Below are 47,922 nucleotides of genomic sequence, written 5' to 3'. Positions count from 1 at the left end.
TCCACTCGCTTCAACTCCCCCTCCATCCGCCAGCAAAAGACGGATGGTCAGACGAAACAGGTGGGGGGTCAAAATTGGACGCCGGTCACCCCGCCAGAGGGGTCAATATTCCACGCCGAAACACAGCATGTGATCGCGCTGCGTTTAGCGCCAGCAGACAAAGTGGATCTCTACACTGAATTCGAGCCCGGTTAACCTCGGCAAGGGTCGCGCATCACAGCTAAGTGCATAGCGCCATTACGGCACTTGATTACGGTCCTGATTTCAATGGCTGAATGGTACTTACAACAATAGAGCAGCAAGGAGCGGGACGATCATGGACGTAGCAATGGCATTCAGGGCCATTCCCACACTGGCGAACACGCCCGCCAGTTCGCTCACCGAGTAGGCGCGCGCTGTGCCTATTCCATGCGAGGCCAATCCGAGTGCGAAACCCCTGGCGGCATAATCCTTGATTCCTAGACCATTCATCAAAGGGGCGACGATGATGGCTCCCACGATGCCTGTCAGAATTACAAGAACCGCTGTCATCGAGACATTCCCGCCTAGATCCTTTGAGACTGCCATCGCCACACCGGCGGTCGCAGACTTAGGCATGAATGATATGAGAATATCGCGGGGCAAACCCAACAACTCGCTCAGAGCCACGACCGAGATCACCGCAAAAAGAGAGCCACATGTGAGGCTCACAACTATCGGAAGCCAGAGCTCGCGCACATGATCCCAGTGTCTCACGAACGGCACGGCGAGTGCGACTGTAGCGGGACCAAGCGCGAAATGGACGAACTGAGCACCCTGGAAGAAGCGGGCATAGTCTACCTCGAGAGCGCTTAAGAGGAGAACCACTGCGACAATTGAAATCAATACCGGATTTGCAAGCGGATGACGATGGAGACGTTCGGAAAGGTGATCCGCGCATATCCATATACCAACTGTCACGGTGAGCCAGAGAAGCGGCGAAGCAGACAAATAAACCCATAGATCTGCCTGCAAGCTCATTGAGTCTCCCTATGCCGCTCAACCACTTTTCGCGTTTGGATGAATATCCAGACGCTCACTATCAGTGTCAAAAAGGTTGACGCGATCAGTATGAACCCGATTTTAATACCTTCAGATTGCACGGTTTGCACCATCGCCATGATTCCCACGCCGGCCGGAACGAAGAACAAGCCAAGATTGGAAAGAAGTCCAGAAGACGTCCGTTCGATGTCTTCGACAAGCCGGCCGCTCGTCCGGAACCTCAGACACACGATAAGCAGGATCATTCCAAGGACAGGCCCAGGTATGGGAAGATGGCTTCCGAAGGCTATGATCTCGCCCGTCAGCTGAAAAACGAGAAGCACGGCTAAGCCCTTGAACATCGAACGCTCTTCCGTTCACGAATTTTTCTGTCAGAGAGAATTACATTCTGCCAGAAAGAGTAACGGAAGCCGTAAGGTCCTGCAAGATATTCTGGCTAGAACCGTGCGCCCAGGCGTAGTGATAGTTCTCGCGCCGCCTTTTGGAGGCATTGAATGTGCTTGGATTGGGCTTCTGCCGTCAATCGCTGACGGTGTGTCGTCACACCGAGAGCACCGACAAGCTTCTGGTCAATACCGAATACCGGTACGCCGGTCGCGGCCGTATCGGGATCGCGCTCGCCCATCGAAATATAGTATCCCTTTTCGCGGATATCTTCATAAAACTGCCCAGGCTCACCCGAAAACGCAACCAGCACCCGCGCTGTCGCCCCACGGTCAAGCGGTAACGCCACGCCTTCCTCAAGGTGGTGGCGGAAAAGCCGGTTGGCGTGATGCCGAAACAAACATATGCGTTTCTCGCCGTCTCGAACGTAGAAGGCTGCTGTTTCTTCGAGCGCGTCAACGATCTGGCGCAGGACAGGCCGCACGTAATCAGCGAGGTTAAACGATCGCTGGTATGTTGATCCGAGCCGGAAGAGCGTCGCACCGAGCCTGAAGCGACCATCCTCCTCGCGGACTAGATAGCCGAACCGTTCGAGGGACGCCGCCAGTCGAAGAATCGTACTTGGATAAAAGCCCGTAGCGTTCGCTATTTCATTCAGCGTCAGCCGAGAGGCGCCATCGGAAAAAGCATTGAGAATCGTTAGGGCACGTTCGACAGCTTCAACCTTTTGCTCTTTTTGCGGGGTCATTTCATCCTCAAATGTTCTACCTGATAGAAATTGCATATGTTTTACGATGTATCAAGACCTGATGCTAGCTTGGATCCCGGGTTACATCTTCAATAGCGTGAGTGAATGGAATACGCAGCTGTTATCAGTTTGACGCCACCACCATTTCCGTTTAATAGAAATATATTCTATTAGAGAGAAATGGGAGAGGTTCCTTGAGCGGCGTTATCAGAGATGTAATCGTCAGCGAAGTCGGTCCGCGCGACGGCCTGCAGAGCATCAAGCGGCAGATGCCAACTGAGGTGAAGATCAGATGGATCGAGGGTCTCGCGGCATCGGGACTTAGTGAAATCGAAGTGGGATCATTCGTTTCACCCAAGCTCTTGCCACAGATGGCAGATTGCGCCGAATTGGTACGCGCTGCGAACAATATTCCAGGGCTAGGCGTTCTCGCCCTGGTCCCAAATCTTCGTGGTGCCCAGGCCGCGTTCGATGCCCGAACGCCAAAGATCACCATGCCCGTTTCAGCCTCGCAACTGCACAGCAAGGCCAACATCAACAGGACGGTGGAGGAAGCGGTAGAAGACGTCGCTCGTGTAGATGAACTTCGTAAATCTTTCAACGGCAGCTACCGCCCGCTGATCGAGGTAGGGATATCGACGGCATTCGGTTGCACGCTGGAGGGTCAAGTTTCCGAGGACTGGGTCATCGAACTTGCCGGGATGTTGGCTAGGGCCGGGGCAGACAGTATCGGCCTTTCCGATACGACCGGCTACGGCAATCCTGCCCAGGTCAAGAGGCTTTTCAGGAGGCTCCAGTCCGAGGTCGGTGACAAAGCGGGCGGAGGTCACTTTCACAACACCCGAGGACAAGGGCTGGCGAATGTCGTTGCCGCTCTCGAGGTGGATGTGACGACGTTCGATTCCTCCCAGGCCGGCCTTGGTGGTTGCCCTTATGCGCCAGGCGCGACCGGAAATATTGTGACAGAAGACCTCGTGTTCATGCTGGAAGCGATGGGTCTGCGCACTGGAGTTGATATTGAGAAGCTCATCAGCACCCGGCCGGTAATTCTTGATGGTCTTCCGGGCGAGCTCCTCTACGGGCACGTCCAAGACGCTGGCCTGCCGAAGGGTTTTAAATACGCCTAAACACCAGAGCCCTGACGCTCTCAGGCGAAATCACACTATCAAAAATTCAGATTTTCGGCGGCCAACGGGCCGCCGATTGTTTTGCAGGATATTTCACACCTGAGACGAGCGGCTCCTGGTAGCGCGTCTCTCGTTGGTCAGCGCACCAGCCGAAATAGCGCAGGCCGCGCATTGACGCTGAGGAGTCAGTCCTGAAACCAAAAAGCGGCGTCGCTTCTCTACTACGAAGTCACTGGCGATCGATAATCTTCCAAACGCCCTGTGCAGTCGCAACACATGTGTTCTCCACGAACAATTCACCTCGCATGAAGACGAGGTGCCTTGTGGATTTGACTACCTTGCAGAGAATGTCAACGGTTGTGCCGATTTCAACCGGGGCAAGGAATTGCATATCGAACTGAGCCGTCGCTTGCGCACGGTCTGGATCCTCCTGACGCGCAGTTTTACCCATGGCCCGATCGGCGAAAGTCATTAACATCCCGCCCTGTACGTAACCGGCGCGATTGCGGTGTTTGTCTTCAGCGATAAATCGAAACCGGCCCTGTCCGGGTTCGGTCGGCGTCTGCAATATCGGTCCGACGTGGGCGATGAAGCCGCTGTCCTCTTCTTCGATCCATTGTTCTTGCGTCATTAAACCGAACCTTTCAAAGGGAAGACGCCGAAGACCAGCGCTCCGACCAACATTGCTCCCATCAGTCCGGCCACCCAAAGGATCGACGACCTTTGATTCTGGCCGTAATTGATATCGAGCAAGCCAACCAGAAGGTAGGTCGAGGCAACAAGGGGACTTAACAGGTGAAGCGGCTGTCCGACGAGAGAGGCACGAGCCATTTCGGCGGGTGTGATACCATAAAATGCTGCGGTGTTCGCGAGGATCGGCAGCACGCCAAAATAGAAGGCGTCGTTTGTCACCACGTATGTCGCAGGGCCACTTAAAACTGCAGTGAACGGAGCCAGATAGGGACCAAGCCAATCAGGCGTGACATTCAGCAGGCTTTTCGACATCGCGTCGAGCATGCCTGTACCCGCAAGTATTCCCGTAAAGATACCCGCTGCGAATATCAGGGAAACAACGGATAAAACGTTGTAAGCGTGTGCCGACAGGCGCTCCTTTTGATCTTCGATTTCTGGATAATTGAGCAGTAGGGCGAGAGCCGTCGCAACCATGAATAGGATCGGCAATGGAAGTAAGCCAGCGATGAGAGCATAAATGAGGCCAATTGTAAGGGCCAGATTGACTGGCAGCATTTTGGGGCGGCGATACTCGGGAACTTCGGCGAGGTTCGTCTCGATAGCGGTGATATCCGCGGGAGATGCCTTTCCGAGACGGCGACGCTCCCTGATGCCAAATATCGTCGCGACACCGATGATGTAGGCGACCCCGACCAACATTGCGGGTATCAGAGGAACAAACACATCGCTCACATCGAGATGCATTGCACTCGCAGCACGAGCAGTCGGCCCACCCCATGGAAGAATGTTCATGACGCCAATAGACATGAGCAGAAGCGTGGCCATGTATTGCAACCTGATCCCAATCCGCTTGTAGATTGGCAGCAGTGCCAGCGTGCATATTACGTAAGTCGTCGCGCCGTCGCCATCGAGCGCAACCATGATTCCAAGAATTGCGGTGCCGACGAGAATTCTGAGCGGGTCGCCTTTCGCTACCCGGACCACAAGGCGGATCAAAGGATCGAAAAGACCCGCATCGGTCATGATACAGAAATAGATTATCCCAAAGAACAGCATGGCGGCCGTTGGGGCTAGTTTAACCAAACCGTCCATCATCATCTTGCCCATTTGAGCATCCGCGCCTGCGAACAGGCTAAAAACGATAGGCACGATCATCAGGGCAACGAGTGCGGTCATGCGACGGGTCATGATGAGCGTCATGAAACTCGCGACCATGGCGTATCCAAGGAACGTCAGCATTTAGGAAACTTTCGACTCTGTGAGGTGGGCAAAATTATGCGCGGCCAGCCAATCGGCAGGTCGGTCAAGAAAGCGATCTATGTTCTAGACGCGGATCTCAGAAGAAATGAGGGAGCGCGACCCGTGCTTTGGTACCGCCCTGGGCGAGTTCGTACTCGGATCCGTCCATTTCACGGATCGCATCACATCCACACTTTTGCAAAACTTCTCCTCCAATTCCCATCCGTTTGACAGAAATGTATTCTACTAGACGGAAATATGAATGGGGTCAAACCAATTTGGGATTTCCAAGTTCGTCAAGTAACGCGAGTTAGGCCGCGATCCAAAGTTGTCGAACTGCGGAAAATCTTGCATCTGGCGTAAACTGCGGTACCAAGGGCAGAACTCTCGCCTAATTTATGAGATAATTTCTTTTTCAACCCAGTTTTCAGAATTCTTTTCTATCTAGTAGAAAAATGGGGCGGTATAATCGTTGGAATTATCGATGCCTACACTGTGCTGGTGCCGGACGAATATGAGATAGCCGGGTTCGTTACCGATCAAAGCATTCCAGAAGGAGGAACTACTTGGCGGCAAGCTCTGGAGCGCGATTTTGTCCTCTTAGGCCCCATGCGCAGCAATCCCGTCGTAGTCGAATGCCCAACCGGCAGTTCCATAAATATGCTTATGCGATATGTTATAACGTAACATGAAGTTGCTAAAGACGAGATTTTGAACTCCCTGCCTCCTCCCGGGGCACCTTGGCTGCCGTCGTACAGGTCCCGGCGGCAGCCACTTTTTCTCGGGGGATCGCCGTCTCGGCTTTCACCGAGACTTCGATTCTGGCGTCCCGTAACACACCTGCCGCCGACCGCGGCGCAACTGAGTGCGATCTTTGTCATGAAGGAATGGATACTTTCGCCACTTGAAAAGACCTGCCTTCGATGGATTGCTCGAGGTAGGACCGTCCCGGAAATCGCTTCGCTCGAGGGCAGAAGCGTCGCCGATATCGAGAGCTTCCTGCAAAGCGCGTTGGTCGCGTTGGAGGCAAAATCGATAAAGGAGGCACTTCAGAAAGCGGACCTCGGTGAGTTCGATTGATTTGATAGACTTCTAAGGCGTCCTTACCGCTGAGAAAGCGGTGGATCTGGAGTTGTTCGGCGTCGCTCGGACGATTCCCGCAACGACGGCATCGACTTCCCGCAACGAACGCGACGGGAAACAGGTCTCCACAACCGACGACATCGCCCAACTCTTCAACCTGGTTTCGGAAAGAGGGCTCATAGCCATCCGCAGAATATTTATGTGGCCGTGAGCCACCGCCCGGTCTGGGCGGCCGTGCTCTATGCCGAGGGCACGAAGCCAGCCTGCGGCCGTCTCCGCCGATCCCGGTAACGATCGCTTGTCCGGTTCGGGTGCCGCACACCCGGCGCTGAGGCCCGTTGCGGGCCGCATTTCTTGTTTCCGCCCATGACAGCAGTGTCCGAGCCGGTCAAGCGGCCCGTGAAGCCGACGCATCTTCCGCACCAGTCCGGCTTTTGGCCGGACCCGAGAAGACCCCCACCTTCCGCGCCACGCCACTTGACAGTCCCGTCCGCCACCGTGGGGCGGGCTTTCGCCCTCCCCCCTCTGTCCGGGGGAATGTCAGAGGCCATTCCCCCGGAAAGATCGGGGAGGCTTCGCCCGAAAGGGTCCCCTTCGGGAAATGTGAAACTCAGGAGACAGAACGTGAGCATTTATACCCAGACCGCACGTTTCGACACAGGCCGCGCGCTGACCGAAACCGAGATGCGCCGCGTCGCACCGTCGATCTTTGCCGTGACCGCGCATGCGAGCCGGTCCGAGCGTTTCAAACCCATCCCGACCATCGAGGTGTTGCGCGGCCTCATGAACGAAGGCTTCATGCCGGTCGGCGCCAAGCAGTCGCGCAGCCGCACCGAAGGCAAGGCAGATTTTACCAAGCATCTCATCCGCCTGCGCCGCGTCGATGACGGTAAGGTCTACAATGTCGGGGACACGGTCTGCGAAATCCTGCTCAAGAATGCCAATGACGGGACCAGCGCCTACGAGCTTATGGCCGGGCTTTTCCGCGTCCGTTGCCTCAATTCCTTGGTGACGCAGACCGGCACCATCGACGCCATCAAGGTTCGCCATTCCGGAGATGTGCAGCACAAGGTCATCGAAGGCACCTATCGTGTTCTCGGCGAGGCGGAACGCACCCTTGCCGCACCGCAGGATTGGTCGACCTTGCGGCTGAACTATGAGGAGGCCGATATTCTCGCGGACGCCGCCCATGTCCTGCGCTTCGGAGACGACGAAGGCGAAACGACCACGCCGATCAAGGCGCAGCAATTGCTTGTTCCCCGTCGCCACGACGACCGCGCCAACGATCTCTGGACCGTCTGGAATGTGGTTCAGGAAAACGCCATCAAAGGTGGTTTGCGCGGCGTCGGCCGTGACGATCTCGGCAGGCCACGCCGTGTGAAGTCCCGCGCCGTCAACGGCATCGATCAGGATATCAAGCTCAACAAGGCCCTTTGGCTGCTCGGCGAAAGGATGGCGGCCCTAAAGGCGTGAGTAGGCAGGCAATGCGCCGCCGAGAGAGGCGGCGCATTGCCTTTCGTGCCTGCAGATCATGAGGCGGACCGCCGATGCTTGCCGTGTGCCTGGCCCTTGCCGCATACGAGCGGTGCGGACCAGGACGAGGGATGCCCCAAAGCCCCATCCCTCATACTCCCTTCCCACCCATTATGTTCAGGGGTTCGAGGACAAATCATCCTGATCGCCGGCCTTGTCGAGCTGCTCGCGTATATAGGCTTCGATGTAGCCGAAGACCTCGACCGCGCCGGCATCCGTCTCGATCAAATCGATCGGGCGACGGCCGCCGAGATGTGCGCTCTCTCTGCGCGCCCATTTCAGGATTTCACCTTCGGTGCGCAGCACCGGCCGTGCCATCTCCAGCATTCTCGCGAGGTGATGCGGCTTCGCATACCATGAGTGCGGTTTGACACTGGCCCGCCGGCGGCCGGGGACGACATCCGGCAATTGCGACGCCCGCAACTCATCTTCCGAGATATGCCGCCTGACCCAATGAGCGAGCTTCGCCAGCGACACGTTTGCCTCGCGTTCAAGATCCCCGCCCGCGCCGACTTTGCGCGTCGGTATCACCAGGCCGCGGATGACGTTCGGGCAGCGCGCCTTCAACATCTCCAGCGCCGGCGTGAGGTCGGTATCATTGGTGACGAGCACCACCTGGTCGACCTCGCCGCTCAGCGCGTCGTCGTAGAGATGAAGCGCCAGATTCACGTCCGACTGCTTTTCCTCGAGCTTCCAGACCTGGATCTTGTCGCAATCGCGCGGCCAGCGCTTCGGGTCGTCGGCGGGAACGATATGCTGATTGGCCTTATAGAGCGATAGTGGCCCATCACGAAGGACAGCCGGCCACCGCAATGCGTCGTCAAGGCGTTGTGGTATTGGGCCTGCGAAGACACCGAGTCCTCGCCCTTGGCGGCACTTTCGATGATCTTGGCCGTGAAATACTTGATCGCGCAGTCCGGATGGAGCGCCATCGTTGCCGGATCGGCATCCGGCGCTGGCCGGTAGAGGATCGACGGCAGGATTTGCGTTTCGAACAAGCTCAGGACGTCGAGCCATTTGAACGGCGTCTTGCGAAGGCAGCCATAGTAGAGATTGTAGCCGTCGATATAGACGCGTGTTCGTAACGCCGGCACTCCTACCCCCAAGACATAAAAAAACCGGCTTGCGCCGGCTTTTTACCCCAACCGCCCGGAGCCCATGTCTCTCAGGATGCTGGGTTAGTTGTTAGCTCTCAACATAGTGTCGAGTGGTCCTCCAGTCAACCCATATTGACCGCCGCCCACGCGCTGAAACTGGCGATTTCGCCGTGAATTGACCTAAAATAGGCATTCCCAAAGAAATCTGCAACGGAATGACACGGCCCTCCGCGGGCAATGAATCAGGAGAAGTGCTACCGCCCGTTCCGGTCGGCCGCGCACTATGCCGAGGGCACGGAGCCAGCCTTCGGCCGTCTCCGCCGATTCCGGCAACGATCGCTTGTCTGGCCGGGTGCTGCGCACCCGGTATCGAGGCCCGGTGCGGGCCGCCTTGCTTGTTTCCGCCCATGACATCGTCGGCCGTTCGGATCAAGGGGCAGGCGCGGCAGAGCCGCTTGTCGCGCCGGCAAAAAAACGGCTTTCCGCCTGCGGCCGAACCTTCCGTTTTTCCCCGTCACGACCCCTTGACCCGCCCGTCCGCCGCCGTGGGGCGGGCTGTCGCCCGAAAGGGGCCACCCCTTCGGGAAACGCAAACTCAGGAGACAGACCATGACCGACCTCGCTAACTTCATCCGCTTCAACGAAGACGGCACCATCAGCGGCAACATCGCCTCCATCGCCTACGATATCGACATTACCGGTGAGCCCTTCAGTAGCACCAACAAGGATGCTCCGGTCTTCCGCATCTTCGCGAAGTCCCCACGCGGGCGGCGCGTCGAACTCGGCGGCATCTGGAAGAGGAAAAACCAGAACGGCGGCGATTACTATACCGCTTCCATCAATACCGGCCATGGCAGGCTGAATGCCAATCTCGGCCGCTATCCAGGGCAGGACGACGAGGACCTGATGGCCGTCATTCCTTGGGATTGATCGCGCGATCGAAAAAACCGGCTGCCCGAAGGGGGACGGTCCCCTTCGGCGCAAACGGGCAGCGATGCGGATGGCCTTTCCTTCGATCGCGCAAGAGCGGGAGTGCCAATGACCGCCGGCGCCCGCATCGAGCGGTCGCCGGCGGTACGAGAGGAGCCCTGGACCCCTCCCCTCGTACTTCCCTGCCCACCCAAAGGAAATCGTGCTGACAGCAATCGGTCTGATGTTTAGCCAAAGTGAATTTTCCCAAGTGAAGAAGTCCGTTTTCCAGCCGCAGCGCCGCCGGGCGGCGCGGCCGCGGCCGTAGCGAGCCGCAGGCGAGCGGAGCAGGCGGAGGAAACCCGCGCTCCCCAATTGCGCCGTAGGGTTTTCCGGAGCCTCGTGGGAAACGGTCATTTTTGCCTTCGACATGACCTGACCGCCGTCGTGCGCCGTGGGAAAGGACGAGGGGTGCCCCGAGGCCCCGCCCCTCGAACTCCCCTGCCCGCCCCGGCCCAAGCGGAGCGCCACGAGCGGGGGCAGGCGATCCCGGCTCTCCCTTCGGGTCGCTATGCTGAGCCTCCTGCGGCTGCCCGCTTCCCGCTCCTCGCGCGACGAGAATTCCCGAAATCCCGCCCTCACGGTCGGCGCTATGCTGATTTCTCCGATATTCTTCATTGTCTCAGGACCGCGCCTGCTCGTTGCACGTCGCGCCGGCGCGGTCGAAGAGCTGCGTTTTCTGCCGAGCTTCGATGGCTTGGGGACGGAGTCGACTTGAACCGGCCGCCGGCGTCTGGCGCTAACGCAGTTCGAGGAACCGGAGACCCTCTTCGGTAAAGCCGACGGAAGTCGGGCTTCCTTGGGTCAATACCGGATGATGGATTTTGACCAGCTTGTGGTCGAGCAGTATCCGCAGGCGTCGCCATGGCATATCGAGCTCCTCGCCACGCGCAATATCAGCGAGGTCCGCGAGAGCGTCTTTGCGTTGCTCCGCCGTTATCGGCGGGACGTCATACCAATCTCTTGTGTGCATCGATCAACTCCGGCTCGTTGCCTTGTTGTTGCGATCATAGGCGATCGAATTTCCGGCTACCAGATCGGTCAGTGTTTGGTGCCACCGCCCGCACTGGTCGGCCGCGCTCTATGCCGATGGCACGGAGCCGGCCTGCGTCCGTCTCCGCCGATCCCGGTAACGATCGCTTGTCCAGAGGCTGCTCACGCATCCGGTGTCGAGGCCCGTTCCGGCCCAACTTTGTTGTTTCCGCCCCTGACATCGCCAGCCAGGCCGGTCAAGCGGCCCGTGAAGCTGGAGGATCTTCCGCACCAGTCCGCAAGCGGACCCGAGAAGATCCTCCACCTTCCGCGCCACGCCACTTGACAGGCCCGTCCGCCGCCGCGGGGCGGGCTTTCGCCCTCCCCCCTCTGTCCGGGGGAATGTCAGAGGCCATTCCCCCGGAAAGACCGGGGAGGCTTCGCCCGAAAGGGCTTTCCCTTCGGGAAACGCAAACTCAGGAGACAGACAATGACCGATACCCAAACCGCAACCGAGACCTTTTTCGTGCCCCTGAACAAGCTGGACGCCGACCCCAAGAACGTCCGCAAGACCTACAGCCGGGAAGGCATCGCGGAAATGGCCGCGACCATCCGCGCCGATGGCTACCGCATTTTGCAGAACATCGTCGTTCGCAAGGGCGACAAGCGAGGCCGCTTCTTCGTGACCGCAGGCGGACGCCGGCTCGCTGCCCTCAATCTCTTGGCCGAGGCCGGTGAAATCGCCAAGGATTACCCCGTCGAATGCAAGGAACGCAGCGGGGCCGATGCGACCGAAATCAGCCTGATCGAAAACACCAGCCGTGAAGCCATGCACCCGGTCCGACGAATACGAGGCGTTCCGCGTGCTCGCAGACGGCGGAAAGCCGGTCGAGGACATTGCCGCCCGCTTCGGCACGACCGAAACCATGGTGCGCAAGCGCTTAGCGCTCGCTCGCGTCTCGCCTTTCTTGCTCGACCTCTACCGCAACGAGGAAATGAGCTTGCAGCAGCTTTCCGCCTTCACCGTGTCGGACGACCACGCCAAACAAGAGGAGGTCTGGAACAGCCTGCCGTCATGGAACCGGGATAGCCGGTCGATCAAGTCTGCCTTGCAGTCGGAGGCCATGAAAGCCAACGACAAGCGTATCAAGTTCATCGGCGGCATCGATGTTTACGAGACCGCAGGGGGAACGGTCAAACGCGACCTGTTCGATGAACAGAACAGCGGCTACGCCCTCGATGTCGCCCTTGTCGAAAGGCTTGTGGTGGAGAAGCTTGAAACGGAAGCAGAAAACCTTCGTGCCGAGGGCTGGAAATGGGTGGTGTGCGTCAGCGAACTGCCACGGGAAGCGCATTACATGTCGCGCGTCTATCCCAGGAACGTCCCGCTGACCGATGAACAACAGGCTGAGTTGCGCGGGCTTGAGGAAGAATATGCAGAGCTTGCGGAATTGATCGAAGCAGGCGTTGCCGACGACGGGGCCGAGCCGCGCACTGAGGCCATTCAGGCCAGGATGACGGCCCTTGCGGCTACCGGTGAAGCCTACGACTCCGATGACCTCGCCAAAGCCGGTTGCTATGTCCTGATGGACTACTACGGCAAGCTCTCGGTTGAGCGCGGATTGATCCGGCCCGAGGCGGAGCAGGACGAACCCGCCGATGATGGGGTTGAAGGCACAAATGAAGGTAGCGAACCCCTTTCCTCGCGGGCTGGGGCGCAGCCGGAACCGTCCTTCTCGCTCTCCGCCGCACTCGTTCAGGAGTTGACGGCGCAGAAGACCGCCGCAATCCGCGCCGAGCTTGCGCACAATCCCGACGTCGCCCTTGCCGCCGTGGTTCATGCAATGCTGGCGGGCCTATTCCATCCCTATGGCAGCACAGACGAAACGTGCGTTGAGGTGAAGGTGACGAGCGAGAAGCTCGAAACCAGCATCAAGAACCCGGCGACTTGCAAGGGCATCATGACGCTGGACGATCTCAGGGAGAATTACGGCCACACCATTCCCGGCAATCCCCACGATCTTTGGGAATGGTGCCTGGAGCAGCCCACGACAACGCTTCTCGACTTGCTTGCCTACGCCGTCGCAAAGTCGGTCAACGCGCTGCAATTGCCTCACTATGAGCGCAGGAAACAGCGTGCCCATGCCGACCGGCTGGCGCAGGCACTCAAGATCGACATGACCCAATGGTTCGAACCGACCGCAGAGAATTATTTCGGCCGCATCAGCAAGACCGGGATCGAACAGGCTTTGACCGAAGCCAAGGGCGCGGATTTCGCGGCGGGCGTGTCGGGCATGAAGAAGGCGGACGCTGCGGCCTATGCCGAGCGGCAGATTGCCGGAACCGGATGGTTGCCCGCGCTTCTCAAGATCGCGCCGACGGCCGACCGGAAGAGCGAGCAGGGCGATGACGATCAACTGGCCCCGTTCGATCTGGACGACCAGCCGGAAGCCGAGAACGACCAGTTCCCCGAAGCAGCCGAATAATCGGTTGCCGCAGGTCGCGCCAGTCTCCGGCGCGTCCTGTTCCCCTCACTGAATTCCTCCTCGCCCAGCCGCGAAATGCCGCCGAGCAAATCTCGGCGATTGGCGCAGTGCGCCCTGCGGCCCCGCTCGTCTCAGGTGATCCCATGAACTCTTCCCGTCTCAAGTCCATCGTCAAACTGTTCGAAAGCTGCCGCTACAAACATGACCTTTACACCGTCTTCGGCGACTGGTGCGAATGTGCCGCCATCTCGATGAGCAACGCGGTCGATCTCACTCATTTCGAAAAGCGCGAAGCCCGCTACCTCGAAATCGCCCGCAAGTACGATGCCCGAACGATGGGCGATTTCTCGAAGATCATGGGCGAAGTGGTCATGGCGCTGGAGGAGAAGCCGCATGACATTTTGGGTGCGACGTTCCATGCGCTCGAATTGCACAACAAGGCGCGCGGGCAGTTCTTCACCCCTTATCCACTCTGCCAGCTGATGGCCCGACTGGTCGCCGGAAGTGCCGACGATATGCAGAAGGCAATTGCGGAACGCGGCTTCATGATCGCACAAGAACCAGCCGTGGGCAGCGGCGCTATGATCATCGCGCTTGCCGGGGCCATTCTTGAGGCAGGCTTCAACTACCAGCAGCTTCTCCATGTAACCGCCGTGGACATCGACCCGCGCGCCGTCCACATGGCCTACATCCAGTTCTCCCTCCTCCATATTCCAGCGACCGTGATCGTAGGTGATAGCTTGGCGATGCGGTTCCGGGAGGACTGGCACACAATGGCTCATGTCATGGGCGGTTGGTCGGGCAAGATCGGGAGAACGGAGGAAATCGCAGACGCTGGGGCTATCGCTCCGCACCCCGCAATTTCGCAAAGGGCTGTCACTGTTGCCGGCAACTCTACCGCCCACAAGCAGCCGCCATCGGAAATAGCCATCGAGAGGAACGGACAGCTCCGCCTGTTCTAGCGGGCGTGGCATCGTGTGCTGTCCGGCGACGTAGCGTCTTGCAGCACTCGTCCTTTCGAACCACTGCCATCGACATCGGGGATGTTGCTGCCCGTCGTCGGGCCGCAACCTGCCGCCGCCAGAATTTTCCCCGCCGCCGGGGGCGGCTCCTCGCCGAACAAAATTCGGGCGGCGGCAGGTCCTCCGCATGCGCTGCGGCCGTACCGGTGCGGCCCTCCTTTCCGGTCCGCGTCTTCTCCCCACGATGACAGCTTATCGAAAGGAGAATATATCATGCGCCAACTCGCCAAATTCCTCAGCGCCACCGGCCGCCGTCTTCGAGCTCTCGGCAAGGTGATCAGCCACTTCTTCCGCAAGGGAAAGCTCGGCCTGAAGCTCGCGCTCAAGATCCCATTCTTCGTCGAGATCGAGGCTTCGTTCGAGACCGACCGGGACCGGCGCAAATAACGCGCCGGCGGCCGCTACGGCGGCCCTCCCTGTCGTCAGTTTTGCGAATGCCGAAGCGCTATTCTTGGCAAATATCCGCGAGCACGTTTTTGTTTCAACAGCTCGAGAAACAACAGAACTGCGTCCTCTTCCCGTTCGAAAACGTGCTGCTTCTCCTGTCCACGCTTGCCGATCCGTCCCCATCGCCGGGTCAGGCAGGCCTCTCCGAACATCGTCTGCTCGATCGCCATGGCATAGTACCGGGCCATGTTCTTGGCTGGGTCCGTTCGTTCGACGTAGAGCTGATAGCGTTGCGAAATCATGCCGGCATGATCGCCACACGGCGCCGCAACGTCCAACGACATATGTGAATCCTACAAGTGCGACCGATTCATTTTCGTGAAGAATGGCGTTCGGGCGAGGCGCCGACGGCGCACGACTCTAGTCGCGCGGCGACCGAAGCCCGCAGGCGGTCTCCGCCCAGTCGGGTCACGACCCTCTCGTAGCAGGAAGTATACCTCTGCCAAATAGTCGTTCCCCCGAGATAGCCGGAAGGTCTCATGGCCATCGGAGATGGCAAGCGGTCGCGCCCCTTCGGGACGCGGTTCTATCTCTCTCTGACGTCCCATTTTGCACCCGCCGTTCCGGCGTCAAGGACATCGCGGCCCCTCCAATTTTCCCCGTACCGCAAGCGGCACAGACAAAATCGGCTCCTCCGCTCGCCGCACGGCGGCCGCGTTCCGCGGTCCCTGACCCCTCACGGACTACGGTGCGGACACCTTTCGTCAGAAACGAAAAGGAGACTCTGATGACACAGCATCAAATCACTCAGCCCGTTGATGAAGACCAGACGCTGTCGGAACACCAGCCGGATTGGCTTGAACGTTTGCGCGGACATTTCGATGCGGAAGTACATTTGCCCGCCGATATCTCGCGCGAGTTTCTGTCTACGGCGCTGCTTTGGGCCATCGAGCACAAGGTCGATTTCGGCTTGTTCCACGAGGCCGGCAAGATCATCATCGCGCACTTCGGTGGTGACGAGACCTACCTCCCTTCACGGTGGTCCGACAAACGATGGCATATCGGCCTTGAGGACATTGAGTCTTTCGATCCGGGCGATTGAAGCCCAGACCAGAGGCGGCTTGCCGCCTCTGGTCTTTGCCCTCCGTATGAGCCGGTCAAGCCGGATCGACCGGCTGAACCGGCTATGAAAGGAGGGCACTGCCGCCCCTCTCAACCTCACCCCATGAAGGAAGGGCGAGCCCCTCCTTCAAACTTCCTCCCATGGAGAAAGGGGACGGTTCCCTCCGCCCTTTCCCCAAACCCCTATCCCTCTCCCGTGCGGGAAAGACGGCGATATCCGTCACTGGCCTTGGCACCATTCATGGCGTGCGCCATCCCATGATCGGGCCAAGCCTTCCCCGATCAAAACATCGCCCAGTGAATGGCCTCCACGAGACACGGTTCGAAGTTTCCGGCCATACTTGTCCTCGTCGCGGAACCCGGCCGACAGCGAAAACTTTCCGGCATTCAGCAGCGCCAGCAGACGGGACTTCGCTGCTTCACCTTTGACCCGTTCAGCCTCGCAGCGGGGCGGGCTGAGTTCAGGCGTATCGATGTCACCGATGCGGATTTTCTGGCCCTCGAACCAGAAGGTGTCGCTATCGACGACGCAGTTCGTCCGATGGCTGTCGCCGCAGAGCACGAACGATGCCGATAGCGCATCCTGCGCAGGCGCTTTGACGAAAGCAGCAGCGCTGTCGAGATGACCACTGCGATCAAGATACATCCAGCCGGCGACGCCAATCACCACGGCCCAGACGATTACGGTCGGAAAGCCTCTGCCGCGATGGGAACGGTGACGACGTGACATCGACCGCGAGGGCTTGAAGTCGGGACGATCGCTCGCGACCTTGCAATTTTTCCTGAACGGTATGACGTTCTTTTGCGCCAAGCTTTTCATTCCTCTTCGGCGGGAGACATTACAGTCGATGTGGTTTCATCCGCGTTTACTGCGGGCGCCGAATTCGAAGTATTCTTCTCGCCTCCGCCCAACGAATGAAACCGGTTCTTGCCGACGCAGGCCTTCATGTCGTCGCGCCGGAACCAGATGGCGCGACCGCAGCGGAGCGGTGCGTTGCCGGCCGTGAAGACGATTTGTTCGTCGGAACGCATGCGCAGGACTTCGTGCGGCTGGATCAGCGGTCGTGCCGCGAGCTGCTTCGAACGCGTTCGAGAGGATCCCTTCGCCTGGTAGCTGCGGCTCACCTGGTCGATCTCGACCGTAGTCATGCCGCAACGTTTCGAGATGTAGTCGGCGGTCTCGGGATCGTTGATCGCCGCAAACGAGATCCAGCTGGCACTCTCGAACCATTTGCTCGCCGCATCGCGGCCACCATAGGTCTCGCGCATCTGGCCGATCGACTGATAGATCATCGAGAGCGTGATCCCATATTTGCGGCCGGCGTCGCGCGCGGTCTCGAGAATCCGCATGTAGCCGAGGCGAGCAACCTCATCGAGGAGAAACAGCGCCCGTCCCTCGAGCTGTCCATCGCGATTGTAGATCGCGTTGAGAAGCGAGCCGATGACGACGCGCGCAAGACCCGAATGGGTCTCCAACGTCTTGAGGTCGATGTTGATGAAGACGTCGGTGTTTCCGGCTGCGATGTCGCTGGTCGAGAACTTCTTTCCGGACACGAGCGCGGCATAGTTCGGATAGGAAAGCCAATGTGTTTCCTTGACCGCATTGGCATAGACGCCGGAGAAGGTTTCCGGCGTCATGTTGACGAAGGCTGCGACGTTCTCCTTCACGAAATCCGAGCCCGAATTGTCGTAGATGTCCTGCAGCCGCTTGCGCAAGGTCGGCTCCGGCTCCGAGAGATTCATGCGCACCTGCCGAAGCGTCTGGTCCCGCTCATCCGTGTGGCCGGACAGGCAGACATCGGCGATCAGTGCCGTCAAAAGCTGCAGCGCCGATGCGCGAAAGAAGTCGTCACGGACACCGCGCGCGCCGCCGCTGTCGCTCATGATCCATGATGCGACCGAGGCAATATCCTCTTCCTTCGTTCCACCGAACCGACCTACCCAGTCCAGCACGTTGAAGCCGACGTCCGGCTTCCTCGGATCGAGAACGAACACGTCCCTTCCCGCGCCGGCGCGATGCGCCGACACCATCGGCGCGACCTCGTTTGATGGATCGAGCACGATCAGCGTGCCGCCCCATCTCAGCGCCGTCGGGATCGTCACCGACGTCGTCTTGAAGCCGCCGGAACCGGCAAAGACGATTCCGTGCGACGAACCGAACGAGCCATCAAAGCAAAGGAGTGGCGACTTGCCGCCGCCGCCCCAGGTCTCAGTGCTATCGGCGCGAAACGCCTGCGCTGCGACGCTGTCCTTGTCGACCCGATATCGCTCGCCGATGACGATGCCACCAGTATCGGGAAACAGCTTCGCCGCCTCTGTGAGCTTCAACCAATCCGCTTCGCCATGGAGCGCCCGCTTGCCCTGAATGCGTTTCGGCTCGGCCCTTGCGAACGCCGCATTACCGACGAACGCAACGCGGAGCGCGAAGCAGGCGCACACGAGCGCAGCACTCGTTCCGATCGACGTTGCCGGATCGAGATAGGCGAAAACCGTCTTGTCGACAGGCAGCGCCTTCGTGAAAGCGGCAAGCCGCATGGTTTCGCGAGTAGCCGCAACCAGGATCGTCCCGCTGCATCCGGCAACGATGCCCCAACCTGCCTGCTTGATGTTGATCGACCCGGCACTCGCAAACAGAAACAGAATGCCGATCGTGCTACTCGCCACATAGGGCAAAGCGATGCCCGCCTGCCCCCATGCCAGTCGCGCGGCGTCGGTCTTCCCGAAGCCGGCAAGCCATTGTTCGATCCCGGTCATTCCGATGACGATCAGGATCATCAACGCCGCCGGCACGACGACGAGTGCAATCCTATTGATCGTCATTGCCGAAGGCCTCCACGCCGATCGCGGTCAGCCTGGACCGCTCGCTCTCGTCGCCATCGATGCGCTGGGCGACATCAATCAGGGCGCCGAGCAATAGCGCGCGCTTCTCGTAGCGCATGCCAGCCTTGACGATCAGGCCGCCGAGCTCGATCTTTTCGCGCGTATCCTTCTTGCGGGCGTCGGATGTCATCGTCCTCGCCATGCGCTCAAGCCTCGCCAGCGCTGCTCGTGCCCGCGCCAGATGAGATCGGCGCGGTTTGCGGCGTGACGGCGCCCGGCCCTCCCCTTTCCTTTCCGTTCGAAGCAGCCTTGCCTCCGCGAAACCTCTTGGCAAGTTCCTCAAACGCTGCCTGAAGCTCCGCCTCGTCGACCTCGATGTCGCCGAGCCCGGCCTTGAGCGCGACCCTGCCGATCCGCTCGGCTTCCCGTGTTTCGGCAAGCTTGAGCTGTTCCTGCAGTTTGGCGATTTCGTCACGGATTTTCGAGGATGGCTTCTTCATGTCCGTCTGTCTCCTTGGGTGAGAAAGCTTGTCTTTCGAACCCAGTTTCCGGAACTTGAGTAGCGAACGCACTACTGTGAATCCTACAATCGCCAGCGGCGAAGCTTTCGTGGATGATCCCGGCCGTTCCGAAGGAGCGGCTTCCAAGGGCGCAATTATACGTCGCTGACACGACGCCCTTGCTTGAGGCCTGGTCAGGCCTCCCGTTCCCGACGAACCCATTGATTTCGTTCGCAACCGGGAAAGAACTCCGCCGTGGCCGTCCCCCATTTCTCCGTCAGCGTTGTCGCCCGTGGCTCCGGCCGCAGCGCCGTGCTGTCGGCGGCCTACCGGCACTGCGCCAAGATGGAATTCGAGCGGGAAGCCCGGACGATCGACTACACCCGCAAGCAAGGCCTCCTGCACGAGGAGTTCGCCATTCCCGCAGACTCACCCGAATGGCTGCGCTCGATGATCGCCGATCGTTCGGTCGCGGGTGCATCCGAGGCTTTCTGGAACAAGGTTGAGGGGTTCGAGAAGCGGTCCGACGCGCAGCTCGCCAAGGACGTTACCATAGCCCTGCCGCTCGAGCTGACGGCCGCGCAGAACATCGCGCTCATGCGCGACTTTGTCGAGCGGCACATCACCGCGAAGGGCATGGTCGCCGACTGGGTCTATCACGACGCGCCAGGCAATCCGCATGTCCACCTGATGACGACGTTGCGCCCACTCACCGAGGACGGATTCGGATCGAAGAAGGTGGCGGTAACAGGCCCGGACGGCAGGCCGATCCGCAATGATGCCGGCAAGATTGTGTATGATCTATGGGCCGGTAGCACCGATGATTTCAACGCGTTTCGCGATGGGTGGTTTGCCTGCCAGAACAAACATCTGGCGCTTGCCGGCCTCGATATCCGTATCGACGGCCGTTCCTTCGAAAAGCAGGGTATCGATCTCGAGCCGACCATGCACCTCGGCGTTGGCACCAAAGCCATCGAGCGCAAAGTGGAGCAATCCGACACCAAGTCGGAGACCTCGACTCCCAAACTCGAACGCATCAAGCTTCAGGAAGCTCGTCGCAGCGAGAACGCCCGCCGCATCCAGCGTCGTCCTGAGATCGTGCTTGAGCTGATCACCCGAGAGAAGAGCGTGTTCGACGAGCGCGATGTGGCGAAGGTCCTGTACCGATACATCGACGATGCGGGTCTGTTCCAAAGCCTGATGGTGAGGATACTGCAGAGCCCGGAGGCCCTCAGGCTCGAGCGCGAGCGAATGAATCTTGCGACCGGCGTCCGGGAGCCCTCGAAATACACAACGCGCGAGATGATCCGACTTGAGGCAGAGATGGCCAACCGAGCGATCTGGCTTGCGGGCCGCACCTCTCATAGCGTCCCTGAGGCGGTGCTGCAGGCGACCTTTGCGCGCCATGTCCGGCTGTCGGATGAGCAGCGAACGGCCATCGAGCATGTCGCCGGCCGTGAGCGGATTGCCGCTGTCGTCGGCCGCGCCGGCGCCGGCAAGACGACGATGATGAAGGCTGCGCGCGAGGCGTGGGAAGCGGCAGGCTACCGTGTCGTCGGTGGCGCCTTGGCGGGCAAGGCCGCCGAGGGCCTGGAGAAGGAAGCGGGCATCCAATCGCGCACGCTGTCGTCGTGGGAGCTTCGCTGGAACCAGGGTCGCAACCAGCTCGACGACAAGACCATCATCGTGCTCGACGAGGCCGGCATGGTGTCGTCGCGGCAGATGGCGCTGCTCGTCGAAACCGTGACCAGAGCCGGCGCCAAGCTCGTCCTCGTTGGCGACCCCGAACAGCTTCAACCGATCGAAGCAGGCGCCGCCTTCCGCGCCATTGCCGATCGCATCGGCTATGCGGAACTCGAGACAATTTATCGTCAGCGCCAGCAATGGATGCGCGATGCCTCGCTCGATCTGGCACGCGGCAATGTCCGCAAGGCTGTCGATGCCTATACCGCTCATGGTCGAATGATTGGTTTGAGACTGAAGGACGAAGCGGTCGAGAGCCTGATCGCGGCTTGGGACCGCGACTACGACCCTTCGAAGACCAGCCTGATCCTCGCACACCTCCGCCGCGACGTGCGAATGCTCAACGATATGGCGCGCGCCAAGCTGGTCGAGCGCGGCGTCGTCGCAGACGGATTTGCGTTCAAGACTGAGGATGGAACCCGGATGTTCGCCGCCGGCGACCAGATCGTGTTCCTCAAGAACGAGGGCAGCCTTGGCGTCAAGAACGGCATGCTCGCAAAAGTGCTTGAAGCCGCTCCCGGCCGGATCGTTGCCGTGGTTGGTGACGGCGAGCACCGCCGCCAGGTCACGATCGAGCAGCGCTTCTACAACAGTCTCGATCATGGCTATGCGACGACGATCCACAAAAGCCAGGGCGCGACCGTCGACCGGGTGAAGGTGCTCGCTTCCCTCTCGTTGGACCGCCATCTCACCTATGTGGCCATGACACGCCATCGTGAGGATCTCGTCGTCTATTACGGCAGTCGCTCCTTCGCGAAATCCGGCGGCCTCATCCCGCTCCTGTCGCGCCGAAACGCCAAGGAGACGACCCTCGATTATGAGAGGGCGTCGTTCTACGGCCAAGCTCTTCGCTTTGCCGAGGCGCGCGGTCTGCACCTCATGAACGTCGCCCGCACGATCGCACACGATCGTCTGCAATGGGCCGTCCTGCAGAAACAAAAACTCGCCGACCTCGGCGCCCGTCTTGCCGCCATCGGCGCGGCGCTCGGACTGGTTCGCGGCAGCAATAAGCAATCCCCCTCAAATGCGACCAAGGAGGCCAAGCCCATGGTGTCAGGCATCACCACCTTCCCGAAATCATTCGAGCAGGCTGTCGAGGACAAGCTCGCCGCCGATCCTGGCCTCAAGAAACAATGGGAGGACGTCTCGACCCGCTTCCATCTCGTCTACGCGCAGCCGGAAGCCGCCTTCAAGGCAATCAATGTAGATGCGATGTTGAAGGATCAGTCGATTGAGCAGTCGACCCTCGCAAGGATTGCCGGCGAGCCAGAGAGCTTTGGCGCGCTCAAGGGCAAGACCGGTCTTCTCGCCGGCCGCGCCGACAAGCAGGACCGGGAAAAAGCCATCGCCAATGTGCCGGCGCTCGCCCGAAATCTTGAACGCTATCTTCGTGAGCGGGCCGAGGCCGAATTGAAACATGAGATGGAGGAGCGTGCGGTCCGGCTCAAGGTTTCGGTCGATATCCCTGCGCTCTCGCCAGCGGCCAGGCAGACGCTCGAACGCGTCCGCGATGCCATCGATCGCAACGATCTTCCGGCGGGCCTCGAATTTGCGCTGGCCGATAAAATGGTGAAAGCCGAACTCGAAGGTTTTGCCAAGGCTGTGTCCGAGCGTTTCGGGGAACGGACCTTCCTGCCTTTGGCGGCGAAAGACACTGATGGCAAGACATTCGAGACCGTCACATCGGGCATGACGGCCGGCCAGAAAGCCGAGGTCCAGTCCGCTTGGAACTCCATGCGGACGGTCCAGCAGCTTGCCGCTCATGAACGCACCACAGAAGCGCTCAAGCAGGCCGAGACGCTGCGTCAGACGAAGAGCCAGGGGCTCTCGCTGAAATGACGGCAGGAATTGGAATACGCCCGGCGATGACCACCCAACGACGACGAGCGGCCGTGATCCTGTCGGCAGCGATGTTGGCCGCCGTCGTGCTGGTGGCGACCGCCTTCGCCGGCGCTTACCGTATCAATCTGACACCGAGCGAGCCGCTCGGCCTGTGGCGCATTGTTCCGCTCGATCGCCCCGCTGCTGTCAATGATCTGGTATTCATCTGCCCGCCGGAAACGGCGGAAATGCGGGAGGCACGAGCGCGTGGCTATCTCCGTTCCGGTTCCTGCCCGGGCGGTGTTGCCCCGCTGATCAAGACGGTGATCGCCGTCGCAGGACAGCATGTCGAAATCGGCGCCAGCGTGAGCGTGGACGGGCAGGTGATTTCGTCTTCCAGTCTCGCATCACGAGATGGAAAGGGCCGGCCGTTGGCGCCGTTTCCGAGTGGCGTCGTACCGTCAGGATACGTCTTCCTCCATTCGTCATTCCCCGGCTCCTACGACTCCCGATACTTCGGTCCGTTGCCCGCTGCCGGCATTCTCGGTCTCGCGCAGGAGGTCCTCACCTATGCACCGTGATTACATTCGGGCGACGTTGCTGATATTCGCTTCGATCGCGATCGGCGTGGTCGGCTGGAGCGGGCATGTTCTGCTGTTGCCGGTCGCGATGGGGTTTCCCGTTCTTTGGTCGCTGACGCGGACGAGATTGCTTGCGGCGCCTGTCTCGGCCGGATACTTCCTGGCCGCATCCCGCGGGCTGCCACAGGGCGTTGCCGCCTTCTATTCGTCCGACATCTGGCCGGGTCTGTTGCTCTGGCTATGTGCGTCCATGAGCTTTGTCATCGTGCATGCCATCCTCTGGACGAAGAACGCTGGCACTCGTCCGTTCCGCTATCTCATTGCGGTCGTCATCATGGCCATCCCGCCGTTCGGCATCACCGGCTGGGCGCATCCCGTCACAGCCGCGGGCGTTCTGTTTCCGGGATGGGGATGGTGGGGACTGGGCATGATCACAGCCGGCCTTGCGGGCCTCGTAACCCGCATTTGGCCAGCTGTCGCCATCGCCTTGACTGGCTTTTGGCTGTGGTCCGCCGCAGTCTGGACCGACCCGAAACTACCGGAAGCCTGGCGCGGCGTCGATCTGGAGTTGGGCGTTTCGCTTGGTCGTGAGGCGGGTCTTCAACGCCAGCGTGACATGATCGCAACGGTGCGTGGCGCGGCCAGCGATGGCGCGCTCTATGTGGCGTTGCCGGAAAGTGCTCTCGGTTTCTGGACGCCGACCGTTGAGAGGATTTGGACAGGCGCATTCATTGATAGTGACGCCACGGTCATCGCCGGCGCAGCAAGGGTTGACGCCTCGGGTTACGACAATGTCCTCGTGGCGATCGACAGGAAGGGCGGCCACATTCTCTACCGCGAGCGTATGCCGGTTCCCGGCTCGATGTGGCAGCCGTGGCGATCCTGGTTCGGAGGGAGTGGTGGCGCCCGGGCGGATTTCTTTGCGAATCCGGTCGTCTCCATCGGTACCAGCCGCGCGGCGGCATTGATCTGCTACGAGCAACTGATCGTTTGGCCTGTCCTGCAATCCATGCTGCACGATCCGGATCTTGTCGTCGCTGTCGGAAACGGATGGTGGACTGAAGGGACATCGATCGTCTCCATCCAGCGAGCCGCGACCACCGCATGGGCGAAGCTCTTCGCAAAACCGCTCGTCACTGCCTTCAACACCTAAGTGCCAAGGAGACACATGCTCGACGCCGCCCTGATAAAAGAATGCGCCGACCCTTCTCTCAAACCCGCGATCGTCGAGCAGTTCGTGGTATCAGCAGGCTCGGCCGATCCCCTCGCCGTCACCGTCAAATCGGGCGGCCGATTGATTCTCGTGCCGAAAGCGACGTCGCCCGAAGAGGCGATGGCAATCGTGCGGCAATATGCTGGTCTGGCGGTCGTTCGCGTTGGGCTGACCCAGTTTCCCGCCGGTGTCGGCGTCAAGGAGCCGGCGGACCTGAAACCGGACCTTGTCGATGCCTGCCAAAACCTCCGCAAAGGCACGGCGATGTTCGCCAAGGTCCTGAGGATCGTCGCGAAATGGTATGGCAACCCGACGAGTAAAGACGTCTTCCCGCAGATATTCGAGGATGCCGTCTACGCATGGAAGACCGGCGAGTTCGAAGGCGTGAGCGTGTTTCAGGCGGAGGATCCCGGAACACCGGTTGAAGTGCCGCAGGAAACTAAGGGGACTCCCATCGAGGAAGAGAGCGCCGAACCGAAACCAGGAGAAGATGCGCCCGAGACGGTGCAGGAGGTCGGGCGGGCGGGGATACGGATCGACCTGTCCCGCATTGGAGGTCAGCCATAGCGTTGAGTTCGGTTCGCCTCGGGCGGTGAGGTGAGGTTCCCAAAGTGAAGCGCATGAAATTAGTGTTGGAAAAATGCTTGAAACTAGTGTAGTTTCAACGCGTGAAATTAGTGTCTTTCAAAGGCGCTAAATTAGTGCAACAACAATGCACGGAAGTAGTGGCCCACACGGTAGCCGGAGGCCAACATGGCCAAGCCCCACGAACTGCTCGCGACATCCCTGGCTGAGCTCAGGGGTGTGACGCAGAACGGCACCCGGTCGGTCGTCAAATCCGAGGAACTCAGCCGTGTCCACCGGGAACGGCTCCAGGACAATGGCTTCCTTGAGGAAATCATGAGGGGCTGGCTGGCGGTGAACTCGCGACCATCCGCCAACAACAGGATCGATGCCGCCTGGAGCACGGTCTATTGGGAGTTTGTTGCCAGATATCTGGATGACCGCTTCGCCGATGAATGGCGGCTCTCCGCGGAGGCATCCGTGGCTTTGTGGTCCGAAAACCATTCCATTCCTGCGCAGGTTACCGTCAGAAGTCCGAAGGCCAACAATCAGCTCGTGAACCTGCCGTGCAACACGTCGCTCTATCTGCTGCGCTCAAAGGAAAACGAGCCGGCCGAGACAAGAGAACGATTGAGATTGATGCCGATGGAGGAGGCGATCTGCAACCTCTCGCCGGAGACGTGGAAAACGTCGGCGACCGATGTCATCGCCGTCATCGGCTCGATCCGCGGCACAAACACGTTGCTGAAATACCTGTTGGACGGCGGCCGGAGCCACGTCGGCGGTCGCATCGCGGGAGCCCTGCGCCATCTGGGAAGAGCGCGCGACGCAGACACGATCATGAAGACGCTGGAGTCGGCCGGCTATACCCCGCACGAAGACAACCCGTTCGATCCGATGGTTGACCTGATCACGCTGGATGCTCGACGCGTTCAGGCGCCGGCGGCCACCCGGATCAAGAACCTCTGGGCGAAAATGGGAAAAGACGCCCTCGATCACATCGGATTCGAGCAGGTACGGATCAACGATCGCGCCGGATATATCGCCGACATCGATGAGCGTTATGTGGCTGACGCGCTGAATTCGCTTTCGATCGAGGGATACGAAGTTTCCGAAGAGCTGATCCAAAGGGTCCAGGACGGCAAATGGGAGCCGGACGCGGACGCCCGGGATCACGAAACGAAGAATGCGCTCGCCGCCAAAGGGTACAGACTGGCGTTCGAGGAAGTTAGGGAAGATATCAGGAAGATCCTCGATGGCGCGCCAACGGGCGAACTGCTCGAGGCACGGCACCAGGACTGGTTTCGTGCCATGTTCAGCCCCTCGGTGACCGCGGGCATCATCAAGGCGCATCAACTGGCTGGCTATCGGTCGCACAATGTCTATCTGCGGGGATCGTCGCATGTCCCCTTGCCGCCGCACGCAATCGCTGACGCCATGGATGCGCTATTCGAGAGCATTTCTGAGGAATCCGATCCGCGCGTGAAAGCAATCCTCGCGCCGTTTCTCTTCACCTACATCCATCCATTCCCGGACGGAAACGGACGCACGGCGCGCTTTATTATGAACGCGCTTCTTGCCGAGAGCGGAGCTCCGTGGACCGTCATTCCTGTCGCGCGCCGCGACGAGTACATGAACGCCCTCGAGCAGGCGAGCCAGCACGAGAACATCGTACCCCTCACGAACTTTGTGTCCGAGCTCGTCAAGGCCCCACCGCCATCCTTGGAAGTTGGGGTCGCGGCGAAAGGCAACTAGAGCGGGCCCGTTCGGCTCATACCCGCCTGCTCCTTGCCAGTAGCCTCAAGGCCGGTCATAGAGCCCCGGACGAGGCGAGCCCACGCGCGCGTCCTTTCATCTCGTCACGAGCTCGGCGGGTTCGACACCCAGCGCCTCTGCGATTTGACCAAGGACAGTGACGGTCGCGGACATCTCGGCACGCTCGATTGCTCCGACATGGCGGACGCTGAGGCCCGTACGGTGGGCCACTTCCTCTTGCGTCAATTGTTTGCCATGACGGATTCGACGCATATTGATCGCCATGACCTCCTTAAGATCCATGACGCGAGCGGAACCTGAATCGGAATTATTGTTCCAGGAACTATAGTTCCGATTCGTCACGGCGCATGATATTGCTCGTCCAGGCCGTCACAAGCTACCTTGGGATATAGGGTATATGAACTTCTGAAAGACAGGCCGTGCAGTTATGGCCTATGCGGTATATTGCTCACCAGGATCCTGCTTTCGAGCGGCAAATGAAGAAATTAAGAGGACGCGGATGAAGGACGTCAACTCATCCGAGACGAACGACGAAGCAAAACCGATGGGATCCTGCTTCCGTTCAATGGACAAGTCGGAACTGGAGGCCCTTGCGATATCCGGGATCCGAGAACACCGCCGGCTTATTGTCGCCGACGAAGCCGTTTACGAGGAATGGACCCGCGCGTCCGCCGACTCCTCGGTTTCGAGCGCCGTGCTGGAAACCTTGCAGCAAGAGTACGCCGCGCGCCAAAAGAAATCCGAAGCCCAGCAGGAAGAGCTTTCGCATATCATCGATGCGCTCGGCTACATCCCCGAGGTTCCGCTCGATGGCGACGAATGACGCTCAAACCAAGCCGTGATCTTTAGCGATCGCCACGAGATGTGGAACGGTCGCCGCGTCGAGCTTTTCGCGCGCTTTGTCGAGGTAGTGCTGCACTGTTCGCGCGTTGATCCCCGTCAACATTGCGGTTTCAGGGGCGCTTTTGCCCTTTGCCGCCCACATGAGGCACATCGCTTCCCTTGGCGAGAGCAGCCGTTTCGGGGCGACGATCGTCGTTGCTGCGATGATCTTCAGGCGGTAATGGATCGCCAGGACCGCCCGGGTGGCTTTTTGGGCGTCCAGCACTTTGCCGTTCTCGGCTTTCTTTTCCGATGAGGCAAACGTCAGCATCATCGTCGATGCGAAACTCCCTTCTACCGGGATCGTCAGTCCGCTGCGAATGCCGTGCTCGATTGCCTGGTCGCGAAAGCGTCTGAGCTCCGAAGCGCCGCGAGCCGGCCAATCATCGGCCGTCCAGGAGAACGTCTCCATGCGACGTTTGGCTTCCGTGATCACGGGGTCGATGCGCGAATAGTGGCTGCCAAGGTAAATATCCTGCCAGTCCTCCGGATAGGAGTTGAATGTGCGGATGTCCAGGGCCTCGGTCTGGAGATACGCGAAACGCTCGAAGCCATGGGAGTTTGCGAAGCTTTTCAGAGCGCTCTTGATCATGCGTTCATCGTGTGCAGCTTCGGTCATGTCGATTAGAGAACGAAGGTCACCGTCCACTGGCTATTCTCCTCTTGCGCAGCTGCGGCCTCCCAGCCCGTCGCGCCTTCCACGCGCCACCAGTTACATGGGTCCCCCGTGCGACCAGCCGGAGCCATACGGGGCATCGGTCCATGGCTGCGAATTCTCTGTCCCCATTCGTTTCCGATGAAAACGCAGTTGCCTTCTATGCGAAGCATATCCACGGTCGTTGCAACTGATAGGTCTACTCACCTCTAACGAGTATTCAAGTCCTCGCTATCTAAAATATGACAATTTGGGAACAGATTTTTAGCGAACGCTGATTTCCGGGGCGCGGATGGATTGCTCCATCCGACGACACGACGGGCGGAGCAGCGTTCGAAATGGGTTAGCGCCCACGATAACTGGATGGAAAGATGATATCCTGGTCGACCAGAACGTTGAACTTGTAGCCGGGGCGGATGCGAATCGTCGGCTGAACATTCAAGTTCTTCGAGATCGTCTGTTCCGCTACCCGGCCGAACGACTCGGCAAAATTCCGCCGTGCTGCATCGGAAGCCGTGTCCTGGGTGGCCAGTGTTGAACTCTCCGGCATCGACATGTCTATGCCCGTCCCGATGATTGCCACCAGCGCTGCGGAACCGAAGGTCCTCCAGAGATGGCGATCGACCTTGTCCTGGAACCCTCCATATCCTTCGGCGTCGGTGCCCGCCATGCCGCCGATCTGCAGGGTCGACCCATTCGGGAAAATGAGATCCGTCCAGACGACGAGAACACGCTCCTGACCAAATGACACCTTGGAATCGTATCGGCCGAAGAGCTTTGCGCCCTGCGGGATGAGAAGGCGATACCCGGTTGCGCTGTCGTAAACGTTCTGACTGACTTGAGCGGTAATCCGGCCTGGCAGGTCGGAATTGAGGCCGGTGATCAAGGTGGCGGGAATGACCGAGCCGCGCTTCAGTTCGTAAGGGGATATCTGCGGCACGACCTGGTTTGGCAGGTAGCCGAGCTCCTTGATGTCCTGATTGAAAAAATTCTCCTTCGACGTCTGTCCGTTTTGATCGACGTTTTGGCCCATCAGGCCGGATTTCATGGCGGCGGCATAAAGGTCCGACGCGCTGTTCACGGCTGCATTCGTCGGCTGGCGGCCGGTATCATTGGTGGAGGTTGCCTTCTCGACATCTCCGATGTCTATCTTTAGCGGCGAGTCCAGTGCGGTAGCGCGAGCCTGGAGGCGAGCCATCCGCTGGCGCTGCGCTTCCCGGATATACTGCTCGTCCTGCTCCCGCTTCAGCCGAGCCTTCCACTCCTCCTCGGATTCGAGCGTCGAGCGTCTCTCCTGTCGGTCATTCGGCCGGCGTTCAACAACGGTTTCCTGTTTCTCGACCTTCTGCTCGACGACGGGGGTCGGTTGAAACACCTCCTGCTTTTCTGGCTCGCCGATGATGCCGTCGGTTACGCCCCGTTTGAGCTGGTCGCCGAAGCTGGTCGCAGGGGTGTTGGAAGCCCCCTCGATGTCGCCGCGGTTGAAGGACAGCCCCCGCAGCGACAGCCCGATCACGACCACGCCGACGAACAGCGCGATGACGATGATGGCGATGATGATCGGCAGGCGGTTGAGCCGGCGCATGCCATTCTGATCGTCGGCCTGGGCTGACGCGCCAAGTTGGAGCGACTGGACCATATTGCTCTCCGTCAGTTGCGCTGCATGATCGAAAGTGGACTGGCCGGCGTGGCGCCGGCCGCCGTTGGCGTGTAAGCGCGCCCGAGAGCGATCGAAGGCGTCGAGACCCGCGCGAGCAGCTGCCCGTCGAGGCCCTCGATTGCATAAGCAAGTTCGACCGGCTTCACGTCATTGGCGATCTTGCCGTCCGTGACGACCGTATAGCCCCACCCTTTCAGCGCCGCCTCGAGGGCGGTCGCGAACTCCGACGTGTCCTTCTCCATTTTGATCGTCGTCGCAGCACCGGCCGGGCCGATCTGTTCAGCCAGACGGTTTGCCATGTCGCCGGCGATTGCGCTCGCAGCCGGTCCGGTGACGGCCACGGGCGTGGAACTGTTGGTCAGTGCGTCGTCCGCTGTTTGGCAGCCGGAAAGCAGCGCGGCCGCGATGAAAAATGCGAGAAGCTTGCCCATCGATCAGCCTCCCCGCCGGATGGTGATCTTCTGTTGCCGCCAGCCGACACCTGAAACGAGGATCGCCTTGTCGATCGCATAGTCGACCGTCATCATGTCGTTCTTCATGCGATAATTGACGATGCGGTTTTGACCGCCGGAGACGACGAAGAGCACCGGCGCGTCCTGGTTTGAAATCGACTTCGGAAACTGGATGTAGGTCTTGACCCCGTCCGAATAGACCCGCTTCGGTTTCCACGAAGCACCGCCGCTGATCGAATAGGAGAAGTTCAGCTTGTCCGGCGCGGTGCCGGGAATGCCTCCGGTTTCGAGACGGGCATTGATGTCGGCGAGCTTGGTCGATACGTCTTCCGGATATTCGAATCCGATGCGCGCCATATATTGGCTGGGATGGGACTTGAGCTGGATATGATAGGTGCGCCGCGATGTCGTCACGACCATCGACGTCACCAGGCCAGGTTCAGAGGGTTTGACGATCAGGTGAATTGCCTGCCCACCTGTCGCTCCCGAGGTCGCAGGTTCCACTTTCCACCGCACGGTGTCGCCGACGAGGACGTCGCGAACAATCTCGCCACCCTGAAGCTCGATGTCACAGACCTGCAGCGGCGAGCAGACGACGGACGGCTGGGTTTCGCCGAACAAAAAGATGACCTTGCCGTCCGGACCTGTCGTGACCAGGCCCGGTGTGCCGCGCCACTTTCTGGAAAGATTTGTTCCCTTGACCTCGTTGCTAGTCATGCTTTGCGCCTGCGCGCCCACCACAAAGGCGAGTCCGGCCATGCAGCCGGCAGCTGCGAGCAATCCCGTTTTTTTCATTGAAAGTATCCCTGCCCTTAAAGCTGTGCCGTCCAGTCGAAATCCCGGACATAGAGGCCGATCGGATTGAGGCGGATCGTCGCCTCATCCTGTGGCGCCGTGAGCGTGACCGTCGCGATTCCGCGGAAACGGCGCGTGCCGGTTTCCTTGCCCTTGCGGTCCCGCTCGTATTCCGTCCAGTCGATCTGATAGGTCTGGTTCGAAAGCGCCACGATGTTGTTGACCTCGATGGCAACCGTCGAGGACTTCGCCTTCTCGAACGGGGAATTGCCTCGGAACCAGGCGTTGACCTTCTCCGTCGACGGATCGGAGGTGCGAAGAAGGGCGTAGGTGCGGTCGATGTATTGCTTCTGCACCACCGCATCCGGCGTGATCGAACGAAAACTTGTGACGAAGTTACCGAGCGTGGCGCGAACCACGCGGACGTCGGCATACTCGATCTGCTCGGGGAAGCCTGCCGTGACCGCCGTTCCGAGCTTGTCGACCTCGACGATGTAAGGCACGAGCTTGACCTGGGTGCTGAGATACATGGCGTAGCTGAAGCCGATGACGGCCATTGCCAGACCGAGGATACCAACGATCCGCCATGCGGCGGCTGCCTTCACATAGGTGCCGTAGCGCTCGTTCCATTCCTGGCGGGCGGCAAGATACGGGTTTTCCGGGGCGCGGTTCGCAGCCATTTATTCTTCCTTGTCTCGATTACGGTTTGTCGTTGCGTTCCGGAGGAGGTTTCGGTCCGCCGTGACCGCTGTGCTGTTCATCGAGCTTGGCGTTGGCCAGTCCGAGGATGGACCCCGCATAGGCGCCGGGAGAGCCGATTGCCTTTTCCTTGGCGGCCGAGCCTGCTGCTTGCGCGCCGGAACTGAAGCTTGCGCCTATCCCCCGCAGGGCAGCACCAGCGACCGATGAACCGGCGGCTCGTGCGGATTGGGCCGCGGCAAAGCCCGCGCCGGCAGCGCCGGCGGCGAGAAAGCCGGCGCCTGCGGCGAATGACGCCGCCTGCCCGCCGTGGCGGATCGCTTCCATGCCACCGGTGACGGAGGCACCCTGCACGACACCCTGGATAATGTTCGGCACGTACATGGCGATGATGAAGACCACGACGGAAATACCGGCGATGGCCAAGGTGGTGACAAACTGGTCGGAGGATGCGGTCGGCGCATTGGCCAGACCTAAGAGGACCTGCGACCCAATCTTGGCGATCATCACCAAGGCCATGAGCTTCATCCCGACGCCAAAAGCGTAGACGAGATAACGAACGGCAAAGTCTTTGGTGAAGGACGAACCGCCCAGCCCGAGCATGATCATACCCGCGAGCAAGCCGACATACATCTCCACCATCACCGACACGAAAATCGCGGCGACGAGCGAGAAGCATATGACCACGACACCCATGGCGAGAACGGCGGCAATCGCGAGGGCGTTATCCTCGAACACACCGAACTGCGCCTGTTGCGACATTTGCGAGGCGACGCGGATGCCGGCATCGAACACTTCGGCGGGCGAGGCTGAACCACCGCCGGCGCCAATTTGGAAGAGGCTGTCGACCACCGCTCGCGCGAAGGGCGGCCCCTGGGTCAGAACGAATGCGAAGAACCCGATGAACATGATCCGCCGCACCAGTTCGGCGAACCAGCTGTCCAGTGAGGCTGACTGGATCGCCAACCAGACGGCCGCAATGCCGATCTCAATCGTTGCGAGAATCCAGAATAGGGATTTCGCCGCGTTCATGACGGTGGTCTCCCACCCCTTCGCAGCGGAGGAGACCTGGTTTTCCAGTTCCGTGAGAACCTGCCCCTCCTGCCCGAAAGCGGGTACGGCATAGGCGATACAAAAAAGCCCTGTAATCAGGAATGAACGTGCAACAGTTGCCTTCACCATCTCGGTCGCATCTCCTGACCTTCCTTGATCGGCGGCAGCTCCTTGACTGAGCCGAAGAATTTCTCCCGGGCTGAGCGCTGCTCCTCGGTAAGCGCAGGTTTTCCGCCGTCGCTAGAATTGACGATCAGCACTGTGGCCGCAGCGGATGCAGCGGCGACAGCAAGCACCAAGGCAATGAGGACGGAGCGGCTCACCAGCGCGGCTCCATTTTCTGGCCTTCCGGAACGTTCTTGACCTCGGCGTTGAAGAACTTTTCCCGCCGCGCCTGTGCCAGGTCCTTGTCGGTCTGCTCCGTCTGAAGCCAGGTTCCCATCATCGTCATCTGTTGCGAGACGAGACCGCGAAGCTTCTGCATCTGGGCAACCTGCTGAGCGGCGATCTCGTGGCCGACCTGCAAAGCTTTCATCTGCCCGTCCGCCGTTTCGGACATCGACCGCAGCGAGGACATCGTATCTTCCTCGCTATCGAACTGGTCGGCCGTAAGGCTCGCAGCCTTCAGCGAGCTGGCGATGGTGTCACGGTTGGTGTTCGACCAGGATTGATAAGTCGCGGAGAACGTCGCGTTATCAGGCAAGTTGGTTTTGAGATCGGCGTAGCTCTGGAAGCGCTGCTGAAGAACGTCGTCGGCGTTGCCCATGGAGAATGAGATACTCTGACCCTGGTCGACGATACTGCGGAGCTGATTGAGATCGCTTTCGACCTGCCCCCATACATGGTCAGGCAGCTGCGCGGTGTTTTGAAGCATGTTCTGGTAGATCTTAAGCTGGTTCTGGATCTGCTCCGCAAGCTGGCTGATCTGCGTCAGCTGATTGTCGACCTGGAGGCCCGAGCTCTTGAGAAGGTCCACCAATTGCGCATTGTTGGCGAGCTGCGTCCATTCCGTCGCAGCACCGGTGGCTGTGCCGGCATGCACTGAGCTCGCGGCTCCGATCGTGAGAGCCGCGGCCGCCAAGCAGACGATCCATTTATTTGAGTAGCGATGCGGCATCATGAACTCCTCTCGATTCAAGCCAGTGGATCGGCCAGTCGTGGCCATGTTCGGATTTCAGCGCGCGGATGCGTTTGAGGTCGTCCTTGCCCGACGCGCCGACAAAGCTCAGCGCCACTGGTCCCAGCGACATGTCGAAGAGCCGTCGACCTTCCGGCGTGGCGACGTAGTATTCGCGTTTGGGGACTGCGTTCGAGACGATCTCAATCTGGCGCTCGTTGAAACCGATACGCTCGTAAAATTCACGTGTTCCTGGCTCTCTGGCGGCGCCATTCGGAAGGCAAATCTTGGTTGGGCAAGACTCCTTCAGCACATCGATAATCCCGGACCGTTCGGCATCCGAGATCGATTGGGTCGCAAGGACAACGGCGCAATTCGCCTTGCGCAAGACCTTGAGCCATTCCCTGATCTTGCTGCGGAAAACTGGGTGGTCGAGCATCAGCCACGCCTCATCGAGCACGATCAGGCTCGGCGATCCATCCAGACGTTTCTCGATCCGCCGGAACAAGTAGGTCAGCACCGGCACGAGATTGCGCTCGCCCATGTTCATCAGCTGCTCGATCTCGAAGGTCTGGAAGGCGCCGAGTGTGAGCCCGTCCTCTTCAGCATCGAGGAGCTGACCCATCGGCCCGTCAACGGTGTAGTGATGCAGCGCATCCTTGATCTCGCGCAACTGCACGCCGCTGACGAAATCCGAGAGCGAGCGACCGGATGCGCTCGCCATCAGGCCGACCTGCCGAGAAATGGCGTTACGATGATCGGGGGTGATGGTAACGCCCTGCAGACCCACCAGCATCTCGATCCATTCCGTCGCCCATGCCCGGTCGGCGTCACTTTTGAGATCAGAGAGCGGGCAGAAGGCCAAGACCCTCCCCTCTTCCGCATTGTCGCCGCCGATCTCATAGTGATCACCACCGGCAGCGAGCGTCAGGGGAAGAAGTGAACTGCCTTTGTCAAAGGCGAAGATCTGCGCATTTTCGTACCGGCGAAACTGTGCGGCGATCAGAGCAAGCAGCGTCGATTTGCCCGAACCAGTCGGCCCGAAGATAAGGCAATGACCCACGTCATCGACGTGGAGGTTGAGACGGAATGCTGTCGAGCCGGTCGCAACCTGCATCAGGGGCGGTGAATTCGGTGGGTAAAAGGGGCATGGCGCGACCGGGTTTCCGGCCCAGACCGAGTTCAGCGGAATCAAGTCGGCGAGATTGCTGGTGTTGATCAGCGGCTCACGGATGTTGCAATACCAGTTGCCCGGCAAGCTGCCGAGATAGGCATCGGTGGCGTTGAGCGTTTCAATCCGTGCCCCAAAGCCTTCCGCCTGGATCAGCCGTCGGATCGCCTCGGCCTTCTCCTGCAGTGCTTCGCGATCGCTGTCGAAGAGCACGACGACTGGCGTGTAGTAGCCATAGGCAACCAACTGCGACGAGGCCTGAGCGATGGCATCCTCGGTCTCGACCACCATGGTCATCGCGTCCTGGTCGACGGATCGACTTTGTGTCTGGAATATCTGGTCGAAGAACGGCCGGACCTTCTGCTGCCATTTCTTGCGCGTGCGCTCGAGCTTTTGCCGGGCCTCCTCGGCATCGAGAAAAATGAAGCGCGATGACCAACGATAGGTGAGCGGCATCAGATCCAGGCTGTTCAAAATACCCGGCCAGCTTTCGGCCGGCAGACCGTCGATCGCAACGACGCCGAGGAAACGGCTTTCAACCTTTGGCGTCAGTCCGTGCTCAAGCTCCGCCGTGGCGATCCAGTCGAGATACATGGGAACATCGGGAAGCCTGATCGGATGGTTCTCGCCGGTGATGCAGAAGCGGGCGAACTGAAGCAGCTCGTCATATCGGGCAATTCGCTCCCCTCCCCTCTCGACCGTTTCGCGGGTTTCCATTCGCCGGATCGAAAGTGTGTTGGCAAAATACTGCTCAAGCTCTCGCACCGCGGTCTTGAACACGAAGAGCACCGTGTCCGCGTAGGACTTCTTCCGGCTTTCCTCATCCGAATAGATGTATTTGCTGAGCGCAGTTTTCTTGGATTCGAGCGGCCGGTAGGTCAGGATCAGCGCATGTTTGCTCTCGAAATGCCCCTGCTCGCGGGCAAAATGCGCCCGACGCTCGGCATCGATTGCGCGGGTGACCGGGTCGGGGAAATGGCAACGCTCTTTTGATGGATAGTCGACCGTCGGAATGCGGATGGCGTCGACCTGGATCATCCAACCGCTTCCAAGCCGCGACAGAATGGTGTTGATCTGCCTCGACAGTTCGTTGCGCTCGAGGTCGGTCGCACTTTCAGAATCCGGACCGGCGAAATACCAGCCGGCCATCAGGCTGCCGTCCTTCAAGAGAAGGACACCATTGTCGACAAGGCCGGCATAGGGAACGAGATCGGCAAAGGATGGGCCGGTCACCCGGAACCGATTGAGAGCTACCATGGTCGTCTCCTCAATACCGGCGCCACGGCGACGTGGTCGCCTTGTAGTAGGGCTTGTAGGAAATGTGCCTGATATAGACCTGCCGCATGAACGGGTCGGACTTCGCCATCATTCTGAGGAGCCCGACGATCACGATCCAGACGGCGATCCCGAAGAGCGCTGAATAAACGGTCAACACCACGAAGATCAGGATGACGGCGGCGAGACCGGTCAGCAACACAAGCTCCCTGTCGGCGCCCATCAGGAGGTTCGGACGCGACAGTGCACGGTGGATGCGGTTGCGCTGCAGGCCGGATGGGGAATTAGCCATGAGTTCTCTCCCCGCCTCCGGCCGAGCCAATCGTGGTGAGCTGTTCGCTTGTCAGTCCTATCGAGGCGCCGGTTGCGCCGAAGAGGCCGACGATGTTGGTGGCGCCGAGCAGGATGCCGGCGACGAGAACGACATAGACAAGCCGTCGGGCGAAATCGTTCAGCTCTCCGCCAAAAATGAGCATGCCGCCGGCGATGGCCACCGCTGCAAGTGCGATTGCACCCGCGACCGGGCCGGTAATCGACTCCTGGATTTGCTGCAACGGTCCTTCCCAGGGGAGGCTGCCACCGGAGCTGGCGAGCGCTGGCGCGACGGAGGCAAATACGATTGGCGTCGCAAGGAGCGCGATGGCGATGATTGCGTTCTTACGCGACATGTCGCGCCTCCTGTTCTTCTGTGAGCTGATCCGATTCGATCTCGTATTGACCATTGACGAACCGCTCGACCTGGATGACGTCGCGCACGCGCCGTCCGCGCGGCGTCCGCTCGATCGAGATGACCAGGTCGACAGCCTCTCCGATCACCTCGTGCATTGGCTGCTGGCTTGCTTCGGCGGTGAGTTGCTCAAGGCGACGCAGCGCCGACATGGCCGTGTTTGAGTGAATGGTCGCCACGCCGCCGGGGTGGCCGGTGTTCCAGGCCTTGAGCAGCGTCAGGGCGGCGCCATCGCGGACCTCGCCGACGACAATCCTGTCGGGACGCAGCCGCATGGTGCTCTTCAAGAGCCGCGCCATGTCGATCGTATCGCTGGTGTGCAGCAGAACGGCGTTCTCGGCCGTGCATTGAATTTCGGCGGTATCCTCAAGAATGACGAGGCGATCGTCGGGCGCCGATTTCACGATCTCGTCGATGACTGCGTTCGCAAGGGTCGTCTTGCCCGAGCCCGTTCCCCCGGAAATGATGATGTTGAGCCGCGCGGAAATCGCGCTGCGGATTGTCGCGGCCTGATATTCGGTCATCACGCCGGTCCGGACGTAGTCTTCGAGCGGAATGAGGCGTGATGCCCTGCGCCGGATTGTGAAGGCAGGCCTGGCGACGACGGGGGGCAACAGCCCTTCGAAGCGGTGACCGCCGATCGGCAACTCGCCGGAGACGATCGGCTGCTCGGTGTCGACCTCGGACTGAAGCGCGTGCGCCACGGTGCCGATCACCATTTCGGCCGCGGCCGAGGACATTTCGCCAGCGGGCGCAACGCCATGTCCGAGGCGTTCGATGAATAGCTTTCCATCCGGATTGAGCATGATCTCGACGACTGTTGCATCGTCCAGCGCCACGCAGAGCTGGTCACCGAGCGCTTCCTGAAGTTTGCGAACAAGTCGTGGGTGAGAGCGAAGCTGATTCACGGCTTTCTCCTTACGCTGCCTTGCTGATACGGGTGATTTGGGAGTGGTAATTGGAAGGACGGAGCCTCCGCAACATGTCGGCGTCAGCGGGCAGGATTCCTGCCACGGCCATCGTCACACCGATCTTCTTGGGTTCGCCTAACCGCTGTAATGGCCATCCAACGCGCGCGAGAATTCGCTCAAAGCGCAGGTCGGTCACCGTGACGATCTCCGTGAAGCCGTTCGCCACGCACCACTCAATGATGCCTGCGAACATGGTCAGGGTCGCCTCGTGCACCGAACCGTCTCCCCTGCCCTCTCCGAGGGTCGTATCGACGCAGAAGCGAGAACTCTCGATCATCGCGGCGTGGCCGTTGAGTTGACCGCCAGGGAGAAGCGACGGGAAGACATCTGCCACCATTGTCGGACCAAGCGTAGGAAGGAGCCTCGCGCACCCGGCCAGTTGGCCGGTCTCTGCGACGGCGAGAACATAGGTTGGCCGAAGCGGGTCAAAACTGTCCGACTCACATCCCGCCGTTACGTCGACTTCCCAACCCAGGCGGTCGGCGAAGACACGTGCGCGTAGCCGGTGGTGGATGTGAAGGAGGTGCGCTTCTTGGATCGTCCGGGGCGTTGAGAACGCTACAACTTGCATGAATTTCTCCGTCGTAGTTGGTCGGCGGGGAAATGAGCACGAATCGGAATCGGCTGGCAGTTGTAGGATCCTACATATCGGTAGCGGGATGAGTCGGTGTAAATGTCGGCGCAGACGATGGTACGAAAGAGAGTATTCAACAGCATCTTCTTGTAGGATTCACCCTAGAACAAAAAAGCACCGCAATGGTAAAGGGGGGGTTGCTAAGTGATTGGACGGATTGCAGAAAAATGGAGAGTTCGCTGCGGAAGCAACGGCGCTTTTGTAGATCGCGTTAAGGTTTCGTTAACCAAGTAACGTTTGACGCAAAGCGGGAATCGGGTAACTGTCTGTCGACGGAAAATTACTGACGATCACGAAAAAACCGTCGTGAGGCAAAATGAGAGCGAACCAGCAGCAGATCGAACCCGCAGAATCATCGGCGACGAAGATCAGCCGGCAGTCACAGTTGTTGTCTGCGCAGCTCCAGTCAATCCGCGAGCGGCTTTATGAACCTGAAGCTGCAAAGACCCTCAAGACCTTCACCTCCCGCGAAGTCGCGACGCTCCTCGGGATCGCGGAATCGACGTTGCGACAGATGTCGCTCGATGGCGAGAGCGCTATCCCCGACCGACAGGACAACGGTCGGCGGATCTATACGCTTTCCCAGGTGAACCAGATACGCGAGCATCTCGCTCGAAAGCGCCCGAGCGAAGCACTCGAGTTTTTTCCGCGCCGCCGAGACGGGGAGAAATTGCAGGTCATCGCCGTCGCAAACTTCAAAGGCGGCTCGGCGAAAACCACGACAACCGTGCATTTGGCGCATTACCTGGCAATCCAAGGCCTCCGCGTTCTTGCGATCGATCTCGATCCGCAAGCATCATTATCAGCAATGTTTGGCTACCAGCCAGAGTTCGACGTTGACGAAAACGAGACCGTTTATGCAGCTATTCGCTATGATGATCGCCGGAGACCCGTCCAAGAGGTGATACGAAAGACCTATTTCGCGGGGATTGATTTGATCCCGGCGAACTTGGAACTGATGGAGTACGAGCACGAAACTCCGCATGCTATCGCGGAAGGATACGGCCGAGGCGATGGGATTTTCTTTCGCAGGCTCTCGGCCGTTATCAGCGAAGTCGAGGCGGACTACGACGTAGTCCTTATCGATGCCCCTCCTCAGCTGGGTTACCTTACTCTTGGTGCCCTTTGTGCTGCCACCGCGCTGCTTATCACCATTCACCCCGCAATGATTGACGTTGCGAGTATGAACCAGTTCCTCGCAATGATGAGCGATCTCATGGGCGTGATTGAGGAGCGTGGCGGCACACTCAGCCACGACTTCATTCGCTACGTAATCACGCGGCATAACCCGAACGACGGCCCCCAGGTGAACGTAGTCACTTTGCTGCGCTCCCTCTTCAAGGAAGATGTTCTGGCACCGGCTGTCGTTGAGACGACGGCGATCGCGAGCGCGGGGCTCGAAAAGAAGAGCCTTTATGAATTGTCGAGAGGAAGCGTTGGGCGCGATACGCTTAGCCGTGCACTCGAGTCCGTAGATTCGGTCAACCGCGAAATCTTCCTCCACATCAAAGACGTGTGGGGTAGGTGATGGTCAATCCTAAAGAACGAAACCAGCGGATGAAGAGCTTGTTCGCGAACGTCGATACTGAGGCGCTCGCGAAGCAAACGCCGCCCTCCCCTATCGAGCAGGAAAAGCGTCGTGTCGGTTCGGCGGCCGTCAAGTCAATGGACCGTGCGTTCGTCTCAATCGAAGACGAGAATAGGCGCCTTCATGATCAGCTACTTTCCGCTGAATCGATCATTGAACTCGACCCTGATCGTGTCGTGCCGTCGTTCGTCAAAGATCGCTTGGATATCGAAGGCGATGAGAGCTTTCAGGCGTTCGTCGAGGGGATCAGGGAGGCTGGACAGAAGCTTCCTATCCTCGTGCGTCCCCTGGCCGGGAAACCGGGTCACTACCAGGCTGCCTATGGCCACCGGCGTCTCCGCGCGTGCCAGATACTTAAGCGCCCCGTCAAGGCCATCGTACGCGACTTGAGCGACGAGGAACTCGTTGTTTCACAGGGGATCGAGAACTCCGAGCGGCTCAATCTGTCGTTCATCGAGCAAGCACTGTTTGCATTGACTCTTAGAGAGCGGAAATACTCGCGGGAAGTGATATCGGACGCGCTAGGCCGCAAAGAAGGACAACGCCTGGCCTATATCTCGATCCTCACAAACACGGCGGCGCTGATCCCCGAGGAGCTCATTCGGGCGATTGGCCCAGCGTCCTCAGTCGGTCGTCCCAAATGGGAAAAGCTTGGAGCTCTCATCAATAACCGGAGCCTAAGCACCCAGCAGAGGAAAATCCTGGCGGATGTGACCGCATCTTCAGCATGGTCAGAGAGCGGAAGCGACCAGAGGTTCACGCTGATCATGGATGCTTTCGATCAGTCTGCAAAACGAAAGCCAGATCTGGTTGAAGTTACACTAGACGGTGGAATTATCATCGCAGCGAAGCGGACCGACAATTCGACGCGCATATCAATTCCTGACAATCGCCTTCCTGGGCTTTCGGACTGGCTGCTGCAACGGTTACCCGAGCTTTTCGAAGAGTTTCAACAGAGCAAGGAAAGGGTTCTGGAATGACCTAGTCGCCAGAAACGGAAAAGGGCCTAGCGACTGCAATCGATAGACCCTTAAACCATTGGCCAACGGAACATCTCTGTACCGTCAACATCAGCTGTAACGATCTGATTCTAAGACGGACGAGGGCGTTAATCAAGTCTCTGTAACTGCCAGGGACTGATTTTTTGCGCCTAGAATTCCGCTGGCTTCCTGAAAATCGAATGATTGGGATGCGATCTTGCGATCGCAGCGGGAAAGCTATGACTGAAGCATCTGCGGTAGCGTCGTTCCGGCGCATCACCCCTGGGATCGTCGCCAGTGCGCGATTGGCGATGGCGAATGACGTTCCCGACACGACAAAATCCGAGATGGCCCTGCTCTTGAAAAAGGCTGCTCCTGTTCTCGGCATCGATGGCACGACCTATCATGTCATGGATATCTTGCTCGGGTTGTCGCGAGCGGACGACTGGAAAGGAGCTGGCCGCCCGGTAGTCGCAATATCCAACGCGAAGCTGGCCGAGTACACGATGCGCTCCGAGCGCACGGTAATAAGATCCATCCGTCGCCTAGTCGAAGCTGGTATCGCTGCCTACCGTGACAGCTCAACCGGCCGGCGTTTTGTCTACCGAAACGAGGCAGGCGAAGTTGTTTCTGGCTTCGGGATCGATTTCACGCCGGCGCGTGTAAGAGTTGACGAGTTGCGGCAGGCGGTTGCTGAATTCCATCAACGATTGGCTGCTGAACTGACGGCGAAGCGGGATATTGCGAGACTTTCGCGCGCGATCGAAGATTTGTGTGCAGCGTATCCGAATGCAGCTGCTGAGTTCAGGTCAGAGCTTGCGTCCATCTGCCAGGGCAACGGCCACCTTCTTGATCGAGCAGCCGAGGTACGGGAACTGCATGGGCGAGTGACAATGGCACTCTCCCCTGAGCATGTTTCGTTCAATATGACATGCGAGGGTGACATGAATGTCAGCCCTAATATTAATACAACCCCGGAATCTTTATCTGAAAGTAGGAACAAGCGGACCCGCTCTACCGAGCGGGAAGATTGTCAGTTAGACGACCGCTTCGCGGTCGATTCGGCTTTTGAAAATAAGCCTGGCGAAGGCGGAGTTGGGCAGCAAGATCAAACTGGCTTCCCGCAAAGGGACGTAAACGCCATCCAAGGTGAGGTTCTTGGCTCCGTGTCGGTCGGCTTGCTTAAGGCCGCGTGCCCTGAAGCGCAGTCCATGATCGCGATGCAGTTTGACTCCTGGGCGTCGCTCGGGCGGGCGGGCGAGACGCTCCGCCGGATGATTGGGCTGTCTGAAGCCGGCTGGGCGGACGGAAGGAACAAAGTGGGCTTGTACGCGGCCGCGGCAATTCTCGCCACAGTTCTGGAGAAATCGATCCGTGATCCGGAGCAGATTAGCAGGCCAGGCGGGTATTTCAGGGCCATGATTGACCGCGCGCTTGATGGGAAGCTCAATCTCGAACGCAGCCTTTTCGGCTTGGCAGACCACCGCTATGGTCAGAGTGAAAAGTAACAGCTGTTACTTTCTTGGGACGGTGAATGTCGGTTTGCACGCGACGGCGACAGGCCAGGGCGGTAGCCGAAGGCCGTCGGAGAGGTGGGGCCGCAGCGATGGACTGTTTCGTCGGCTTAGGTGGCGTCGTGCTGGGCTCAAAGTCGGCAAGCGGCAGAGACACGGATGGCAAACCCTGGAACGGCTAACAAGAGTAACAGCTGTAACTCTTTGGACTGAGACCAACGGTTTGGCCCTGCTATGTTGAGGTCGCAATAGCTGGCGATGGCCTCCGATGAGGCTTCATGTTGTTTGATCTAGCTCACAATTTCTGCGAAGCTCCGCGTCCTACCTCATCCGAATTTCTCGATGATGGATTGCGAGGACGACAGAATGAATTGGGTCGCAAATCCAAAGTCTCTGAGGACATCGAAGGTCACTGCACACCCGGACGCGAGACCAGAGCCAGTACGCGGTCGGGCGCCTGGCACACGCTCGATCACGTTCACACCAGCTGAGTTATAGGGGCTATGGCTCGCTGTTCGCATCTCCACGTGATCGACCCGTCAATCGTGACCCACGAGAGCGAAATCTACCGCAATCTGGTCAGCCAGCATGTCTCCGAGGATAGGACAGATTTCGCCATACTGGCGACGGCCGATCGGTTGAAGGACTATTCCGCGCGCCACATGACCGGCGTCGTCGGCGATGGCCTCGCCTATCTTCAGATGATCCGTGACGGCTATGAATGGTTCGACCATTTCGAAAACTTACCACTAACGGGCTCGTCGGGGACGGCGCGTTCCCCCGACTTTGTATTCAGCCGGCGGGACGATCTGTCGGTCGCGATCTCGGAATCAAAGGCTACTCGCGGAAGCTCGAAAGAGCGTTTTGGTCAAACTGTCTCGAAGGCCTATACCGAGCAAGTCTCTCCCTATCTCGGCCTGAAACTCGGATCGAGTGTGGCGTCGCACGGGTTCGCCATCGGATCATATTTGACTTCGAATCTTCGAGGAGAGCTGTTCATCCATCATACTGAAACAGTCGATAACCCAGGTCGATTGGACGGCGGCGGCGATCCTAGCGCGGTGCGTCGAGGCAATTACATCAACATTCTCTCGCTGCTGATGGGACCGGAGGCGTCGAGATCGATGCGATCCGGGTCATTGTCGGTAAGGGATCGCACAGTTCTCACGACACGATGGCTCGGTCGAGAATGGCTCCTGGGGTACACGGGTCGATACGGCGACTATCACTGGGACGATATTGATGAGTTCTTTTGGCTCAGGAGGCGGAGGCTCCCTTGGCGGGCCGCCGGCTTCTCACGATTTGCGCTTGACCTGGAAGTTGCAACGATAGCCTTCCGTGCGTTGGAGCGGCCTGAACAAGAGAAAGAGCTGCTGAATAACATACCCGAGATGCCGTCGAGGCTGGCCGAAGAGGCCAAGCAAAATGGCGGCGCCATCTTCCCGGACGGTTTTGCGGTCCTGGCGGACGACCCCTTACCAGAGAGAATCGTCATCCGCTCGATTGACCTGGACAGCGCTGAAGTTGAGGCGGCCGACGAGGTGGAGGCCCAACCAGAAGAATTGCGCGTCCAACAGTATGTTGGACCCGATGTTGAGGAGGAACACCAACTCGTGCGGCTCCAGCTAAAGGAATGAGATAGAGTAACAGTTGTAACTTTTGCAGGGGCGGGCGATGGTTCGAGAAGAGCTGATGATCACTCTTGAGAGTTGCCGGACACGACCCCCCGGGCGCGGCTGGCGGAAAGGCCATTGGCGTCGGCGCGAGCGCATTGGTGGAGCTTTGGATGGGATGACATGACGCTAGCGGATCTGGTTGACCAATGTCGATCGAGCCTGACAGACGAGACGGTGCAAGTGAGGCGAAGCTGGAACGAGATGTTCACATACACTCTAAGGCATTATTCTGCGGACACGCAGATTGAACAGTTCGATCCAGGCGTCCTTTGTGCGCGTCTCACCGCCAGCGGCATTAGCCGACCGATCGCTGATGGCTACGCGAAGCGTTGGTGCGCTGTCCTTGCTGAGCGGAATGGACCCGACGCCTGATCTCCAGCCATCACTCAAAGAATTCTGGCAGCGCGTCCGCTACGTCTCGTTGCGCTGTTGTAGTAGGCCGAGGCCTGTTGGACGGAACGATGACGGGACTGGTCCATCGCTTCTAGCAGGGAGATGTTGCGGATGGCGGCTTCCGTCAGGAAACCCGATCGCAGTCCGTGCGCCGAATAATCTGATGGCTCGAGGCCCGCCATCTCCGCCCGCTGTTTGATGATGGTATTGATCGACTGCGGATCGAGCGGCCGCTTCGAAACGGTTCCCCAACGCCCGATCCCCCGGAACACGCTCCCCTTGCTAATCTTGGCGGCCGCCATCCAGGCATTCAGCGCATACACCGGTCGGCCGGTCAGATAGACCACCTCATCCTGCTCGCCATTGGACGTCTTGGTACGGCCGAGATGGATGGCGAGCGAGGGGAGGGGATCTCCGTTCTCGACCGGGATCGGTGGTTCGACGGTAAGCTGGTCGACCCGAAGCCCAGCCACCTCGCTGCGCCGGCGGCCGCCGGAGGCGAAGGCGACCATCAGGATCGCTTGGTCACGGACGTCGCGCAAACTGTCGGTCGCGCAGGTCGCCAGCAATTTAGCCAAAATATCGCTGGTGACCGCTTTCGCGCTCTTGCGGCGACGCGGCCGCGGCGCGGCGCGCACCGCGAGGCGGATAGCGGACTTGAGGGCAGGGGAGGCGAAGACACCGTCGAGACCGCGCCATTTGGTCAGCGTCGACCAGTTCGCCAGCCGCCGGCGCACCGTTGCCGGCGCGTGCGGGCCGACGGCTTTCAGAAACCCCTGGCGCCGAAGACTCTCGTCGACCTCGGCCGGCATTCCGTGATCGGGATCGGAGGCCCGTTTTTCCGGATCCCAAAGATGCTGCGCGACGAATTTCAGCAGCAACGCCTCAGGCGCCGGCCAGGGCAGAGATTGTCCGGTTGCCGCCAATCCCCAGGCTTCGAGATAGGCGAGGTCCGAGGCCAGGGCGCGCAGCGTATTGGCGCCCATGCCCTGGTTGACGAGATGGCGCAGCGTCTCGACGTCCTGGTCGGTCAGCAGTTCGGCGAGTTCGTCGCGCCGCTCCATCGGCAGTACGGCGGCGATGGTGTCGAGCTCTTCGGCGCGGCGTTCGATTGCGGATTTTTGAGTTGGCGGCATTTCGGCTCCGGATCGTACGGTTCTGGCGCTGCTGAGGCCCCTCAGAGCCCACTGTTCGTGATTTGCGGCACAAAATCAATCTACCATCGATAAGCGATGGTTATCGATGGCTGGGCGTGGCCCAGTGCATCATAGGGAGTGAGGAAACTCAACTTTGAGATAGAGTTCGTTTAGCAAATCATTTACCATGATTTCAATGCTTTACGATCTCGCCAAATTGCCCATCTCAACCCTCATGGAGCCGGCTTTTCGCGCTGGCACTGTGGCTTTTAACTCCCGATTTCAAGTGAAGCGGTAAGCTGAAAACTCGGTCCTCAATTTTTGACCTAACCGCTTCACGCCGAGCAGGGGAGGAGGCCTGTCAGGCCGGATGCCCTGGCGAGATTTATCCGAAAGCGGTCCCCCGACGCCGATATTTTCGGGTCATCTCGACGGACGCGTGGCCGAGCGGCTTCCGGAAGCAGCGTTCATCAACCTCAGCGCGAAGCCAAGCTGATGCGCAGCTTTCCTACTGTTGCCTTATCTCCTTAAGGTAGGGAGGCGCTCAATCCAGCGGCTCGACGCGCCTAGCTTGCAGTGGTGCCTCCTGCCGATATCCGCTGAAAAAGCGGCCGCCATGCCTCGCCAACTCGCTGTCGGCGAGCGCGACCAACTCACGCGCATCGCCCGAAGCTGCTTTTGCAAAGGCTGTGTTTAAAGTGTCGGCCAGTCTCCGGTCGAACCTGGCGAGCAGACGGGGTGCCCATTTACCGCGCCCTGACCATGTTCCCCTTCCTAGCAGCATCAGGTCGATAAGCTGCGGATAGAGCATGGCCGCGAGGCCCGCGACTTCCACCACCGGGCGGTCTGCGCGCAAATCATCGGCAATGTCGCTGATCATGTAGCGCATCCTATCGTAAGCCGGCCCTGAAAGTGGCTTGGGTCCTCGTGCCAGCAATCGTTGCGCTTCCTCCTGTATCGCCTTCGCTGCCACGCTATCCTTTCCAATGATTGTGCTAGTGGCCACCATATTGACCATGATCGGGCATCCGCTTTGCATATCGGTGTCCATGAAATGCCGGAGCGTTTGGGGATCCTGCACGAAGGCTTCGACGGGAAAATCCTGCATCTCGAACGATTCCCTCCATGCTCTCGGCAGGTTTGGGAATACGACCACAAGGTCAATATCGGAGTAGTCATTGCCTTCGCCACGCAGGATTGATCCTGATGCAAAGGCGAAGCTTGCCCCTGGAAAACGGATTGCTAGGCAGTCGCTCGCGACGTCAAGTGCGCGCTCGGCGCGATATGGGTGGTTCACGTCTCACTCCTCGTTTTGACGAACAGAGCGGGCGCAAAAGAAAACCCCGCTCGTGCCCGGCGGGGTTGATCCACTTTATCTGAACAGATTCAGTTCACGACAAGGCCAACCGCCGCACTTGTGCGGTCGTGGTAGTCGATGAGGTGAGGTGCATCCTGTTCATGTTTTGAATTTACGTGCATGATATTCTTCAGTCAATCTGCTAGGCCGTAGTGACGAAATAACTATTTGAGCCAGATGGCGATAGCGGCGATTTTGACGAAGCCCATGAAGTTTGCGAGCAGCTTGTCGTATCGTGTGGCGACACGTCGGAATTGTTTGAGCTTGTTGAAGAACCGTTCGATACG

General features: G+C 59.4%; 48 protein-coding genes and 1 pseudogene. 19 read left to right on the top strand and 30 right to left on the bottom strand.

Annotation, left to right across the window (positions count from 1 at the left end; genetic code table 11):
* Positions 1–195 (top strand): hypothetical protein (locus ACFFP0_RS27265; protein WP_377265366.1); only part of this gene is annotated, 195 nt, incomplete at its 5' end.
* An 87-nt stretch (positions 196–282) separates the two neighbouring features.
* Here the strand turns inward: ACFFP0_RS27265 and ACFFP0_RS27260 are convergent.
* The 3 genes from ACFFP0_RS27260 to ACFFP0_RS27250 form a co-directional block, all read right to left on the bottom strand.
* On the bottom strand, positions 283–999 hold the full coding sequence (locus ACFFP0_RS27260) for an LrgB family protein (RefSeq protein WP_377265365.1): 717 nt from the start codon (positions 997–999) through the stop codon (positions 283–285).
* Positions 996–1,361, bottom strand: coding sequence for a CidA/LrgA family protein (locus tag ACFFP0_RS27255; RefSeq protein WP_377265364.1), 366 nt, complete (start codon positions 1,359–1,361; stop codon positions 996–998). Before ACFFP0_RS27255 ends, ACFFP0_RS27260 begins: the two co-directional genes overlap by 4 nt.
* Before the next feature lie 95 nt (positions 1,362–1,456).
* Entirely contained in the window at positions 1,457–2,152 is a 696-nt protein-coding gene (locus ACFFP0_RS27250; protein WP_377265363.1) for an IclR family transcriptional regulator, read from the bottom strand.
* A 194-nt stretch (positions 2,153–2,346) separates the two neighbouring features.
* Here ACFFP0_RS27250 and ACFFP0_RS27245 point away from each other — a divergent pair, with 194 nt between their 5' ends.
* The gene (locus ACFFP0_RS27245; protein ID WP_377265362.1) at positions 2,347–3,279 is read left to right on the top strand and encodes a hydroxymethylglutaryl-CoA lyase; all 933 of its coding nucleotides are present in this window, start codon (positions 2,347–2,349) and stop codon (positions 3,277–3,279) included.
* Positions 3,280–3,508: 229 nt separating this feature from the next.
* Here ACFFP0_RS27245 and ACFFP0_RS27240 read toward each other — a convergent pair whose 3' ends face one another.
* Together ACFFP0_RS27240 and ACFFP0_RS27235 are read right to left on the bottom strand one after the other, a co-directional pair.
* Positions 3,509–3,910, bottom strand: a complete 402-nt coding sequence (locus ACFFP0_RS27240) for a PaaI family thioesterase (protein WP_377265361.1) — start codon at positions 3,908–3,910, stop codon at positions 3,509–3,511.
* A complete protein-coding gene (locus ACFFP0_RS27235; protein ID WP_377265360.1) occupies positions 3,910–5,211 on the bottom strand; it encodes a CitMHS family transporter in 1,302 nt (433 codons plus the stop codon). Before ACFFP0_RS27235 ends, ACFFP0_RS27240 begins: the two co-directional genes overlap by 1 nt.
* 1,707 nt (positions 5,212–6,918) lie before the next feature.
* Between ACFFP0_RS27235 and ACFFP0_RS27230 the strand changes: the two genes are divergently transcribed.
* Complete coding sequence (locus ACFFP0_RS27230; protein WP_377265359.1) at positions 6,919–7,767, top strand: DUF932 domain-containing protein; 849 nt, start codon at positions 6,919–6,921, stop codon at positions 7,765–7,767.
* Positions 7,768–7,944: 177 nt separating this feature from the next.
* Here ACFFP0_RS27230 and ACFFP0_RS27225 read toward each other — a convergent pair whose 3' ends face one another.
* Together ACFFP0_RS27225 and ACFFP0_RS27220 are read right to left on the bottom strand one after the other, a co-directional pair.
* Positions 7,945–8,496: an antitoxin Xre/MbcA/ParS toxin-binding domain-containing protein gene (locus tag ACFFP0_RS27225; protein ID WP_377265358.1), complete on the bottom strand. Its 552-nt coding sequence runs from the start codon at positions 8,494–8,496 to the stop codon at positions 7,945–7,947.
* Entirely contained in the window at positions 8,493–8,921 is a 429-nt protein-coding gene (locus ACFFP0_RS27220; RefSeq protein WP_377265357.1) for an NYN domain-containing protein, read from the bottom strand. Before ACFFP0_RS27220 ends, ACFFP0_RS27225 begins: the two co-directional genes overlap by 4 nt.
* A 612-nt stretch (positions 8,922–9,533) precedes the next feature.
* Between ACFFP0_RS27220 and ACFFP0_RS27215 the strand changes: the two genes are divergently transcribed.
* Positions 9,534–9,854, top strand: a complete 321-nt coding sequence (locus ACFFP0_RS27215; RefSeq protein WP_377265356.1) for a DUF736 domain-containing protein — start codon at positions 9,534–9,536, stop codon at positions 9,852–9,854.
* A gap of 778 nt (positions 9,855–10,632) precedes the next feature.
* Here ACFFP0_RS27215 and ACFFP0_RS27210 read toward each other — a convergent pair.
* Complete coding sequence (locus ACFFP0_RS27210) at positions 10,633–10,764, bottom strand: hypothetical protein (RefSeq protein WP_377265355.1); 132 nt, start codon at positions 10,762–10,764, stop codon at positions 10,633–10,635.
* Between the two features lie 591 nt (positions 10,765–11,355).
* Between ACFFP0_RS27210 and ACFFP0_RS27205 the strand changes: the two genes are divergently transcribed.
* From ACFFP0_RS27205 to ACFFP0_RS27190, 4 genes are all read left to right on the top strand, one after another.
* Positions 11,356–11,955 carry a ParB/Srx family N-terminal domain-containing protein gene (locus ACFFP0_RS27205; RefSeq protein ID WP_377265354.1) on the top strand — a complete coding sequence of 200 codons (600 nt, stop codon included), beginning with the start codon at positions 11,356–11,358 and terminating at the stop codon, positions 11,953–11,955.
* Complete coding sequence (locus ACFFP0_RS27200; protein ID WP_377265353.1) at positions 11,867–13,351, top strand: chromosome partitioning protein ParB; 1,485 nt, start codon at positions 11,867–11,869, stop codon at positions 13,349–13,351. Before ACFFP0_RS27205 ends, ACFFP0_RS27200 begins: the two co-directional genes overlap by 89 nt.
* Before the next feature lie 143 nt (positions 13,352–13,494).
* The gene (locus ACFFP0_RS27195; RefSeq protein WP_377265352.1) at positions 13,495–14,313 is read left to right on the top strand and encodes an N-6 DNA methylase; all 819 of its coding nucleotides are present in this window, start codon (positions 13,495–13,497) and stop codon (positions 14,311–14,313) included.
* Positions 14,314–14,586: 273 nt separating this feature from the next.
* Entirely contained in the window at positions 14,587–14,760 is a 174-nt protein-coding gene (locus ACFFP0_RS27190; RefSeq protein ID WP_377265351.1) for a hypothetical protein, read from the top strand.
* Positions 14,761–14,795: 35 nt separating this feature from the next.
* On the opposite strand, the gene ACFFP0_RS27185 is transcribed toward ACFFP0_RS27190, so the two are convergent.
* Entirely contained in the window at positions 14,796–15,104 is a 309-nt protein-coding gene (locus tag ACFFP0_RS27185) for a WGR domain-containing protein (protein ID WP_377265350.1), read from the bottom strand.
* A 443-nt stretch (positions 15,105–15,547) separates the two neighbouring features.
* Here ACFFP0_RS27185 and ACFFP0_RS27180 point away from each other — a divergent pair, with 443 nt between their 5' ends.
* Entirely contained in the window at positions 15,548–15,862 is a 315-nt protein-coding gene (locus ACFFP0_RS27180) for a hypothetical protein (protein WP_377265349.1), read from the top strand.
* Positions 15,863–16,102: 240 nt separating this feature from the next.
* Here the strand turns inward: ACFFP0_RS27180 and ACFFP0_RS27175 are convergent, their stop codons facing one another.
* The 4 genes from ACFFP0_RS27175 to traC form a co-directional block, all read right to left on the bottom strand.
* Positions 16,103–16,528 (bottom strand): thermonuclease family protein, encoded by a 426-nt coding sequence (locus ACFFP0_RS27175; protein ID WP_377265368.1) that lies wholly within the window; start codon positions 16,526–16,528, stop codon positions 16,103–16,105.
* Positions 16,529–16,698: 170 nt separating this feature from the next.
* The gene (gene traG / locus ACFFP0_RS27170) at positions 16,699–18,702 is read right to left on the bottom strand and encodes a Ti-type conjugative transfer system protein TraG (protein ID WP_377265348.1); all 2,004 of its coding nucleotides are present in this window, start codon (positions 18,700–18,702) and stop codon (positions 16,699–16,701) included.
* Complete coding sequence (traD, locus tag ACFFP0_RS27165) at positions 18,689–18,904, bottom strand: type IV conjugative transfer system coupling protein TraD (protein ID WP_377265347.1); 216 nt, start codon at positions 18,902–18,904, stop codon at positions 18,689–18,691. The genes traG and traD overlap by 14 nt, the downstream gene beginning before the upstream one ends.
* 4 nt (positions 18,905–18,908) lie before the next feature.
* Entirely contained in the window at positions 18,909–19,202 is a 294-nt protein-coding gene (gene traC, locus ACFFP0_RS27160) for a conjugal transfer protein TraC (RefSeq protein ID WP_377265346.1), read from the bottom strand.
* A 255-nt stretch (positions 19,203–19,457) separates the two neighbouring features.
* Here traC and traA point away from each other — a divergent pair, with 255 nt between their 5' ends.
* The 5 genes from traA (at position 19,458) to ACFFP0_RS27135 (ending at position 26,879) form a co-directional block, all read left to right on the top strand.
* The gene (traA, locus tag ACFFP0_RS27155) at positions 19,458–22,784 is read left to right on the top strand and encodes a Ti-type conjugative transfer relaxase TraA (RefSeq protein WP_377265345.1); all 3,327 of its coding nucleotides are present in this window, start codon (positions 19,458–19,460) and stop codon (positions 22,782–22,784) included.
* 71 nt (positions 22,785–22,855) lie between these two features.
* The gene (gene traF / locus ACFFP0_RS27150) at positions 22,856–23,347 is read left to right on the top strand and encodes a conjugative transfer signal peptidase TraF (RefSeq protein ID WP_377265367.1); all 492 of its coding nucleotides are present in this window, start codon (positions 22,856–22,858) and stop codon (positions 23,345–23,347) included.
* Positions 23,337–24,500, top strand: coding sequence for a conjugal transfer protein TraB (locus ACFFP0_RS27145; protein WP_377265344.1), 1,164 nt, complete (start codon positions 23,337–23,339; stop codon positions 24,498–24,500). The genes traF and ACFFP0_RS27145 overlap by 11 nt, the downstream gene beginning before the upstream one ends.
* A 15-nt stretch (positions 24,501–24,515) precedes the next feature.
* On the top strand, positions 24,516–25,127 hold the full coding sequence (locus ACFFP0_RS27140) for a TraH family protein (RefSeq protein WP_377265343.1): 612 nt from the start codon (positions 24,516–24,518) through the stop codon (positions 25,125–25,127).
* A gap of 186 nt (positions 25,128–25,313) precedes the next feature.
* Positions 25,314–26,879: a Fic family protein gene (locus ACFFP0_RS27135; RefSeq protein WP_377265342.1), complete on the top strand. Its 1,566-nt coding sequence runs from the start codon at positions 25,314–25,316 to the stop codon at positions 26,877–26,879.
* 96 nt (positions 26,880–26,975) lie between these two features.
* Here ACFFP0_RS27135 and ACFFP0_RS27130 read toward each other — a convergent pair whose 3' ends face one another.
* Positions 26,976–27,182, bottom strand: coding sequence for a helix-turn-helix domain-containing protein (locus tag ACFFP0_RS27130; protein WP_142845039.1), 207 nt, complete (start codon positions 27,180–27,182; stop codon positions 26,976–26,978).
* Positions 27,183–27,399: 217 nt separating this feature from the next.
* Here ACFFP0_RS27130 and ACFFP0_RS27125 point away from each other — a divergent pair, with 217 nt between their 5' ends.
* Positions 27,400–27,723 (top strand): transcriptional repressor TraM, encoded by a 324-nt coding sequence (locus tag ACFFP0_RS27125; protein ID WP_377265341.1) that lies wholly within the window; start codon positions 27,400–27,402, stop codon positions 27,721–27,723.
* A 3-nt stretch (positions 27,724–27,726) separates the two neighbouring features.
* Here the strand turns inward: ACFFP0_RS27125 and ACFFP0_RS27120 are convergent, their stop codons facing one another.
* The 13 genes from ACFFP0_RS27120 to traI all read right to left on the bottom strand — a co-directional run bounded on the left by ACFFP0_RS27120 (position 27,727) and on the right by traI (position 38,928).
* Complete coding sequence (locus tag ACFFP0_RS27120) at positions 27,727–28,431, bottom strand: autoinducer binding domain-containing protein (protein ID WP_377265340.1); 705 nt, start codon at positions 28,429–28,431, stop codon at positions 27,727–27,729.
* Between the two features lie 349 nt (positions 28,432–28,780).
* Positions 28,781–30,076, bottom strand: a complete 1,296-nt coding sequence (trbI, locus tag ACFFP0_RS27115) for an IncP-type conjugal transfer protein TrbI (protein WP_377265339.1) — start codon at positions 30,074–30,076, stop codon at positions 28,781–28,783.
* Between the two features lie 11 nt (positions 30,077–30,087).
* Positions 30,088–30,528: a conjugal transfer protein TrbH gene (gene trbH / locus ACFFP0_RS27110; protein ID WP_377265338.1), complete on the bottom strand. Its 441-nt coding sequence runs from the start codon at positions 30,526–30,528 to the stop codon at positions 30,088–30,090.
* Positions 30,529–30,531: 3 nt separating this feature from the next.
* Positions 30,532–31,344, bottom strand: a complete 813-nt coding sequence (gene trbG, locus ACFFP0_RS27105; protein WP_377265337.1) for a P-type conjugative transfer protein TrbG — start codon at positions 31,342–31,344, stop codon at positions 30,532–30,534.
* A gap of 17 nt (positions 31,345–31,361) precedes the next feature.
* Complete coding sequence (locus tag ACFFP0_RS27100) at positions 31,362–32,024, bottom strand: conjugal transfer protein TrbF (RefSeq protein ID WP_377265336.1); 663 nt, start codon at positions 32,022–32,024, stop codon at positions 31,362–31,364.
* 19 nt (positions 32,025–32,043) lie between these two features.
* Positions 32,044–33,225: a P-type conjugative transfer protein TrbL gene (gene trbL, locus ACFFP0_RS27095; RefSeq protein ID WP_377265335.1), complete on the bottom strand. Its 1,182-nt coding sequence runs from the start codon at positions 33,223–33,225 to the stop codon at positions 32,044–32,046.
* A complete protein-coding gene (gene trbK, locus ACFFP0_RS27090) occupies positions 33,219–33,419 on the bottom strand; it encodes an entry exclusion protein TrbK (RefSeq protein WP_377265334.1) in 201 nt (66 codons plus the stop codon). Before trbK ends, trbL begins: the two co-directional genes overlap by 7 nt.
* On the bottom strand, positions 33,416–34,213 hold the full coding sequence (gene trbJ, locus ACFFP0_RS27085) for a P-type conjugative transfer protein TrbJ (protein ID WP_377265333.1): 798 nt from the start codon (positions 34,211–34,213) through the stop codon (positions 33,416–33,418). The genes trbK and trbJ overlap by 4 nt, the downstream gene beginning before the upstream one ends.
* The gene (locus ACFFP0_RS27080) at positions 34,191–36,641 is read right to left on the bottom strand and encodes a conjugal transfer protein TrbE (protein ID WP_377265332.1); all 2,451 of its coding nucleotides are present in this window, start codon (positions 36,639–36,641) and stop codon (positions 34,191–34,193) included. The genes trbJ and ACFFP0_RS27080 overlap by 23 nt, the downstream gene beginning before the upstream one ends.
* 10 nt (positions 36,642–36,651) lie before the next feature.
* Positions 36,652–36,951: a conjugal transfer protein TrbD gene (locus ACFFP0_RS27075; RefSeq protein WP_377265331.1), complete on the bottom strand. Its 300-nt coding sequence runs from the start codon at positions 36,949–36,951 to the stop codon at positions 36,652–36,654.
* Complete coding sequence (locus ACFFP0_RS27070; RefSeq protein WP_377265330.1) at positions 36,944–37,327, bottom strand: TrbC/VirB2 family protein; 384 nt, start codon at positions 37,325–37,327, stop codon at positions 36,944–36,946. Before ACFFP0_RS27070 ends, ACFFP0_RS27075 begins: the two co-directional genes overlap by 8 nt.
* Complete coding sequence (trbB, locus tag ACFFP0_RS27065; protein WP_377265329.1) at positions 37,317–38,294, bottom strand: P-type conjugative transfer ATPase TrbB; 978 nt, start codon at positions 38,292–38,294, stop codon at positions 37,317–37,319. Before trbB ends, ACFFP0_RS27070 begins: the two co-directional genes overlap by 11 nt.
* A gap of 10 nt (positions 38,295–38,304) precedes the next feature.
* Positions 38,305–38,928, bottom strand: coding sequence for an acyl-homoserine-lactone synthase (gene traI, locus ACFFP0_RS27060; protein ID WP_377265328.1), 624 nt, complete (start codon positions 38,926–38,928; stop codon positions 38,305–38,307).
* A gap of 379 nt (positions 38,929–39,307) precedes the next feature.
* On the opposite strand from traI, the gene repA reads away from it, so the two are divergent.
* The 4 genes from repA (at position 39,308) to ACFFP0_RS27040 (ending at position 44,710) form a co-directional block, all read left to right on the top strand.
* Positions 39,308–40,519, top strand: a complete 1,212-nt coding sequence (gene repA / locus ACFFP0_RS27055; RefSeq protein WP_377265327.1) for a plasmid partitioning protein RepA — start codon at positions 39,308–39,310, stop codon at positions 40,517–40,519.
* Positions 40,519–41,559 (top strand): plasmid partitioning protein RepB, encoded by a 1,041-nt coding sequence (repB, locus tag ACFFP0_RS27050; RefSeq protein ID WP_377265326.1) that lies wholly within the window; start codon positions 40,519–40,521, stop codon positions 41,557–41,559. The genes repA and repB overlap by 1 nt, the downstream gene beginning before the upstream one ends.
* Positions 41,560–41,798: 239 nt before the next feature.
* Positions 41,799–43,067 (top strand): plasmid replication protein RepC, encoded by a 1,269-nt coding sequence (gene repC / locus ACFFP0_RS27045; RefSeq protein WP_377265325.1) that lies wholly within the window; start codon positions 41,799–41,801, stop codon positions 43,065–43,067.
* A gap of 533 nt (positions 43,068–43,600) precedes the next feature.
* Positions 43,601–44,710, top strand: a complete 1,110-nt coding sequence (locus ACFFP0_RS27040) for a hypothetical protein (protein ID WP_377265324.1) — start codon at positions 43,601–43,603, stop codon at positions 44,708–44,710.
* A gap of 425 nt (positions 44,711–45,135) precedes the next feature.
* Here ACFFP0_RS27040 and ACFFP0_RS27035 read toward each other — a convergent pair whose 3' ends face one another.
* The 3 genes and pseudogenes from ACFFP0_RS27035 to ACFFP0_RS27025 all read right to left on the bottom strand — a co-directional run.
* The gene (locus ACFFP0_RS27035) at positions 45,136–46,278 is read right to left on the bottom strand and encodes a site-specific integrase (RefSeq protein WP_377265323.1); all 1,143 of its coding nucleotides are present in this window, start codon (positions 46,276–46,278) and stop codon (positions 45,136–45,138) included.
* 544 nt (positions 46,279–46,822) lie between these two features.
* The gene (locus tag ACFFP0_RS27030; protein ID WP_377265322.1) at positions 46,823–47,575 is read right to left on the bottom strand and encodes a nucleotidyltransferase domain-containing protein; all 753 of its coding nucleotides are present in this window, start codon (positions 47,573–47,575) and stop codon (positions 46,823–46,825) included.
* A gap of 224 nt (positions 47,576–47,799) precedes the next feature.
* Positions 47,800–47,922, bottom strand: a pseudogene (locus tag ACFFP0_RS27025) (IS5/IS1182 family transposase); the annotation flags it as partial.

Source organism: Neorhizobium puerariae, assembly GCF_042429745.1.
GTDB lineage: Bacteria > Pseudomonadota > Alphaproteobacteria > Rhizobiales > Rhizobiaceae > Neorhizobium > Neorhizobium puerariae.
The sequence above is the reverse complement of the archived record's forward strand: the minus strand, read 5'-3'. Positions and strand labels throughout refer to the sequence as shown.

Bases quoted from the DNA above. Each gene is read 5' to 3' on its own strand.
- trbH (WP_377265338.1), bottom strand. From the start codon at position 30,528: ATGGGCAAGCTTCTCGCATTTTTCATCGCGGCCGCGCTGCTTTCCGGC.
- traG (WP_377265348.1), bottom strand. From the start codon at position 18,702: ATGACGATCAATAGGATTGCACTCGTCGTCGTGCCGGCGGCGTTGATG.
- ACFFP0_RS27235 (WP_377265360.1), bottom strand. From the start codon at position 5,211: ATGCTGACGTTCCTTGGATACGCCATGGTCGCGAGTTTCATGACGCTC.
- ACFFP0_RS27255 (WP_377265364.1), bottom strand. From the start codon at position 1,361: ATGTTCAAGGGCTTAGCCGTGCTTCTCGTTTTTCAGCTGACGGGCGAG.
- ACFFP0_RS27260 (WP_377265365.1), bottom strand. From the start codon at position 999: ATGAGCTTGCAGGCAGATCTATGGGTTTATTTGTCTGCTTCGCCGCTT.
- trbG (WP_377265337.1), bottom strand. From the start codon at position 31,344: ATGAAAAAAACGGGATTGCTCGCAGCTGCCGGCTGCATGGCCGGACTC.
- ACFFP0_RS27080 (WP_377265332.1), bottom strand. From the start codon at position 36,641: ATGGTAGCTCTCAATCGGTTCCGGGTGACCGGCCCATCCTTTGCCGAT.
- traC (WP_377265346.1), bottom strand. From the start codon at position 19,202: ATGAAGAAGCCATCCTCGAAAATCCGTGACGAAATCGCCAAACTGCAG.
- ACFFP0_RS27185 (WP_377265350.1), bottom strand. From the start codon at position 15,104: ATGTCGTTGGACGTTGCGGCGCCGTGTGGCGATCATGCCGGCATGATT.
- ACFFP0_RS27135 (WP_377265342.1), top strand. From the start codon at position 25,314: ATGGCCAAGCCCCACGAACTGCTCGCGACATCCCTGGCTGAGCTCAGG.
- ACFFP0_RS27140 (WP_377265343.1), top strand. From the start codon at position 24,516: ATGCTCGACGCCGCCCTGATAAAAGAATGCGCCGACCCTTCTCTCAAA.
- ACFFP0_RS27190 (WP_377265351.1), top strand. From the start codon at position 14,587: ATGCGCCAACTCGCCAAATTCCTCAGCGCCACCGGCCGCCGTCTTCGA.
- ACFFP0_RS27205 (WP_377265354.1), top strand. From the start codon at position 11,356: ATGACCGATACCCAAACCGCAACCGAGACCTTTTTCGTGCCCCTGAAC.
- ACFFP0_RS27075 (WP_377265331.1), bottom strand. From the start codon at position 36,951: ATGGCTAATTCCCCATCCGGCCTGCAGCGCAACCGCATCCACCGTGCA.
- ACFFP0_RS27180 (WP_377265349.1), top strand. From the start codon at position 15,548: ATGACACAGCATCAAATCACTCAGCCCGTTGATGAAGACCAGACGCTG.
- ACFFP0_RS27250 (WP_377265363.1), bottom strand. From the start codon at position 2,152: ATGACCCCGCAAAAAGAGCAAAAGGTTGAAGCTGTCGAACGTGCCCTA.
- ACFFP0_RS27100 (WP_377265336.1), bottom strand. From the start codon at position 32,024: ATGGCTGCGAACCGCGCCCCGGAAAACCCGTATCTTGCCGCCCGCCAG.
- trbL (WP_377265335.1), bottom strand. From the start codon at position 33,225: ATGGTGAAGGCAACTGTTGCACGTTCATTCCTGATTACAGGGCTTTTT.
- ACFFP0_RS27210 (WP_377265355.1), bottom strand. From the start codon at position 10,764: ATGCCATGGCGACGCCTGCGGATACTGCTCGACCACAAGCTGGTCAAA.
- ACFFP0_RS27130 (WP_142845039.1), bottom strand. From the start codon at position 27,182: ATGGATCTTAAGGAGGTCATGGCGATCAATATGCGTCGAATCCGTCAT.
- trbI (WP_377265339.1), bottom strand. From the start codon at position 30,076: ATGGTCCAGTCGCTCCAACTTGGCGCGTCAGCCCAGGCCGACGATCAG.
- repB (WP_377265326.1), top strand. From the start codon at position 40,519: ATGGTCAATCCTAAAGAACGAAACCAGCGGATGAAGAGCTTGTTCGCG.
- ACFFP0_RS27070 (WP_377265330.1), bottom strand. From the start codon at position 37,327: ATGTCGCGTAAGAACGCAATCATCGCCATCGCGCTCCTTGCGACGCCA.
- ACFFP0_RS27195 (WP_377265352.1), top strand. From the start codon at position 13,495: ATGAACTCTTCCCGTCTCAAGTCCATCGTCAAACTGTTCGAAAGCTGC.
- repA (WP_377265327.1), top strand. From the start codon at position 39,308: ATGAGAGCGAACCAGCAGCAGATCGAACCCGCAGAATCATCGGCGACG.
- traI (WP_377265328.1), bottom strand. From the start codon at position 38,928: ATGCAAGTTGTAGCGTTCTCAACGCCCCGGACGATCCAAGAAGCGCAC.
- traD (WP_377265347.1), bottom strand. From the start codon at position 18,904: ATGGCGAGGACGATGACATCCGACGCCCGCAAGAAGGATACGCGCGAA.
- repC (WP_377265325.1), top strand. From the start codon at position 41,799: ATGACTGAAGCATCTGCGGTAGCGTCGTTCCGGCGCATCACCCCTGGG.
- ACFFP0_RS27035 (WP_377265323.1), bottom strand. From the start codon at position 46,278: ATGCCGCCAACTCAAAAATCCGCAATCGAACGCCGCGCCGAAGAGCTC.
- ACFFP0_RS27125 (WP_377265341.1), top strand. From the start codon at position 27,400: ATGAAGGACGTCAACTCATCCGAGACGAACGACGAAGCAAAACCGATG.
- ACFFP0_RS27175 (WP_377265368.1), bottom strand. From the start codon at position 16,528: ATGTATCTTGATCGCAGTGGTCATCTCGACAGCGCTGCTGCTTTCGTC.
- ACFFP0_RS27145 (WP_377265344.1), top strand. From the start codon at position 23,337: ATGCACCGTGATTACATTCGGGCGACGTTGCTGATATTCGCTTCGATC.
- traF (WP_377265367.1), top strand. From the start codon at position 22,856: ATGTTGGCCGCCGTCGTGCTGGTGGCGACCGCCTTCGCCGGCGCTTAC.
- ACFFP0_RS27215 (WP_377265356.1), top strand. From the start codon at position 9,534: ATGACCGACCTCGCTAACTTCATCCGCTTCAACGAAGACGGCACCATC.
- ACFFP0_RS27240 (WP_377265361.1), bottom strand. From the start codon at position 3,910: ATGACGCAAGAACAATGGATCGAAGAAGAGGACAGCGGCTTCATCGCC.
- trbJ (WP_377265333.1), bottom strand. From the start codon at position 34,213: ATGCCGCATCGCTACTCAAATAAATGGATCGTCTGCTTGGCGGCCGCG.